A 56,752-nucleotide genomic window follows, 5' to 3' on the forward strand; every position below is an offset into this window, starting at 1 on the left:
CAAGCCAGGCCTTTTTTCAATCGGGGGCGGCTCGGCCCTTTGCAGCGCATGGCCGTGACACGAGGAAGGCGGCCACGAATGGCCGCCTTCCGAGTTTCCGAAAATGTATGGAGCGGCGCGATACGCCGTGGTCGGAACGCTACTGGGTGCTTTCCTCCGGGGCGTCTTCAGTGCTGGTTTGCGATCCGCTCTGGCCGTCCTGCTGCATTTCACCGTCCTGGCTCATCGCGTCGTCCTGGGACTGGCCATTGCCCATCGCGTCGCCGCCTGTCGAGCCGCCGTCACCTTGACTCATGTCGGTACCGGTGTCGCCACTCATGCTACCCGAGGTGCCGTCGTCACCGGACATGGCATCATCGCTCGACATTTCGCCACCGCCGGACATCTCGTCGCCACCCGACATTTCATCACCGCCGGTCATCTCGTCGCCGCCCGACATTTCACCACCGCCGGTTTCGCTGGCGGGCGGTTCGTTGGCCGGTGGAGTTTCGGCTTCATCCTCGCCGCAGCCGACCAGTACGGCACCCGATAGCGCAAGAGCGGCAAGCAGGGAAATTTTACGTTTATCCATGGTCAACTCCTCATATCCATTTGATTAGCAAACAGCGATTGCTGCCTCCAGCGTAGATGACTTATCGACCTTCGTATAGTCCTCTCACATCCTGTGACCACAATAAGCGAACGGCGTTCGATGAGCTCCAGAACGACGAACGCCCCGCAGCGCGGGGCGTTCTGTCCTCGAAACGCGAATAGGTGCGTCGGCTAGAGGCCGGCCGCCTGCCTGAGCGCATCGACCTTGTCGATCTTCTCCCACGGGAAGGCCGTAAAGGTCTCGGTGTGCTGCTCGCCGTTGACGTCGCTCCAGGTGTAGCTGGCCTCGAACGGCTCGCGACCGAAGTGCCCGTAGGCGGCGGTAAGCTGGTACATCGGGTGTTGCAGGTCGAGCATGCGGGTAATCGCGAAAGGCCGCAGGTCGAAATGCTCGCGCACCAGCTCGATGATCTTGGCGTCACTCACCCGCCCGGTACCGAAAGTGTCGATCGACACCGAGGTCGGTTCGGCGACGCCGATCGCGTAGGAAACCTGAATCTCGCACTTATCGGCGAGCCCGGCAGCGACCAGGTTCTTGGCCACGTAGCGCCCGGCATAGGCGGCACTGCGATCGACCTTGGACGGATCCTTGCCGGAGAACGCACCACCCCCGTGACGGGCCATGCCGCCGTAGGTGTCGACGATGATCTTGCGCCCGGTCAGGCCACAATCGCCCACCGGTCCGCCGATCACGAACTTGCCGGTGGGGTTGATGTGGTACTGGGTCGTCTCGGTCAGCCACTCGGCCGGCAGCACCTGCTCGATGATCTCGCGCTTGACCATCTTGCGCAGGTCTTCCTGATCGATGTCGGGGTCATGCTGGGTCGACAGCACCACCGCCTCTACCGAATGCGGTTTGCCATCTTCGCCGTAGCGGAACGACACCTGGCTCTTGGCGTCGGGGCGCAGCCATGGCAGCAGGCCATTCTTGCGCAGCTCGGCCTGGCGCTCGACCAGCCGATGCGCATAATGAATCGGCGCCGGCATGTAGGACGTAGTCTCGTTGGTCGCGTAACCGAACATCAGGCCCTGATCGCCGGCGCCCTGATCTTCAGGCTTCGAGCGGTCGACGCCCTGGGCGATGTCCACACTCTGCTTGCCGATCAGGTTGAGCACGCCACAGGTTTCGCCGTCGAAGCCGACATCGGACGAACTGTAGCCGATATCCAGGATCACCTTGCGCACCAACTCCTCGAGATCGACCCAGGCATTGGTGGTGATTTCGCCGGCGACGATCGCCACGCCGGTTTTGACCAGCGTTTCACAGGCCACGCGGGCCTGCTTGTCGCGTGCGATGATCGCATCGAGCACGGCGTCGGAAATCTGATCGGCGATCTTGTCCGGATGCCCTTCGGACACGGATTCGGAGGTAAACAGGGAATATTCGCTCATGGCGTCCTCGATCCTGTATAGCGTGGCGCACGATTTTACACACCGCCCACGCACCTGCCTAGGCAAACGCGCCCCAAACGAGCGCGCTCGCGCCATTTGATGGAAAACCGCTTCTCGGCGACAATAAGCGCCCTGATCCCGCGTCGCGCCTAGCCGGTACGGCGCCACCCCAGCAAGCAGGCGGTTACAGTGCGCGTCCCAACGGCTCTGTGATGGCCTTTGTTCATTTGCCGCAGGCGAGGAGCCACACAATGCCGTCCCGTTTCGAGTTGGCGAATGCCATCCGCGCGCTCTCCATGGATGCCGTGCAGAAGGCCAAATCCGGCCATCCCGGCGCCCCCATGGGCATGGCCGATATCGCCGAGGTACTGTGGAACGATTACCTCAAGCACAACCCGGCCAACCCGCACTGGGCCGACCGCGACCGCTTCGTGATGTCCAACGGTCACGGTTCGATGCTGCACTATTCGCTGTTGCACCTCACCGGCTATGAACTGGCCCTCGAGGACCTGCAGCAGTTTCGCCAGTTGCATTCCAAGACCCCCGGCCATCCCGAACTCGGCTACACGCCGGGCGTCGAGACCACCACCGGCCCGCTGGGTCAGGGCTTGGCCAACGCGGTCGGCATGGCGCTGGCCGAGCGTACCCTGGCGGCGCAGTTCAACCGTCCGGGTCACAACATCGTCGATCACTACAGCTATGTGTTTCTCGGCGACGGCTGCCTGATGGAAGGCGTTTCTCACGAAGCCTGCTCGCTGGCCGGCACCCAGGGGCTGGGCAAGCTGATCGCGTTCTACGATTCCAACGGCATCTCCATCGACGGCGAGATCGAGGGCTGGTTCACCGATGACACCGCCAAGCGCTTCGAGGCCTACGGCTGGCACGTGGTGCCCAATGTCGACGGCCACAAGCCCGAGGAGATCAAGGCCGCCATCGAACTGGCGCGCAGCCACGACGACCGCCCCAGCCTGATTATCTGCAACACCATCATCGGCTTCGGCGCGCCCAACAAGCAGGGTTCGGAAGAAGCGCATGGCGCACCGCTGGGCGACGACGAAGTCGCCGCCGCGCGCGATCAGCTCGGCTGGCATCACGCGCCGTTCCATGTCCCCGAGGATATCTACCAGGGCTGGGACGCCAGCGCTCGCGGCAGCCAGGCCGAAAACGACTGGAACGCCCGTTTCGAGCGCTATCAGGCTGCTCACCCGGAGCTTGCCAGCGAGCTCAAGCGCCGCCTCAAGGGCGAACTGCCGGTCGAGCTCAAGGGCGAGAAACTGATCGAGGAAGCCCAGCAGAACGGCGAGAACATCGCCAGCCGCAAGGCCTCGCTGACGTGCCTGAACGAACTCGGCCCCTCGCTACCCGAACTGCTCGGCGGTAGCGCCGATCTGGCGCCATCCAACCTGACCTTCTGGAAGGGCGCACGCGCCATCAGTCGCGACCGCCACGACGGCAATTACTTGCATTACGGCGTGCGCGAGTTCGGCATGGGCGCGATCATGAACGGCATCGCCGCGCATGGCGGATTCATCGCCTACGGCGCGACCTTCCTGACCTTCATGGAATACATGCACAACGCCATCCGCATGGCCGCGCTGATGAACCAGCAGGCCATCTATGTGTTCACCCACGATTCCATCGGTCTCGGCGAGGACGGTCCCACTCACCAGCCGATCGAGCAGCTCAATGCGCTGCGTTGCACGCCCAACCTGTCGACCTGGCGCCCCGCCGATGCGGTGGAAACCGCCGCCGCCTGGCACGCCGCGCTCAAGCGCCGCGGCGCCCCTACCGCGCTGGTACTGTCGCGCCAGAACCTGCCACACCAGCAGCGCGACCGGCAGCAACTGGCCGCGATCCAGCGCGGTGGCTACGTGCTCAAGGACAGCGACGCCCCCGCCGAAGCGATCCTGATCGCCACCGGCTCCGAGGTTGGCCTGGCGATGGACGCCGCCGCTGCCCTGGAAGCCAAGGGCAAGTCAGTGCGCGTGGTGTCGATGCCATCCACCGACGTCTTCGATGCCCAGGACGCCGCCTATCGCGAATCGGTGCTGCCCGCCGCGATCACCCAGCGGGTGGCGATCGAAGCCAGCCATCGCGCCTACTGGCACAAGTATGTCGGCCTCACTGGGCGCATCGTCGGCATGAGCGGCTTCGGCGAATCCGCGCCGGCCGGCGACCTGTTCAAGCACTTCGGCTTTACCGTCGATAATGTCGTCGAGCAGGTCGAGCAGCTCTTGGAAGAAGCCGTCGCGTAACACCGCCGAAAGCGCTGTAAACAGGAAGGGCACGGTATCGACCGTGCCCTTTTTGCGTTATGTGGTGCAGCCCGCCGTTAGGCCACCGTAATATCTTTCGACAGATACACGTCCTGGATGGCATTGAGCAGTTCTATGCCCTCCTTCATCGGCTTCTGGAACGCCTTGCGCCCCGAGATCAGCCCCATGCCACCGGCGCGCTTGTTGATCACCGCCGTGCGCACCGCTTCGCCGAGGTCGGAATGGCCCTTGGAGCCACCGCCGGAATTGATCAACCCGGCGCGGCCCATATAGCAGTTGGCCACCTGATAACGGGCCAGGTCGATGGGATGATCCGAGGTCAGCTCGCTATACACCTTGTCATGGGTATGCCCGAAACCGATCGCCTTGTAGCCGCCGTTGTTCTCGGGCAGCTTCTGCTTGACGATATCGGCCTTGATGGTCGCCGCCAGGTGAATGGCCTGGCCGGTAAGATCGGATGAAACGTGATAGTCGGTGCCGTCCTTCTTGAACTCGGGATTGCGCAGGTAGGACCACAGCACGGTGACCATGCCCAGTTCGTGGGCGCGCTCGAAGGCTTCGCTGATCTCCTGGATCTGGCGCCGGCAATCCACCGAGCCGTAGTAGATGGTCGCGCCGACCGCCACGCAGCCCATGTCGTGGGCCTGCTCGACCTGGGCGAACAGCGTCTGGTCATAGATCGCCGGGTAGGTCAGCGACTCGTTATGGTTGAGCTTGAGCATCATCGGAATCTTGTGCGCATAGCGCCGCGCCACCGATGACAGCACGCCCAGCGTGGATGCCACACAGTTGCAGCCGCCCTCGATGGCCAGTTCGACGATGTTCTTGGGATCGAAGTACATCGGGTTGGGGGCGAACGAGGCGCCGGCCGAGTGCTCGATGCCCTGATCCACCGGCAACAGCCCTAGGTAGCCAGTGCCCGCCAGCCGACCATGATTGAATAGCGTCTGCATGTTGCGCATGACATGCGGGCTGCGGTCGCTATCCGCCATCACCCGATCGACGAAATCCGGGCCGGGCAGATACATATCCGCCTTCTTGAACCCGGTGCAGGTATGGTTGAGCAGGCTGTCGGCTTCCTCGCCCAGCAGCTTGGCAATATCGGTCATCGTCCTGGTCTCCTCCCTTCTGGAATGCCCATTGCTTCCCGCAACTCTTGCTTGCTCTACCTAGCGCTTTCCGCAACTATTGGTAACAGTTGATTCCTATCTTGCAGTTAAGTGGCGGCGCTTTCCACCTTATCCCCATACCCTAAAAAGAACGAGCGATATCAGCCTCACGCAAGCATCGGCATGGCGAGTTTTCTGCGTTTGACGCTCCCTTGATGCTCCCTGGACGCTATGCTGCCGATATCGGGATAGGGGGGAGCCATTAGGCTCCGCCCCTCCCACACCACCCGGCATGCGGGTCCGCACCGGGCGGTTCGAGAAGTTGAGGTCATGAGAGACGCGGCACGCCCAACCGGTCAAAGTAGGCAATCGTCAGCACATTGTGGATAGCGGACCGACTATTATGCCACCAGCGGCGACTCAGGGCCGCCACCGATTGTGCAACCCAGGGACTCGCGCCAAGGCGCAATAGCTCCCGGTGGATAGTCTTTCCCCGCCGCCACTGTTTCAGCTGTAGGGCTCTCAGGCGACGGCGCAACCACTCATCCAGTGATCGCCAGATGCGCGGCGTTTGTGCCAACCTGAAGTATCCCTTCCACCCCAGCAGGTAGCTGCGGAGCTTCTCCACAACCTGCGTAACACTGCGACCGCCTGAGCGTCGGGTCAGTTGCCTGATCCTCCACTTGAACGCCTGTAGCGCCTGTCCCGACACTGCGCGTCGGACTTCACCGCCTCTCGTCTGCCATAAGGCATAGCCGAGAAACTTGCGACCGAACACGCGAGTTACCGCGCTTTTGGACTCATTGATCTTCAAGCGCAGTCTGTCGTAGCAGCGCCGCAACAGAGCCATCACCCGCTCGCCCGCTTTGTGACTGCGCACGTACACATTGCAGTCATCGGCGTAACGGGCAAAGCGATGCCCTCGGCGTTCCAGTTCCCGATCCACCTCGTCCAGCAGGACGTTGGCCAACAGGGGCGAGAGGGGGCCGCCTTGCGGCGTGCCCTCCACTCGCCGGATGACCACGCCGCCATCCATAATGCCCGCATTCAGGTACGCTCGAACCAGCCGGATAACCCCGGCGTCGTTCACGCGCTTCTTCAGGCGGTCAATCAGGATGTCGTGGTTGACCCGGTCGAAGAATTTCGACAGGTCGACATCCACCACGACGTGGCAACCCTGCTGGGCGTAGCCTTGTGCCGCCAGTACGGCATCCTGGGCCCGACGGCCCGGACGGAAGCCGTAGCTGTGCTCGCTGAAGGTCGGATCGATCCGAGGTTGCAGCACTTGCAGCAGTGCTTGTTGAATCAGACGGTCGGTCACGGTGGGAATGCCCAGTTCCCGCTCACTGCCGTCCGATTTCGGGATGCCCACTCGACGGACCGGCTGTGGCCGATAACGACCTCCCAGCAGCTGTTGCCGGAGATCGGGCCAGGCCCATCGCAGGTATTCGGCTGTCTGGGCAATGTCCAGACCGTCGATACCCGCCGCTCCCTTGTTGGCCTTCACGCGCTTCCATGCCCGTTGCATGTTCTCTCGTGCGAACGCCTGCTCCAGCAGGCCTCGCCCTGCGCCCTCCGGTGCTTGTCGCGGGAGCCTTGTTTCATCACTGGCCACGTCCGGTAAGGCTTCACCTTCCCGTTCCGTAGCCCGCCCCGCTGGCGCGGGCATCTGATGCCGTACAGTGCTCATCGACAAGACGTTTGACGCTCCTTCTCGTTCGGCCCTTCGCCCCTAACTGGCAAGCTACTACGGCCTCTGCTGCCTTCTCGCTCCGTGTGTCCACGTCGCCCTTTCAGGCATAAGGCGAGATCTCCCCGGGTAAGAACACACTCCTTCACCGCACAACCGCCGGATATACGCCACGTCGCTTTGGCCACAAGAGCTTCGCGGCTTCTTGCCCGCTCGCCCTGCTCGGCAGCGCCTCGTATCCGATTCTTGTTCATCGGCTCGCGGTTTACGCTCCACGCTTCCTCCCCACGGTCGGTCGCCCTTCCGCAGTTGCGCTTCGCTTCGTTCGCTGTGGCCAGCTTACGGGAGGACTTGCACCTCCAGGAGTGCGCCCGTGCCGGGCGCACAAAAAAGGCGCCCCCAAGCGGAGGCGCCCCTGCTGACTGCTTCGGCCAGCCGCATCAGGCCGTCTGGACCTCGATACGCCGACGACGATGCGACTCGCGCTTGGGCAGGACCAGGTTCAACACACCGTTGCTGATTTCCGCCCTGATGGCATCGGTATCGACTTCGTGACTCAGCGTAAAGCGACGAGCGAACCGGTTACCCTGGATTTCCGCATACGTCGCGGAAACGCCTTCGGGCATGTCGACCTGAATATCGCCTTCGATACTCAGTATATGCTGGTCCACCTCGATCCGCAGCGTGTCACGCGTCACCCCTGGCATGTCGGCGATGACATGCAACGCCTCATCTTCTTCGAAGATATCCACCGCAGGCAGCAGAGTGCGCTCCTGGGTGCTGCGCGTCTCTACGTCCCGCGATGTTTCCTGTCTGGTGATATCATTCATGACTCAACACCTCCTTTGGTCTCAAGTCGTCTCAGGTCTTGCTCAGGCAGCCTTGATCTCGACCCGCCGCGGCTTTACCTCTTCGCGCTTGGGCAAGCGGATCTCGACCAGGCCATCATGAGCGCGTGCCTCGGCACGCTCGGTATCCACACCCTCAGGCAGTGTAATCGAGCGTGCGAACTCGCCCGCGAAGCGCTCCTGGCGATAGTAGGGGCGCTGCTTGTGCTGCTCGCCCTGCTGCTGCTCGCCCTCAAGCGACGCTGCTCCACGCCTACCAAGTAGTGTTAACACATCATCCTGTATGCTTACCTCGAGTTCTTCCGCCGTCAGCCCGGGAGCAAATACGTAGACGAAGACCGTATCGTCCGTGCGTCCCACATTGAGCATTGGGAAGGCGCCCCGCGGCATCGAGCGAATATCCGCGGTAGCGCGCGGAAAGAACTCATTCAGCGCCTGACTGAACCAGTCAAGTTCCGATGATTTCGGCGTCTCGAAACGCCAGAGATCTCCGAACATGGTCGAACACCTCCTTCTTCATTCATCAACTTCTCGTTGGCCTCAATACCCTTCGCGAGCCAGTGTCAGATTGGTGTCTCGCTATTTCCGAACATAGGTGCCGCCGAAAAAATTTCAAGGCCTGCTTCAGGGATGGATATTCTCATTTCGTCAGGACCAGAAACTCACTCTTCCGTCAGCGCCGGCAACAGCACTTTAAGCTTTCGGGTCAGTGTGTTACGCCCCCATCCGAGCAGTTCGGCGGCTTCGCCCTTGCGCCCACCCGTGTGCTTGAGCGCGGTCTCGATCAGGATACGTTCGAAATCCGGCATCGCCTCCTCGATCAGGTGGGTGTGGCCGGCGGCCAGCGCACGGTCGGCCCATTCACGAAAGGCGCCGCGCCAATCGCCGCTGGCGGCATCGCTGCCCTCGATATCGCGCAGCTCCGGCGGCAGATCGTCGATCAGCACCTCGCGCCCCGAGGCCATCACCGTCAGCCAGCGGCAGGTATTCTCGAGTTGGCGCACATTGCCCGGCCACGCCAACCGGGTCAGGTGCTGTTCGGCCTCGCGAGTCAGCACCTTGGTTTCGGTGGCGAGTTCGCGGGCCGCTTCGGCGAGAAAGTGCTGGGCCAGGCGGGGAATGTCCTCGCGGCGTTCGGCCAGGCGCGGCAGATGTACGCGAATCACATTCAGGCGGTGGAACAGGTCTTCGCGAAAGCGCCCATCGTCGACCAGCGCCTCGAGGTGCTGGTGGGTGGCGGCGATGATGCGCACGTCGACCCTGACCGGGGTGTGGCCGCCGACGCGGTAGAACTCGCCATCGGCGAGCACGCGCAGCAGGCGGGTCTGGGTGTCGGGCGGCATGTCGCCTATTTCATCGAGAAACAGCGTGCCGCCGTCGGCCTGCTCGAAGCGCCCACGCCGCTGCGCGGTGGCGCCGGTAAAGGCGCCCTTCTCGTGACCGAACAGTTCGGACTCCATCAGGTCCTTGGGGATCGCCGCCATGTTCAGGGCGATGAACGGCTGTGCCTGGCGCGGGCTGTGCTGATGCAGCGCCTGGGCCACGCGCTCCTTGCCGGTGCCCGACTCGCCGTTGATCAACACGGTGATATGCGATTGCGACAAGCGCCCGATGGCGCGGAACACCTCCTGCATGGCCGGTGCCTCGCCGATGATTTCCGCCGTCAGCCCTTCGGGGGCTACCGCCGGCGCCTTGCGCTCGCGGGCATGCGCCACGGCGCGACGCACCAGCGCCAGGGCTTCGTCGACATCGAACGGCTTGGGCAGGTACTCGAAGGCACCACCCTGATAGGACGCCACCGCGCTGTCGAGATCGGAGTGCGCGGTCATCACGATCACCGGCAGATCGGGATGCGTCTCGCGAATTTTCGCCAGCAGATCGAGGCCATCCAGCCCCGGCATGCGAATATCGGTGAGCAGCACGTCGGGCGGCTGGCGCAACAGGCTTTCCAGTGCGCCGTCGGCGCGCTCGAAGCTTGCCACCTCGAGATCCGGCTGAGCGAGGGCGCGTTCCAGTACCCAGCGAATGGCGCGGTCGTCATCGACGACGACGATGCGAGCGGTATCGGTCATAGGGCCTCCGGCGGGTTTTTGGAAAGCGCCTCCAGCGGATTGATAGGGGGTGCCTCCGGCGGGTTGAGAGAGGATGCCCCCAGCGGAATCAACAAGCGAAATTCGCAGGACCCCGGCTGCGAGTCGCATTCGATCAAACCGTGATGCTGGTGCAGCACCGACTGGGCGATGGACAGCCCCAGGCCGCTGCCCTCGGCGCGCCCGGAAACCATCGGGTAGAACAGCGTCTCGCGAAGCCGCGCGGGAATGCCGGGACCGTTGTCGATGATCGCCACCTCGCAGACCAGCCGATGGCGCTCGGCGCCGAGGGTGAACTGGCGCCGCGAGCGGGTCCGCAGCAGCAATCGCGGCGCCTCACTGGCGTTCTCTTCCATGGCTTGCACGGCGTTGCGCGCAACATTCAGCGTGGCCTGGATCAACTGCGCTTCGTCGCCATTGATCTCGGGCAGGCTGGGATCGTAGTCGCGCACGTAGGCGATGCGCGGGTGCTCGGCCTCGAGCAGCGCGCGGACCCGCTCGAGCACCTTGTGGATATTCAGCGGCGTGTGGCGAATCGGCCGGTTGGGGCCGAGCATGCGATCGACCAGATCGCGCAGGCGGTCGGCCTCCTCAACGATCACGCGGGTATATTCGGCGAGTTGTGGGTCCGGCAGATCGCGCTCGAGCAGTTGCGCCGCGCCACGGATGCCGCCCAGCGGATTCTTGATCTCGTGGGCCAGCCCGCGCGACAGCACCTTGATGCTCTCCTGGCGCGCGATCAACGCCTCTTCGCGCGAGATGCGCAGCAGCCGGTCGCGTGGCTCGATCTCCAGCAGCAGCTCGTCCCCGGATAGCGGCGTGACAGTGAAATCGACAGTGATCGCCTCGCCGGCCGCCAGGACCAGCACCGCCTCGCGCTGGGTGAAGGGGTGAAATTCGTCACGCGCCTTGGCCAACACCGCCGCGACCGCGCCGTTCTCGCCCTCCAGGCTATCGAGGCGCGCGCCATGCACGCGCGCGTGACTCACCGCCAGCAGCGCCTCCGCCGCCGGGTTCATCCAGCGCACGCGCAGCGCACCATCCAACGTCACCACCGCCGTGGTCAGATGTTCCAGCAAGCGTTGGTACAGGGTTCTATCCGACATGCGGGCTCCCATTGCACGGCAACTGTAAGAAGCTTTCATAAAGAGTTCTTGTAAATGGCACTGCAAGAAGCGCGCCAGGCAAGCTGGACGCGTGGCTGAAGGGTTGCGGCATGAAGATGGCTATTTGCATTGCACCATTATGGTGCATAACGGCGACAAGCGCTGCACTATTGAGCGTTCAGTGGGCGTGAAAAAAGGAGCGTATCAATTATCGGTGCGGCTCGGCGGCAGGCCCGCCGGATTGTTAGGGTTGGCAGGCAGATTGACGCTGGCGCGCTGCACGTAAAGCGTGATCGGCGCGCTGCGATGGCGCACATTGCCACTGGCGTCGAGCAGCTCCGCCCGGAGCCGGTGCTCGCCACGATCCAGGTTGGTGAGCATGAATGCCTTGGTATGCATTGCCGACTGACTGATCTCACCATCGAGCAGCAATCGCACGCGGTGGTCATCGCGCAGATCGGGATCAATCTCGAGCTCGACCTGGACGTTGCCGGCGACCCCAGTGGGCAGGGTCTGTTCGTCCTGCGGCGAGACGATACGGAAGGTCGAATAAGGCATGAACGGGCCCGAGACGGCACCGGCACTGTCGCCTGACGCTGCATCGTCGGCTGCCTCGTCACTATCCGCCGGAATGCTGGAAAGTGGCTCGGGCGATGGCACCACCGTCAACGGCTCGAGTTCGATACGCTCGCTGTTTTCGATGGGCTTGTCGGTAAAGATGACGTTGCCTTGGGCATCGACGCTGCGATAAACGCTGGCGGCCTGCAGGCCGGCCAAGGGCAGGCAAAGGCCCAGCATCAAACACATCGAACGAATCGGCATTACGCATTCCTCAAGAGATCCCGCAACGGTAGCTCAAGTGTAACGCAAAAAAGAAGCCCGCCATGGCGGGCTCCCGATGCACTTTCAACTCGAACGGCGAGGCGAACGCTCACTCGACGATTCGCCGTCGACGACGTCTCTTAGCAACTGTAGTACATATCGAACTCGACCGGGTGCGTGGCCATGCGCAGCCGATCGACATCCTCGGACAGCAGCTCGATGTAGGCATCGAGCATGTCGTCGGTGAACACGCCGCCCTCGGTGAGGAAGGCACGATCCTGATCCAGCGCTTCCAATGCCTGGTCGAGACTATTGGCCACGGTGGGCACCGACTTGCCCTCTTCCGGCGGCAGGTCGTAGAGGTTCTTGTCCATCGCGTCGCCGGGGTGGAGCTTGTTCTTGATGCCGTCGATACCGGCCATCAGCATCGCCGCGAAGGCCAGGTATGGGTTGGCGGTCGGGTCGGGGAAACGCGTTTCGACACGCTTGCCCTTGGGGCTGGCGGTGTACGGAATGCGCAGCGATGCACTACGGTTGCGAGCGGAGTAAGCCAACATCACCGGCGCCTCGAAGCCCGGCACCAAACGCTTGTAGGAGTTGGTCGAGGGATTGGTGAAGGCGTTCAGGGCGCGAGCGTGCTTGATGATTCCGCCGATGTAGTACAACGCGGTCTCGGACAACCCGGCGTATTCGTCGCCGGCGAACATGTTCTCGCCGTCCTTCCAGAACGACTGATGGACGTGCATACCGGAGCCATTGTCACCGACCAGCGGCTTGGGCATGAAGGTAGCGGTCTTGCCGTAGGCGTGCGCGACGTTGTGGATGACGTACTTCATCTCCTGAACTTCGTCGGCCTTCTTGACCAGGGTATTGAACTTGACGCCGATTTCGTTCTGGCCGGCGTTGGATACCTCATGGTGATGCACTTCCACCGACTGGCCGATCGCTTCCAGAGTGTTGCACATGGCGCCGCGAATATCGTGGAACGAATCCACCGGCGGCACCGGGAAGTAGCCGCCCTTGACCCGTGGACGGTGGCCCAGATTACCGCCCTCCACCGCGCGGTCGGTCGACCAGGCGCCCTCTTCCGAGGAGATCTTGTACATCGCCCCTTCGATATCGGCCTTCCAGTGAACCTCATCGAAGATGAAGAACTCCGGCTCCGGGCCAAAAAACGCCGTGTCGCCCATTCCAGTGCTGGCCAGATAGGCCTCGGCGCGCTTGGCGATGGAGCGAGGATCGCGCTCGTAGCCCTGCATGGTAGCCGGCTCGATGATGTCGCAGCGCAGTACCAGCGTGGCGTCCTCGGTGAACGGATCGAGGAAGGCGGTGCCATCCTCGGGGCGCAGGATCATGTCGGATTCGTTGATACCCTTCCAGCCGGAGATGGAGGAACCGTCGAACATCTGACCGTTTTCGAAAAATTCTTCATCGACGGCGTGGCTCGGAATCGTAACGTGCTGCTCCTTGCCCTTGGTATCGGTGAAGCGCAGGTCGATCCACTTGACGTCGTGTTCTTCGATCAGAGCGAGCGTCTTCTCAGACATATGTCCTCCACTAATGAGCCCGAAGCTCGGGTCTATGGCTTCATAACTAGCGTCGTTGTAGCACGCTGGGCCTATTGTTGCCCATGCCTTGCCTGTCCTGACGAAGTTAAAGCACAAGCCATGCCAAATTGGGAAACAAGAAAGACTAAGGGTATTATCCTATTGATTTTTATCTCTAAAATTTGCCATTTACGAACATGCCGTCAGCATGGCCGATACCACAACGCGCATCATCGTGGTGCATCCAACGCCATCTGCACCATTGCGGCGCGTAACGGCCACCCATCGCACCATTTGGGTGCAATCCAAATTCCGTGTTTTCCGACATGACCGCACTCAGCCCTTTATCATGCGGAAAAACCATCCAATATTTCGCAAAAATCAGCCCTATTGTGTATTGATACCTTTTGATACTTACAGCTACTCTTCATTACATAATAAAAAGCACACATCCAGGGAATAGAACACAGGATTCAATCAGGCGCGTAAGCGCCAGGGACTTCGTGAACGCGGCTGCCACGCCAGCGCGTCACGGTACCGGCAATTACCGGATTCGAGTCGCCATTATTCATGAACTCCTACAATGTCATCGTAGACTGTCGGCGCGGCTACACGCGGCTCGGACGCTGCCTGCGCGTGATTGCCTACGCCGCGGCGCGGCTCGGCGGAAGCCTCGATGCCGTGCTGATCGTCGACAAGGCACGTAATCGTCTCGTCACCCTCGCCGAGCACCATGGCGCGGGCCTGCTGATCCTCCCTCCCGGCCCCAGGGGCAAGCGCTACAATAGCGCCGCCAACGCCGTTCAGACCGATGTATTGGCATTTTTGGACCCGGCCGCCGAGCTGCCCGAGGACTGGCTGTTGCAAGCCGACCAAGCGCTGTTCGACGAGCACTGGGATGCCGTGGCGCTGATCGTCGACAGCCAGCCCGGCCCGTCCTGGCTAGGCCTCTGGCGAGGGCGACTTTACCAGCCCAGATACCGCACCCAGGCGTTATGCATCAAGCGCGCCTGGTTCGAGCGGGTCGGCGGTTTCGACCCCGAGCGCGACATGGGCGCCGAGCGCGACCTGCTCGCACGGCTTGGCGCCTGCCATGCCCGCGTCCTGCAGTACACCCAGGACAGCCCCAAGACGGCCAGTTAGCACGACCAGCTGGAACAAGCGCTATACTGCAGGAGGATGCCGATGGCGCACGCGATAGAGAGCTCATCCATGCTTCCCTGCACACGGGATAGGATAGCGACTCAAGGAGTGAGTCCATGAACGGATTGAACCTGGCACAGGATCTTGCCCAGCGGCTACGTGGTCACTGGCGACGCAGTCTGGTCGAGCCGCTATGGGGGCGCAACGCGATCGTCGTGTTGCAGCGAGTTTTACCCAGCGAAGCCGAGGCCCGGCTACCCCACCGCGCGCCCTGGTGTCTGGGTATCGATAGCTTCGAGCGGCTGCTGATCACGCTGAGCGAGGTGTCGCGGCTGGTCAGCCTGCCGACCGCCATGCAGATGCATCACGAGCCCCAGGCACGTATCGCGCTGACCTTCGATGCCGGCTGGCGCGACAATGCCGAGGTCGTCGCCCCGCTGCTCGAGCATTACGCGATTCCCGCGAGCATCTTCATCAGCACCGGCTGGCTGGGGCGCCGCCGCAGCGCCTGGCGCGAAGTGATCGGCGAGGGCCTGTGGCAACGCCAATCCCCCGCGACCATTCACAGCGCCCTCGGCGACGTCGGCCTGCCACTCCCACCGCTACCCCCGGCGCACCCGGACACCGCCTACAGCCGTGCGTTACTCGGCTACCTCAACCAACTGGCCTGCCTGGACGCTACCCGCGTGCGACGCCTGGGCGAGATCGCCGATCATCTGCACGCCGAACTCGGCCAGCCACCGCAGGGCCTCGACCCATTCAGCGTGCGACGCTTGGAAAACGGCGGCCTGATTCGCTTCGGCGCGCGTGGCGTTGGGTTCGACGCCTTTGAAAGCCAGAGCGACGAGCGCATCCGCTGGCAGGTGCGCCGCTCGCGCCGCGAGCTCAAGCGCCTGTGTCGCGACCCGCTACCGGTATTCGCCTACCCTGACGACCGCCCCTCCGTTCGCGTGCAGCAGGTGGTCAATCGCTGCGGCGTGCAAACGGCGCTCGCCGGTAGCGGCGGCTGGCTGTCGCACCGCGTCAACCCCTTGGCGCTGCCGCGCATCCCCATCGCGCAACCCATCGCCCAGAGTTCCGGGCGGCTGTTCGATTACCTGCTGGGGCAGCTTTAATCGCCCCTCAGTTCTTCTCCAGACAGCGAAATCCGTGGGAATAAGGTGGTAGTGGTCATGAAGTAACCACTATAATGCGCCCCCTATTTCCCTGCAGGATCCCGTCGTGATCGAGAAACTTCGCAACATCGCCATCATCGCTCACGTCGACCATGGCAAAACCACGCTGGTCGACAAGCTTCTGAGTCAGTCCGGCACCCTGGACCGCAAGGCCGAGGGGCAGGAACGCGTCATGGACTCCAACGACCAGGAAAAGGAACGCGGCATCACCATCCTGGCCAAGAACACGGCGATCCGCTGGCAGGCTCCCGGCTCCGGCCAGGATTATCACATCAATATCGTCGACACCCCCGGACACGCCGACTTCGGCGGCGAGGTCGAGCGCGTGATGTCGATGGTCGACTCCGTGCTGCTGCTGGTCGATGCCGTCGACGGGCCGATGCCGCAGACCCGCTTCGTCACCCAGAAGGCCTTCGACCAAGGCCTGAAGCCGATCGTCGTGGTCAACAAGATCGACCGCCCCGGCGCGCGTCCCGATTGGGTCATCGACCAGATTTTCGACCTGTTCGACAACCTCGGCGCCTCCGATGAGCAGCTCGACTTCCCGATCGTCTACTGCTCGGCGCTCAACGGCATCGCCGGCCCCGAGCCGGATCAGCTCGCCGACGACATGGCGCCGATGTTCCAGGCCATCGTCGACATCGTCGAGCCGCCCAAGGTCGAGCGTGACGGCACCTTCCAGATGCAGATCTCGGCGCTCGACTACAACAGCTACGTCGGCGTTATCGGCCTCGGCCGCATCAAGCGCGGCAGCGTCAGCCCCGGCCAGCAGATCGTGGTGGTTTCCCGCGACGGCGCGACCCGCAAGGGCAAGATCGGCCAGGTCATGACCCATATGGGTCTCGAACGCGTACAGACCGAGCAGGCCGACGCCGGCGACATCGTGTGTATCACCGGCATCGACAACCTGGCGATCTCCGATACGCTATGCGACCCGGCCGCCGCCGAGGCGCTGCCCGCGCTGAGCGTCGACGAACCCACCGTATCGATGACCTTCCAGGTCAACGACTCGCCGTTCGCCGGCCGCGATGGCAAGTACGTCACCAGCCGCAACATCAAGGATCGCCTCGACCAGGAACTGATCCACAATGTCGCGCTGCGCGTCGAGCAGGGCGAATCGCCGGAGAAGTTCAAGGTTTCCGGGCGCGGCGAGCTGCACCTCTCGGTGCTGATCGAGACCATGCGCCGCGAGGGCTTCGAGCTGGCTGTGGGCCGCCCCGAAGTCATCGTGCGCGAGATCGACGGCGTCAAGCAGGAACCCTACGAAGAAGTCATCATCGACTGCGAGGAGCAGCACCAGGGCGCGGTGATGGAAGAGCTCGGCTACCGCAAGGGTGAGCTGACCAACATGAACCCCGATGGCAAGGGCCGCGTACGCCTGGACTTCATGATCCCCGCACGCGGACTGATCGGCTTTCGTGGCCAGTTTCTGACCCTGACCTCGGGCACCGGCATCCTGACCAGCCGCTTCGATCACTACGGCCCGCTCAAGCCCGACGCCTCCATCGAACGGCGCAACGGCGTGCTGGTGTCGATGGTGCCTGGCAAGGCGCTGGCCTATGCCCTTTACGCCCTGCAGGAACGCGGCAAGCTGATCATCGATCACGGCACCGAGGTCTACGAAGGCATGCTGATCGGCATCAACAACCGCGCCAACGACATGGTCGTCAACCCGACCAAGGGCAAGAAACTCGACAACATGCGCTCCACCGGCAACGACGAGAACATCGTGCTCACGCCGCCGGTCAGGTTCTCGCTGGAGCAGGCCATCGAGTTCCTGGATTCCGACGAACTGGTCGAGATCACCCCGCAGCACATTCGCCTGCGCAAGAAGCATCTCACCGAAAACGCCCGCAAGCGCGCCAGCAAACAGTAGGCGCACAAGGCGAGCCAACGGAGCCCACCCTCAGCGGTGGGCTTTTTGTTGCCCGGCAAACCCGGCTAATCTTTAAAAGTCATCATACGAGGGAGGCAAGCCACATGCACAAGCATATCGATTGGGACCTGCCGGGTGCGCACAGCGTCTCGTCACACTACGCCAGGGACCCCAACCCCTACGGCAAGCCGCATGCCGGCACGATCCTTACCGCCCGCTACCAGGGCGCCACCGTGCGCGTAAGGGTCGAAGCCTACCTCGATGACGACGACACCAGCATCGGTGAAGTGGTCGCGCTGGTCGATCCGCTCAGCGGCGAGCGCATGAAAAACCTCGGCAAACTGACGCTCGGCGACCTGGTGCGCCTGCCTGACGAAAAGCGCGCCTTCGAAACCGCCCAAAAGTCTCAAGACGATTAAACGAAAATACTCCGCAATTTTAATCTGCGTTAAGGCAACTCTTCCGCCAATACTGCCACCCTGTGTCCCGTGGCAAGGATCGCTCCTCGGACCGTCAGGAAGACGGCATGCCCGGCCCTGACGGGCCGGGCATTTCTAATGATCGCGCCGTGAATCGGCATCCCCCGCTTCGCCTTTCAGATATTGCTCGGTGGTCAGCAGAAACAACCGCCTGAACAGCTCATGAATCGCCTCCTCGCGCCGGAGCGTCAACAGATCGCGCTCTTCGTCCGACACATTCGGCTCCTGCCGGGGATACTCCCACGCCAAGCGCACCGAACCCGAGGTCGCATCGCAGATTCGTAGTGTCGGGTTGACGCCCCTGAGCACCGTATCGATTCGATAAGCCATGTTTGCCTCCTTGATCTTTTGTTAAACGATAATGATTATCATTTGAATAAAATTAGAGGGGAAGCACGAAACTGTCAAGGTCTCTTCAAACGGCTCGGCATTTTTACACCCGACCGTTCTCAAGGCAGCAGTCGGCTTCTACGCTAAGCACATAGTCACCACCGGAGTGCGTCATGACCGACATGGGAACCTGCACCTGCCCAGGCTGCGAACACGACGTGCCAAGCGAGCAAGCCTCGATTACCGAAGGTCGCGCTTACTGCTGCACCGCCTGCGCCGCCGGCCATCCCGACGGCATGGAATGCATCCACCCCGGCTGCGAATGCACCGAATTGAACCGCCCCGCCTCGGGCGATTTGCCCAAGGAACAGTTCTAGCGTTTAGCGCTGCGACACATTGCTTTACTGCGAGGAGACAGCATGTCGAAACAAGCGCGTGTTGAAGCCGTTTTCGACGTAGGCGACTTCAAGGAAAACATTACCGGCTGGGTGGTGATCGACGAGAGCCAGCCGGACAACGAAACCGTCGTCTCGGAGCATGAGACGCAGAGTGAGGCGATCAAGGCGGCGGAAGAGTTCGAGCAGCGGGAATAGGTTGGGTAGTAGCTCTTAACTCGAACCATCCATTTACCATGAATTGGCCCCGCCCGCCTAACCGCGGGCGGGGCCATTCGGCGCATCTCAACGCCTACACCACCCCCTCAAGCCGGCGGCTGTTCCGGGCTGTCGGGCATGTTGATATGCCCCGGCTCCAGTCGGTTGATGTGCAAAAAGTGCATGTGGCGTTCGTACTGGTCGAGGATGTCCTCGATCACCTGTTCGCGGGTGTAGCCCATCAGGTCGTAGCCCTGGCTGCCCTCGAGCAGATACACCTCGAGCCGGTAGTAGCGCTCTGAGGCGTGCGGGGTGTGCAGGGCGAATCCCGGCGTGGCGAAGCCCTGGCTCCATATCTGGTAGGTGAAGTTCTGTTCTTCCTCGAAGTCGACGTTGAGCGAGAGATAGTCGTCGTCGTTCTGCACGCCCTGCTGGATATGCGCAACGCCGCCCTGCTCCTCGAGCGAATCCCTGACCGCCTCCATCGCCGGCCTGGCGGTCTCCTCCAGGAAACGCCGCGCCTGCTTGCGACCGGGGAAGCTCATGGCGCGCTTGAGACGCTGCTGCCAGCTACGCGTGGCGCCACGTTCGCCGCCGGTGCGCCCCGAGAGGGAGCCGGCCAGGCTGGCGTGGCGGCTGTCTTCCTTGAAGGCCTCCAGCTTGAGCGCCTTGTAGAGCCCGGCGATCATGAAGAACAGCACCACCGAGAACGGCAGCCCGGTGATCACCACGGTACTCTGCAGCGCGCCCAGCCCGCCGGCCACGAGCAGCGCCAGGGTCAACACGCCGATCACCGCCGACCACAGGATGCGCATCCAGATCGGCGCGTCGTGATTCACGTCGGAGAGGATCGAGGTGAAGTTCGACAGCACCAGCGCCCCGGAGTCGCCCGAGGTGACGAAGAACACGATGGCCAGGATGCTCACCGCCACGGTGGTGAAGAGCGGTGCGGGGTATTGTTGCAGGAACAGGTAGATCCCCGCCGGCGGGTTGGCCATGACCTCCTGGCCGAACTCGGTGGCGCCTTCCATGGCCATGTCGATCGCGCTGTTTCCCAGCAGCGACATCCACAGCATCATGAAGATGATCGGCAGCGTCAGGGTACCGAGCACGAAGGTGCGGATGGTGCGCCCGCGCGAGATACGCGCCAGGAACAGGCCGACGAACGGCCCCCAGGCGATCCACCAAGCCCAGAAGAACAGCGTCCAGGCGTTGAGCCAATCGGTCGGCGGGTCGAAGGCGTAGGTGTTGAACGACAGGTTGACGAAGCTGGAAAGGTAATCGCCGACGTTCATCACCAGCGCGTTGAGCAGGAAGACGGTCTCGCCGGCGAACAGCACGAACAGCAACAGCGCGACCGCCAGCAGGATATTGAATTCGGACAGGCGGCGGATGCCCCGCTCCACCCCGGTCACGGCGGAGATCGTCGCGAACAGTACGATGAGCACCACCAGTACGGACTGGGTCCAGACGCTCTCGGGGATGCCGAACATGTAATCCAGGCCGAAGTTGAGCTGGATGATGCCGATGCCGAGACTGGCGGCGATGCCGAAGACCGTGCCCAGCACCGCCGCCGTGTCGACGGCATGGCCGATCGGCCCGTAGATTCGGTTGCCGAAAATCGGGTAGAGCGCGCTGCGAATGGTCAACGGCAGATTGTGTCGGTAGCTGAAGAAGGCCAGCGACATGCCCACCAGCGTGTAGATGCCCCAGCCCGACAACCCCCAATGCAGAAAGGTCAGTTGCATGGCGTGACGCGCCGCGGCGATCTCGTCTCCCGGTCGCTGGGGAGCGTTGTAGAACTGGGTGAGTGGCTCGGCCAGGGCGAAGAAGATCACCCCGATGCCGATACCGGCGGAGAACAGCATGGACGCCCAGGAGAAGATGTTGAAATCGGGGCGCGAGTGCTCGGGGCCCAGGCGGATCTTGCCGAAGCGCGACAGCCCGATGGCGATCACGAAGGCCAGGTAGATCACCACGGTGAGAAAGTAGTACCAACCGAAGGTGCGGGAAATCCACGCCAGAACGGCATTGATGACGGCGTTGGCCTGCTCGGTGGCGATCATCGTCCACAGCGAGAAGGCGACGATGCCGATCACCGAACCGTAGAACACCGTCGGGTTGAGGCGGTCTCGCGGCGTGGTCGCGCTAGTGTTCTTATCTGAGACATCCATATCGGCTCCTGTTGGGTCAGGCAGCGGCGTACGCTGTGGCGCAACCGCCAGCGTCGATCTATAGCTTAGTGCCCTTATCGACATTGCATCACTGTCGCCCGGGTTTTAGCCGTACCGACACTGGCGCCGCCCAGTTTTGTTATGTTATAACCTTCTTCCGATTTTTCGAGGCGGAGTCACCCATGGCACATCGTCACCATCACCGGCCCGACGGGCCCTGCCACTTTTCGCTGATGTCGTTGTCGGCGCGCAAGCGCCTGTTGATGGCCCTGGTGCCACTCGGTTTGCTGTGGCTGGCGGTGGCCTGGGCCACGGGGGCTTGGGGCTGATGTCACGCCTGCGACTCGAAGGCCTGCAACTTGCCCAGGGCGGGCGCACCGTACTCGAGCACCTCGAAGGTAGCTTTCACGATGGCGCGATCACCGCGCTGATCGGCGCCAACGGCGCCGGCAAGAGCACGCTGATTCAGGCGATCATGGGTATCCTGCCGCCCATCGTCGGTCAGATTCATTGCGATGTGCCCAAGGAGCGCCGCGCCTGGCTGCCCCAGCAACTGGCGCTGGACCTGACCTTCCCGATGAGCGTGGAAGAACTGGTGATGACCGGCACCTGGCCGAGCCACGGTGCGCTGAAGGATTATTGCGGCCCGCACTATCTGAAGGCGCGCGAGGTGATGCGGCGCCTGGGCATCTCGCACCTGGCGCACCGCCCGCTGGGCGAGCTGTCCGGTGGCCAGCGCCAGCGCGCGCTGCTGGGCCGCACGCTGATGCAGGGCGCCGAGTTGCTGCTGCTCGACGAGCCGTTCGCCAACGTCGATGCCGATACCGTCACCGTGCTGACCCAGGTGCTACGCGAGATGGCTGACCAGGGCACCACCATCGTCGTGGTGTTGCACGACCTGGAACAACTGGCGCGCCTGGCCGATTGCGTGTTGCTGCTGGCCGGCGGTCATGGCCGCTGGTCGACCCCGCAGGCGATTCTCGAGCGCCACGGCGTGGCCGATCACACATCCCAGGCGCCGCTGTTGCCGCTGGGCTTCCCGGGGGCGGCGTCATGATCGAGTCACTGAACGCGCTGTTGCTCGCGCCGCTGACCGACTACGGCTTCATGCGTCGCGCGCTGATCGCCGGGCTGGCGCTGTCGCTGGCCGCGCCGCCACTGGGGGTGTTCCTGATGCTGCGCGGCATGAGCCTGATCGGCGATGCCATGGCCCATGCGATCCTGCCCGGTGTGGCGCTGGGCTTTCTGCTCGCCGGTTTCTCGTTGCCGGCGATGAGCCTGGGTGGCGTGCTGTCGGGGCTGATCGTCGCCGGGCTGGCGGGTGGCGTGTCGCAGATGACCGGCCACCGCGAGGACTCGGCGATGGCCAGCTTCTACCTGATCTCGCTGGCGGCGGGGGTCATGCTGGTGTCGCTGGGCGGCAGCAGCGTCGACCTGACCCACGTGCTGTTCGGCTCGATTCTCGCCGTGACCTCCACCGCCTTGTTGCTGATCGCCGCGGTGTGCAGCGTCACCGTGCTGCTGCTGGCGCTGATGTTCCGCGCGCTGGTGGTCGAGTGCCTGGACCCGTTGTTCCTGCGCGGCCAGGGCGTGCGCCACGGGCTGATCCATGGGCTGTTCCTGGGGCTGGTGGTGCTCAACCTGACCGCCGGCTTCCAGACCCTGGGCACCCTGATGGCGGTCGGCCTGATGATGCTGCCGGCGACCACCGCGCGTTTCTGGTCGAAGCGCCTGGAGGGGCTGATCGGCCTGGCCGTGGTCATCGCCATGCTCGCCAGCACCGGCGGGCTGCTGCTGTCGTATCACTTCGAATTGCCTTCGGGCCCCAGCATCATCCTGCTGGCCGGCATCGCCTATCTGTTCTCGGCGTTGTGCGGTCGCTACCACAGCGTATTGGCGCGCCTGCGCCGCCGGGCGACGCCACTGGAATCGTCCGCTAACGACTACCAACCCTCGGCCTAACTAAAAAGGAAGCCATCATGCGATACCCCCTGGCGCTCGGCCTGGCACTCGCCTTCACGATGCCCATGGCCCAGGCCGACGAACCGCTACGGGTCGTCACCAGTTTCAGCATTCTCGCCGACATGGTCGAGCAGGTCGGCGGCGAACGGGTCGAGATCACGTCGCTGGTCGGCGCCGACAGCGACACCCATGTGTTCTCGCCCAGCCCCAGCGATGCCCGGCGCCTGGCCGAAGCCGACCTGGTGGTGTTCAACGGCCTGCGGCTCGAGGGCTGGATGCAGCGCCTGCTCGATGCCAGCGGCTACACTGGCACCTTGGTCGTTGCCAGCGCGGGAGTCGCGACGCTGGCAAGCGACGACGACCGGCATGCCCAGCACGACCACGACCATGACCATGACCATGACCATGACCATGAACATCATGACGACGCCGGCCACGATGGCCATGGGCACGAAGATGGGCATGCGCATGGCGACACCGACCCGCATGCCTGGCTCGATGTGGCGCGTGGCCAGCAGTATGTCGTCAATATCCGCGACGGACTGATCGAGGCCGACTCGACGCATGCCGATGCCTACCGCGAGAACGCCGAGCAGTACCTGGCCGAACTCGAAGCGCTGGACGACGAGATTCACGCCCTGATCGCGTCGATTCCCGAGTCGCGGCGCGTGGTAGTGACCGGCCACGATGCCTTCGGCTACTTTGCCGATGCCTACGCCGTGCGCTTTCTGTCGCCGGTCGGGCTCAATACCGCCGCCGCGCCGTCCGCCGCCGACATGGGCCGGCTGGTCGACGTGATTCGCGACAACCATGTGCAGGCGCTGTTTCACGAGAACATCACCAGCCCGGCGCTGATTCGCCAGCTCGCCGAGGAAGCCGACCTGCCCATCGCCGGCACGCTCTACTCCGGGGCGCTGGCAAGCGAAGGCGAGGCCAGCACCTACGCCGGCATGATGCGCCATAACGCCACGCTGATGCACGATGGCCTGACGCACGGCGAGGCTCGCCAAGCCAGCGAGAACAAAGCCATGCACGAAAGCCACGATCACGCACACTGACAGCGAGGCTATTAACCAATCGTTAACAGCCGCTGCCTAAAATCGCGGTTTTGGCTAGGATGAGTTTTCTAGGCCGGGAACCTGCCGACCACGGCAGAGTCCGCATTACGAGACCTCTAGAGATCGCCCAGCATGCTGCAACTGACCGATGTCACCAAGACGTACCCCACGCCGCAGGGCGCGCTGCACGTTCTCGATGGCGTCGATCTGCACCTGGGCGCCGGCGAGAGCCTGGCGCTGATGGGCGAATCGGGCAGTGGCAAGTCGACGCTGCTGCATCTGGCCGCCGGGCTCGACCTGCCCGATCGCGGCGACATCCATCTCGACGGCGAGCGCTTGTCGACACTCGGCGAGCCACGTCGCGCGGCGCTGCGTCGCCAGCAACTGGGCTTGGTGTTCCAGCAGTTTCACCTGGTGCCCAGCCTCTCGGTGGCGGATAACCTGAGTCTTCAGGCGCGACTGGCCGAACGCGAGGACAACCACTGGACGCAGCACCTGCTGGCGCGCCTGGGGCTGGCCGGGCTCAACGACCGCTACCCCGAGCAGCTCTCCGGCGGCCAGCAGCAGCGCCTGGCGATCGGCCGGGCGTTGGCCGCCAAACCGCGCCTGCTGCTCGCCGACGAACCCACCGGCAACCTCGACGAGACCGCCGCCGACGAGGTACTGGATCTACTGGCTTCGCTGGTCGACGAGAGCGGCTGCGCGCTGCTGATGGTCACGCATAGCGCGCGGGTCGCGGCCCCCATGGACCGCTGCCTGCGCCTGCAACACGGCCGCCTGGCCGAGCCCGGGGAATGACCCCGGCGCGCATGGCGGTATTACGCACCAGCCTGGCGACGCTGCTGTCCCATTACCGGCGCCACCCCGGCCAGCTCGCCATGCTGATCGTCGGCCTGTGGGTGGCCAGCGCCCTGTGGAGCGGCGTGCAGGCGATCAATGCCTCGGCGCGCGACAGCTACGCGCGTGCCGAGGCGCTGTTCAGCAGCGATCTCGATAGCATCACCCGCCGCGATGGCCGGCCGCTGAGCCTCGACGATTACCTGACACTACGCCGTGCCGGGCTGCGCGTCTCGCCGCTGGTCGAGGGGGAATGGACCTCGGCCGCCGGCGACACGCTGACGCTGATCGGCATCGACCCACTGACGCTGCCCGACGATGCCCCGCTGGGGCGCACCGAAAGCAGCGCGGGGTCGCTACGCGACTGGCTGCTGCCACCGCATCGCGTACGCGTCGCCCCCGATACCGCCGCGCAACTGAATGACGCGACACGCCTGCCGCCGCTCGAGATCGACCCGGCCCTGCCACCCGGTACGCTGGTCACCGATATCGGCGTGGCGCAGCGCCTGCTCGGCTTCGAGGGCCAGTTGACCCGGCTGGTGATCGCCGCCGAGCGATCGGCCGAACTGCCGGCGGGGTTCGTGCGCACGTCCGCTGCGGTAATCGCCTCTCCCGGACAGCTCACCGAGAGCTTTCATCTCAACCTCACCGCCATGGGCCTGCTGGCGCTGGTGGTCGGGCTGTTCATCGTGCATGCCGCGTTGGGCCTGGCACTCGAGCAACGCCTGGGGCTGTTGCGTACGCTGCGCGCGCTGGGCGTGCCGGCGCGCACGCTGATCGCAGCACTGGCGTTGGAGCTGCTGGTCATCGGCCTCGTTGGCGCGGCGTTGGGTATCGCCAGCGGCGTATTGCTGGCCCAGGCGCTGTTGCCCGATGTCGCGGCCAGCCTCGCCGAACTCTACGACAGCAACGTCGGCACCACGCTGGCGCTGCCCTGGCACTACTGGCTGGGCGGGCTGGTGATCACCCTAGGCGGGCTGTTCAGCGCCGGCGCCAGCATGCTGTGGCGCGCCGCACGCCTGAACGTGCTGGCACTCGGCCAGGCGCAGGCCTGGCGCGGCCGGCTGCGGCGTCAGTTGGGCATCCAGGGCTGGCTCGGTGGCGTGTTGCTGCTCGTCGCAGCGCTGCTGTGGTGGCGGTTGAGTGGGCGCGCCGGCCAGCAGGAGTTGGCGCTGAGCTTCGCGATGGTCGCCGCGCTGTTGCTGGGCACGGCATTGTGGCTGCCGCCGCTATTGGCCGGCGCGTTGCGCCTCGCCGCGCGCCGCCTGCGCAACCGGCCGCTGGCGCAATGGGCGGTGGCCGACCTGCAATTGCAGCTACCGCGCCTGCAACTGCCGATGATGGCGCTGCTGCTGGCGCTTGCCACCAATCTCGGCGTGGGCAGCATGGTCGGTGGTTTTCGCCTGACCTTCCTCGACTGGCTCGATCAACGCCTGCTGGCGGATCTCTACGTGCGTCCGCCGGCCGAGCAGTTTGATGCCGTGCGCGACTGGCTGATCGAACGCCCCGAGGTGGCCACCTTGCTACCGGCGCGTAGCTCTGATGCCACGCTGATCGGCAGTGACAGTCGCAATGCCGGGGGCACCGACACCGCCACGCCGGTCAAGCTGTTCGGCATCGCGCCCGAGCCCATCCTGCGCCGCCATTGGCCGCTGCTGGACACCCACGCCGGTCGCGAGGCCGCCTGGCGTGCACTGGCTGGCGGCGAGGCCTTTATCAACGAGCAATTGGCGCGGCGCCACTCGCTGGCGCCGGGCGATACGCTACGCCTGCGCACGGCGCAAGGCACGAGGCGCCTGAGCATCGCAGCAATCTATCCCGACTACGGTAACCCCAGCGGTGAAATCACCCTGCCGGTCACGCGCCTGGCCAGCGAGTTCAGCGCCCCGCCCGGCTCGCTGGGCGTGGTGCTGGCGAAGGATCGCGCCTCCCGCGATGCGCTGATGGCGCGACTGCGCGAGGGCCTCGCCGCGCGCTTCGGGCTGGCTGGGCCGACGCTGATCGATCAGCGCTCGCTCAAGCGCAGCGCCACCGAGGTTTTCGAGCGCACCTTCGCGATCACCCAGGCGCTCAACGCGCTGACCCTGGGCGTCGCCGGCCTGGCGCTGCTGACCACGCTGCTGGCGCAGGCCGAAACGCGCCGCGCGCAGCTCGCACCGCTGTGGGCACTGGGCGTCACCCGTGCGCGGCTGGTCGGCGTGCAACTCGCCCAGCTCCTGGCCGCAGCAACGGGCACCGCGTTGCTCGCCGTTCCGCTGGGGCTTGCGTTGTCCTATGCGCTGGTCGCGGTGATCAATGTCGCGGCCTTCGGCTGGCGCTTGCCGCTGCACGTGTTTCCCGGGCAGATCGCCGTCACTCTCATGCTGGCGCTGATGGTCGCCGCGCTGGCCGCGCTGCTGCCGGCGTGGCGGTTGTGGCGCGTGCCGCCTCGCCAACTATTGCAGGAGTTCGCCGCCTCATGAAGCGCTCGGCTTGGGCCTGCGTCGTCGTGCTGGCGGCGATAGCAATCGCCGTGCTCGGCTGGCAGTTCCGCCCAGCCGGCGAGCCATCATCCAGCGGCTATGCCGGTCTCGCTGACAGTTCCGGCGACTTCGCCGTGGCCGGCCCGCATATCGAGTTGCGCTTCCCACAGGACCACGGGCCGCACCCTGACTATCGCATCGAGTGGTGGTATTTGACCGCCAATTTGCGCGGCGAGGATGGCCGCCCGTTCGGCGTGCAGTGGACGCTATTTCGCCAGGCACTCGCCCCGCCGACGGCGCTCGCAACAGACGACCAACCCTGGAGCAGCCGCCAGCTATGGATGGCCCACGCCGCCGTCTCGACACCCTCCGACCACTACTTCGCCGAGCGCTTCGCACGGGGCGGCATCAAACAAGCCGGCGTCAGGATTACGCCGTTCGCCGCCTGGCTGGACAACTGGTCGCTGATGGCACCACCCGCCACCCGCGGCCTGGAACACCTGGAAGTCACGGCGCAAGGCGACGATTTCGGCTACCGTTTGCAACTGACCGCCGAGGGGCCGCTGGTGCGCCACGGCGATGGCGGCTTCAGCCAGAAATCGGCCGACGGCCAGGGCTCGATGTACTACAGCCAGCCGTTCTATCGCGTCAGCGGTGAGGTGCGTATCGCTGGCGAGTCGATTGCCGTCAGCGGCCGCGCCTGGCTGGATCGCGAATGGAGCAGCCAGCTATTGGGACCCGGCCAGAGCGGCTGGGACTGGTTCTCGCTGCATCTCGATAGCGGCGCCAAGCTGATGGCCTTTCGCCTGCGCGGTGGCGGCGAAGCTAACGCCGGCGATTACGTCTCGGGGAGCTGGATCTCGGCGCAGGGCCAGGTCACGCCGCTGGGTGATGATCAGGGCGATGAAGAGCTACGCCTGACACCGCTGGCACATAGCCGGGTCGCCGGGCGACGGCTGCCCACCGCATGGCGGGTCGAGGTACCGGGGCATGGGCTCGATTTCGAGGTGCGTGCCCGCCATCCCAAGCAGTGGATGGGCACCTCGTTCGCCTATTGGGAAGGCATGGTCGCGGTCGAAGGCAGCCACGCCGGCGTGGGTTATCTGGAAATGACCGGCTACTGAAGCGCACGCCACCCGCCGACGTGTGCGGGTGGCGACGAGTGTCGATGCGTTAGCGGCCTGCACCCTCCATTTTTGAAGCCTGAACGATTTCAATCCAGTAGCCATCGACGTCTTTAATGAACGCCACGTCTTTCATTTTTCCCTGCTCCGGACGTTTGACATAGCTGACCTCGTTGCTGTCGAACCAGGCGATAGCGGCTTCCAGGTCCGGTACCGAGAAACAGATATGACCAAAGCCCTGCGGTTCGCTATTGCCGTCGTGATAGGCAAAGTCATCCTGATCCTCTGTGCCCCAGTTATGCGTCAGTTCGAGCAGGCCGCGCTGCTGGAACGTCCAGACCGTGCGCTCGCCGACCTCCTCGGGGATCGCTTCGTCATCGTCGAGCCGGGCGAGAAAATACAGCGAGAAGCCCATCTCCTCGAAATCGAGCCGGCGCAGCACGCGCATGCCAAAGATTCCGGTATAAAAGGCCAGTGACTTTTCAGGATCCTTGACGCGCAGCATGGTGTGATTGAGACGAAAGCCCTGGGCTTTTTGTGGTGGCGCCATGACACCGGGATATTGCTCTCCATCGAAGCTCATGCGCTCTCCTCGCATTGCATGGTATTTAACTAAAAAAGACGATACCGGGGGCTACCCGGCATCGCCAAGGGGTAATCCGCTAGACCGCTCCTTCCTTCATCAGCTTGCCGATATGCTCCGCCTGGCGAATCGCCAGCGAAACGATAGTCAGAGTGGGGTTCTCCGCCGCCGAGGTGGTGAACTGGCTGCCATCCGAGATGAACAGGTTGGCAACATCGTGAGTCTGACCGTAGCCATTGCAGACACCGTCTTGCGCGCGAGCGCTCATCCGGCATGAGCCCATGTTATGGGTCGAGGGATAGGGCGGCGTGCGGTAGATATCCCTGGCGCCCACGGATTCATACAGCGCGGCACCCTGGCGGAAGCCATGCTCGCGCATCGCGATATCGTTGGGGTGATCGTCGTAGTGAACGTTGGCGACCGGCAGCCCGTAGGCGTCCTTGGCCTCGCCGTTGAGGGTGATACGGTTGGTTTCGCGGGGCATGTCCTCGCCGACCAGCCACATGCCGGCCATGTGGTCGTACTGATCCAGCGCACCGGCGAACTTGCTGCCCCAGGCGCCGGGATCGAGAAACGCTGCCATGAACGGCAGGCCCAGCGACAGCGTTTCCATCTCGTAGCCGCCGACGAAGCCGCGCGACGGATCGTGGCGCGCTTCATCGGAAATGATCCCGGCCATGGTGGTGCCACGGTACATGTGCACCGGCTCGTCGAAGGTCGCGTACACCGAGCCGGTCATATGACGCATGTAGTTGCGCCCGACCTGCCCGGAGCTGTTGGCCAGCCCATCGGGGAACATTGATGAGGCCGAATTGAGCAGCAATCGCGGCGTTTCGATGGAATTGCCGGCCACCGCCACGATGCGCGCCTTCTGGCGCTGCATGTCGCCATTGGCATCGAAGTAGGTCACCCCGGTGGCGCGCCCCTGATCGTCGTGCTCGATGGTCGCGACATGCGACTGCGGGCGCAGCTCCATGTGTCCGGTGGCGATCGCCGCCGGCAATTCTGTATAGAGCGTCGACCACTTCGCACCGGTGCGGCATCCCTGGAAGCAGAAACCGCGCTGCTGGCAAGAAGCCCGGCCATCGCGAATCTCGCTGTTGATCGCCATATGGCCGGTATTGCAGCTATAGCCCAGATTCTTGGCCCCGGCGTACATCACGTGGAAGTTGTTGTTGCCCGGCAGGCCGGGAATGTCATTGGTGCGGGTCACCCCCATGCGGTTTTCGGCCTTGGCATAGTAAGGCGCCAGGTCGTCATAGCCGAGTGGCCAATCGAGCAGGTTGGCGCCCTCGACGGCACCATATTCGCTGAGCGCGCGAAACTCGTGGGGCTGAAAGCGCAGGCTGGCGCCGGCCCAGTGCACCGTGGTGCCACCCACCGATTTGACGATCCATGCCGGCAGATTGGGAAAATCCTTGGCCAGCCGGAAACTGCCCGAGGTAGTGCGATTGTCCAGCCACGATAGCTGGCTGAAGGCTGCCCATTCGTCGGCGAGAAAATCGTCACGGGTATGTATCGCGCCGGCCTCGAGAACGACGACGTCGATGCCCTGGCTTGCCAGTTCGTTGGCCAGCGTTCCCCCGCCGGCACCGGAGCCGATGATCACTACCACGCTATCGTCGTCCTGCGCGAAGCGTGCCTGATTGTCGGTCATTGCCATGATGGCTCTCCTTATTGTTATCGCGCGTCAGGACGCCTTGCCGGGCATGTAACCGTCCGCCGGTTGTGGCGGGTCGGGTAGCCAGGTCAGGTCGCTGAAACCGTTGTAGAGATAGCCGACGTCGCCCTCCTCGCCCTGATAGCCGAAATGCGTGAAGGCCAGGGGGTTGTTGTAGAGCGAGACGACGGCGGTGGCACGAATCTTCTCGAAGAACGGCGTGCCTTCGAGTGCCTCGATGCGCTGGAACTGCTCTTGTTTGTCGAGTGCCAGCCAATCGCCGCTGGCATCGCTATCGAGCGAAGCGATGCCGCCCTGAATCAGCTCATGGGTCTGCTCTACGCCAGCTGCCTTGTCCAGATCCTTGACCACAAAGGCATAGACGGCATCCTCGAGACCGGGATGTGGAAACAGGTGTTTGGTGATTTCAAGCAGCACTTCGCCTTGGCGAGAGCTCAAGGTGTCGAGTGGCATCGCCCAACTGCGGCTGGGTGCCAGCAAAGCGATGGGGCCACTGGCGAAGGCCAGGGTGCCGGCCAGCGCACCGCCACTGGCCTTGAGAAAGACACGGCGTGAAAGGGGTCGTGACAACATGGCGAATCTCCCCAGTGCGGGATGACAACCTGCCGGCCAAACGCAGCAGCCTATCTCCCAACGGTTGTTATGATCGTTGTTCAGATGAAGCCGGAGGGCTTCTTCAATGAGAGTAGGCCTAGGCGCCGTGCGGCGGGTATTACTGGGTTACTACATAGCCTAAGGTCTTATGCCGGCTAATCGGCACAGCACGACACAAGTTGCATGGCCGGCGCTGGGCAATGAGTCTAGTTTTAGAAGGAAGTGAACGAATCCGTGGGAGCTTTCATGTGTCATGTCTATGCGTCGACCGACCCCCAGCGCTACGAGAATACGACCCGTTCGGTGCGTCTTCAGGGTAGCGTGACCAGCGTGCGGCTGGAGAACGAGTTCTGGGAGATTCTCGATGATCTGGCCGCCGGGCAAAACCTGTCCACCGGCCAGTTCATCAGCCGACTCTACGGGGAGGTGATCGCCGACAAGGGTGATGTGCCCAATCTAGCCTCGCTGCTGCGCGTGGCCTGTGCGGTGCATCTGCACTTGCGCGCCCAGCCCGCCATCGGTGAACCGCAGGCCGCGTCGTATGCGTCGCGGCAGTTGGCGTAAGTTCGTCGGTGTCCGCGACAGACTGCCCGAGACCTTCATTGCTGCGCCGGCAACGACTGATAGCTCTGCTGTTGCTGGCGCTACTCGCCGGCTGCGCCGGGCCCGAGCTGCGCACCCAAAACGGTCTCGGTCAGGCCGGGCTGTCCATCGAACGCGCGCTGATTCTCTCCAGCGCCAAACAGGCGCTGGGCACACCGTACCGTTACGGCGGCGAGACACTACGCGGAGTGGATTGCTCGGGATTGGTGCAGATGGCCTACGCGGCCGCCGGTATCGGGCTGCCGCGCACCGCCGACCGGCAGTTCTCGCGCCTGCCCGAGCGCGACGTGGCGCGCCCCGGCGATCTGCTGTTCTTCGGCTCGGGCTCGACGGCCACGCATGTCGGGATTTATCTCGGCGACCGGCGAATGATTCACGCACCGGGCCGCGGCCGACGGGTGAGCATCACCTCGCTGGATATCGACTACTGGCACGAGCATTTCCTCGGTGCCGCCGGGCCGGCGCCCTGAACGCCAAACCGCCTTGCATTGTCAGGTGACTATCGCAGCCATTGAGAGACATTACCTCCGTGGCGGAGCAGATGTCCTATGCTTTGAATGCACTTGAAATTTGAGGAGAAGGACCTTGGCAAACCAACCCTTTCTGACCGATATTCAGACCATTCGCGAACGCGCCCGCCAGCACATCGAAAACGGTGCGGTAACCGAGGGCTATCGTGCCGACCGCGAGCGGGTCATCGATATTCTCAACGAGGCGCTGGCCACCGAGATCGTCTGCGTGTTGCGCTACAAGCGCCATTACTACATGGCCGATGGGCTCAGCGCCAATATCGCCGCCAATGAGTTTCTCGAACATGCCCAGCAGGAACAGCAACACGCCGACTGGCTCGCCGAGCGCATCGTGCAACTGGGCGGCGCGCCCAACTTCTCGCCCGAGGGCATCCTGACGCGCTCGCATTCCGAGTACGTCGAAGGCGACACGCTCAAGGAAATGATCAAGGAAGACCTGGTAGCCGAGCGCATCGCCATCGACAGCTATCGCGAGATCGTCGCCTACCTCGGCGATCAGGACCCGACCTCGCGGCGCATCATGGAGGACATTCTCGCCCAGGAGGAAGAGCATGCCGACGACATGGCGGGGCTACTCGAGGGGCTACAACGGCAACACCAGAGCAACGCCTGAAGCGGATGGCTAATAGCGCTTGTGCATTTGCTTATCCGAAGGCGTTGTTTCCCTTTGCCTATGTCCCAATGTCATGATCGAGAGCGCGTTTCAAGCGACCAGACGGATTCACTCATACAAGGAGCACGAATATGTCTTTGCGACTCGGCGACATCGCCCCAGACTTCACCCAGGACAGCACCGACGGCCCGATCAATTTTCATGAGTGGGCCGGCGACAACTGGATCATTCTGTTCTCGCACCCCAAGGATTTCACCCCGGTATGCACCACCGAACTGGGGGAGGTGTCACGCCTGAAACCCGAGTTCGAAAAGCGTAACGCCAAGGCCATCGGCCTGTCGGTTGACCCGGTTGACGATCACCGCGCCTGGGCCGGCGACATTCAGGAAACCCAGGGCCACGGGCTGAATTTCCCGTTGTTGGCCGATGGCGATCGCAAGGTCAGCGATCTTTACGACATGATTCACCCCAACGCCAACGACTCGCTGACGGTGCGTTCGGTGTTCATTATCGACCCCAACAAGAAGATCCGCTTGACCATCACCTACCCGGCCAGCACTGGGCGCAACTTCCCCGAGATTCTGCGCGTGATCGACAGCCTGCAACTCACCGACGATTACAAGGTGGCCACCCCGGTGAACTGGACCGATGGCGGCGATTGCATCATCGTGCCCGCGGTTACCAACGAGCAGGCCAAGGAAATGTTCCCCGGCGGCTGGGACGAGAAGAAGCCCTACCTGCGCATGGTCAAGCAGCCGAACAAGCCCTAATAGCGGCGTGCCAGCCTGAATAGAAATCGCCGCTGCGTGGCAATCACGCAGCGGCGTTTTTGCGAATCATCGTCACGTCGTGGGGCGCGCCTTGATCGCGACCCTGCGCTCATGCACGGCGATCAATATGCCGCTGCCGATGATCACCCCGGTGCCGACATACACCCACAGGTCGGGCATCTCGCCCCAGAACCACCAGCCCAGCAGCACCGCCCAGACCATCGCCGTGTAATCGAACGGCGCGGCCAGCGATGCCGGTGCATGCCTGAACGCCAGGGTGATGCAGGCCATGGCGACGACACCCAAAATGCCGGCACCAACGAAGCCAAGCCAATGCACCGATTGTGGCGGGCGCCAGTAAAGTGGCAACAGCAACGCGCTGACGATCAGCGGTACCAGTGTGACGTAAAACACCATCGCCCACAGGCGCTCCTTGCCGCCGTAACGTCGTGCGGTAATCATCAGCAGTGCATAGCAAACCGCCGCGCCGACCACCACTAGCGCGCCGAGCTGAAACCCCGCGGCACCGGGGCGCACCACGATCAGCACGCCGACAAACCCCGCCAGCGAGGCGATGAACGGCAGCCGCTCGACCCGCTCGCTAAGCAGCGGGCCTGAAAGCAACGTAACGAACAGCGGCGCGGCGAAAGCGATAGCGGTGGTTTCCGCCAACGGCAATAGCGTCAACCCAATCACGAAGCAGAACATCGTGCCAGTGGCGATCAAGCCACGAATCAGATGCACGCCGGGGCGACGCGTCGCCAGCGTGCGCAGGCCGCCATTGAAGTACGCAATCGTCGCCACGAGCGGCAACGCCACCAGCGTGCGAAAGAAGATGATCTGCACCGGCGCGTAGCTTCCCCCCAGCCATTTGGCCAACGCATCGCCGAGGGCCAGACACAGCACCCCGAGGCACATGTATGCGATACCAACCAACGACGATGACATGCCCCCTCCACTGGCCCGATGACGAAGACGCAAAGAGGGGCGCCAACTGGCGCCCCTCATCGAGCATAGCCGATCGCCGACAGGCGGTCATCCGGCTAACGACACCCGACGCTACGTACTTCCCTAAGCGCTAGGTCGCTGGGCGCGTAGCGTCTCGCGGAATCGCCCCGGGGCGACGGCGAAGAACTCACGGAAGCAGCTACGAAAGTGCGAAATGCTGACAAAGCCGCTGGCGACGGCGATATCGGTAATCGAGCGGTTGGTCTGCAATAGCAGTTGCCGGGCGTGGGTCAGGCGCAGCTCCAGATAGTAGCGCGTCGGCGTCGCATTGACATGCCGACAGAACAGGCGCTCGAGCTGGCGTCGGGAGATCTGTGCGCACTGCGCTATCTCGGTTACCGCCAATGGCTCCTCGATATTGTTGCGCATCAGTTCCAACGCCAGCTTCAAGGGCTGCGGCAAGGTGGGATCGCGGTCGAGGGCGACTACCGAGACATCCATGACCTCCTGCATCTTGTCGCAGCCAAGTACTTCCTCGATCGCGCTGACGAACTGTGCGCCGCACCCGCGTCCGATCGCCTCCAGCATCATGTTCAGCGAGCTGTTCGCCCCGGCGCAGCTGAACCGGTTGCGATCCAGTACGTGCGAGTAACGCGACAGTTTCACCCCCGGGAACAGCTCCTGCATCATGGAGCGCCCGTCGGGATGAAACGCGCAGTCGTAGCCATCCAGCAGCCCGGCCTCGGCCAGGAAGTAGGCACCGTTCCATAACCCGCCCAGCATCGCACCGGCTGCGACACCCCGCAGCTTGCTGCGCAGCAACCGGTCGGGATGCAGCGCCACCCGGTAACCGCCGCACACGATCAGAATGTCCTGCTCGCGCTCCTCCAGTTCGTCGAGCCGGCAGTCCGTCGAGATGGCGATACCCAGATCGCTGACCATCATCTCGCCTGCTCCACCGACCACCAGCACCTCGTACAGCGGCGCATGACTCATCAGGTTGGCGGTCACCAGGGCATCCACCGCGCCGGTGAAGGCCATCATCGAGAAATGCTCGCGCAGCACGAACGCCACCCGTTGGGGTGGCGTTGCCGGTACCTGGCGCGGATCCCGGTCGAGGTGTGCCATATTCTTGTTCTTCAACAAACTCTCGAAGGACGTTCTCATTTTCGTCACCCGTGTGCGATCCAAGCCCAGATAGCCGGCAGGCATGTCACACCGGGGATTTGCTCCCCACCTGACGCGGCGTCAGGCAGGACACGCCGATATAGCAGATAGACGATACCACGCAGCCGGTCAGCGGTCCCACCAGCCAGCCGACATCGGCAAACAGCATCATATAACCGCAGGTAACGAAGCCTATCAGCATGGCACTGAGCGCACCCCAGGCCGAGCCCTGCCAGAAGGTGGAGATGAATACCGGGCCGATCATGCTGGCCAGCAGCGTGCCGGTACCGAGGATGCCCAGCCACGAGAGCATGAACGGCGGCGCATAGAGCATCATCAGCAGCGCGACGATGCCGAGCACGACCACCGCCGCGCGATTGACGAACAGCGCCGTGCCGGCACTGGTGGCCGACTGCTTGAACAGCGACAAACGCAGGTCGTGGGACGTCGCCGACGCCACGGTGTGCAGCAGCGAGTTGGCGGTGGATTTCATGGCGAAGATGATGAACAGGGTGATGATGCCCTGCAGGGCGGGGTGCATGAAATGCTCGAGATACATCGGCATGGCCTTGTCGGGGTCCGCCAGGTCGGGCATATGCATCCTGACATATATTCCGACGACCGGAATCAGGCTGAGCAGGGCGCCGAGGATCGCCACGTAGACACCCACCCTATGCAGCTTGACCTCTGGCTTCATCGCCAGGAAGCGGATCGCCATGTAGGGAAGCACTGCGGCGAACAGGAAGGCATAGGGCAGCACCAGGAACACCGAACCGGGATGCTCGCCATAGGGCGCGCCGGTGGTGGGGTTCAAAAGCTCGGGATCGATGGCATTGAGTGCCGCCTGCCACTCGCCGAGGTTCACGCTGGTCAGCATCTGCACGATGATGATCACGGCGGCGAGCGCCATGCCACAGACCATCACCGTGTCGGTCCAGGCCACCGCGGCCAGTCCGCCGAGCATGGTGTAGATGATGATGACACCGACCATCAGGAAGGCGCTCTGATTGAGCTCGATGCCCAGCCAACTGGCGCCGAGCAACCCGACGGCCTTGATCTGGCTGGTCAGGAAGACCAGCAGCAGGACGATGGTGATGAACGCCGCCACGCCCTGTACGACCCGCCCCATGCCACCGCCGCCATGACTCTGGGCGATGTATTCGGGGATGGTATTGCTGCCCATGTCGATGGCCTTGCGCTGCAGGAAGCGGGCGAAGTACAACACGGCTATCATCATCGCAGGGGCGAAGAAGAAGTTACCCAGCACCTCGATCGCGCCGAACTGGTAAGCGACGCCGGGCGAGCCCATGAATCCCCAGCCGCTGAAGCCGGTGGCCACGATGGTGCCCGCGCCAACGAAGGCGCCGAGCGACCTTCCGGCGACCAGGAAACCGCCTTCGTCGTCCTTCTGCATGGTTTTCGAAGACAGGTAGCCCAGATAAATCAGCAGGCCAAACGTCAATAGCAGCAGGCCCCAATTGAATAGCGTATATGCATCCATGACGATTTACCCTTTTTGTTTGCGCTTGAGTTCTCGATGCAGATACACCGCCCCGGAATGCAACAGCATATAGCCTGTTAAAAGCAGGAACGTGGTTAATACCCAGGAATCCATAGCCCTAACCTCTTGTTATTGATCTGGCTGACAGTCGAAAGCGCAATGCTTGCCCGGCGCCTTTATTTCAAGGTATTTTACGCGCCAGCTCGCGGCCAATTTGAAAAACAAATGCGCACATCATAGGCGCCAATATGAGGCCTTCATGAAGAATATTCCTACCGACCTGCTCCGAACATTCGTTACCATAAAGGATCTGGGTGGTTTCACCAGCGCCGGAGAGTTGCTGGGCCGGTCTCAGCCAGCCATTAGCCTACAAATAAAAAAACTCGAGGAAACATTGGGCACCAAACTGTTTCTTCGCGGTACCAGCCTCGCCCTGACGGCCGACGGTGAGTATCTATACGCCTCGGCCAAGAAAATGCTCGAAATCAATGACGAAATCGTCAACAAGATCAGGGGCGAAAATATTTCCGGGAAAGTCCGTCTCGGCATTCCCAATGATTTCGAATTGGCGTTTCTTCCCAGAGTCTTGAGAAGCTTTTCCAAGACTTATCCGAATATTTCCGTAGAGGTGGACTGCGAGATAAGCAAAGTCATTCAGCAGCGATATCATAAGAACTTTTACGATATCGTTCTCGTCATGGAGGCGATCAACGCAAACGAGGAGAGAGATAACCGCGATTACCGCATTGAGCAATTGGAGTGGGTCATGGCCCACGACTACACACCCTCGCGGAACGAGGTCGTTCCCTTGATCGCTTATCCGCAAGGATGCATCTACCGCAGTATCACGGAAGAGTTACTGACATCGCATGGCATAGGCTACAAGGCAGTCTATACCAGCCCCAGCCTTCTGGGGCTGCTGTCCGCCGTGGAGGCCGGGCTAGGCATTACCGTCATGGCCCATTCGACCGTACCCAGCAAGATGAAGTGCGCGATGACAACGGCCGCGCTCCCGCCCCTTGGCCAGGTATGCATCGGGCTGTACTACAAGCAGGAAGCGCTAGGCACCGCCGCACAGCGAGTGCTCGACTTTCTGCGCGCGGGCATCGCCAATCTGGAGAAGAGCGAGCTGTAACGAAGCTATTGCCAGCCAGGTTGGCTGACAATAGCTAACGTTCTATTTGACGATATTGTGCTCCGGTCCGTACGGGAAGCCGGTGATATTGTCGGCTCCGCTGTCATGGACCACCAGGATATCGTGCTCGCGATAGCCACCCGCGCCGGGCAGGCCCTCGGGGATCATGATCATCGGCTCCATGGAGACCACCATGTTGGGCTCCAGCACCGTCTCGATATCCTCGCGCAGCTCGAGCCCCGCCTCGCGACCATAGTAGTGGCTCAGGGTGCCGAAGGAGTGGCCATAGCCGAAGGTGCGGTATTTCAGCAGATCGTGCCTGGCGAAGATCTCATTGAGCTCGGCGGCGATGTCGCAGCAGCGCACGCCCGGCTTGATCAGCTCCTGGCCGCGCCGGTGCACCTCGCAGTTGGCCTCCCACAGGCGCAGATGCTCGTCGGAAGCATGCTCGCAGAACAGCGTGCGCTCCAGTGCCGTGTAATAGCCGGAGATCATCGGAAATGTATTCAGGCTCAGGATATCTCCGGGTTGCACGCGCCGGCTGGTGACGGGGTTGTGCGCACCATCGGTATTGATGCCCGACTGGAACCATACCCAGGTGTCCATCAGTTCACTGTGGGGATAGGTCTTGGCGATTTCGCGCACCATGGCCTGGGTACCGGCCAGCGCCACCTCGTACTCGGGCACGCCGGCCGCGATGGCATCGCGCACCGCGACGCCGCCGACATCGGCGATGCGCGCACCCTGGCGAATCAACGCGATCTCCTCGGCCGACTTGAGCATGCGCATGCGCATGGTCGGCGCGCCGACATCGACCAGCTCGACATCACCCAGCGCCTGCTCGAGCTTGGCCCGGTTCTGCAATGTCAGATGGTCGAACTCCACACCGATGCGCTTCTTGCCCTCGCAAAGCTGCTTGAGCGCCTTGAAGAAGTTGTCCTGCTGCCAGTCGGTGTAGACGACATTGTCGCCGAGCCGATTGCGCCGATAGGGCTGGCCGCCGTCGATATTGGCGGTGACGGTGGTGAAGGCATCCTGAGTGACGACCAGGCCATAATCGCGACCGAACTTGCAGTAAACGAAATCGCTGAAATAGTTGATATTGTGATAGGAGGTGAAGATGACGGCATCGACACTCTCCACGGCCATGTAGCTTCTCAGCTTATCCAGGCGGGCCTGCATTTCCCGATCGGAAAACGTCGGTGTCACTTTTTCCCCGTTGGGGATTTCGATGAGGGAGGGCAATTGCATTCTTTTCTCCTTACTGTTTTTCAAGCAACGTTCAGCGTCGGCTTGGAACCTATCTTGATCGAGATTCCCGCGTTCGATTCCGCGGCGTTCTTGGCCGAAAACTCAAACAGCGACAAACCATGACGCGCTTCCAGGATTCTTATGACTCGCGTGATGTGGTAGAACTCTTCTTCCTTCACCAGCACTTCGAACCCCACCAGCCTGACGCCTGATAAGTTCGCCGCGTAAGAGGCTTCGACTCTCAGCGTCGAGCCGATATCGCGTTTTAACCCTCTTGGCATCATGCCGCCCAGGGCCGCTTTCTTGACGCGGAAGACCAATATCCAGGGTTTCATTCCATCTCCACCGCCATCGGATATTCCCAACTATCGTCAGCGCTTCTTTCGGGCACAAATAACTAGTCCAAATGCGCTCATTTCTTCGGCTAATGGCTTTTTATTTCAACGGATTAAGCATAAAACGAGGAAGAAAAATCACACGCTGGAGCGCTGCCCCAGGTAAAGAGAAAGGGTGCGGAAAAAGAAAAGGCCCGCGATCGCTCGCGGGCCTCGTCATGGTGTCTATCAGATTGTGGAAATCCAATGACACCGGGGATTTTCGGCAATTTCGGGGACCGCCGATCTGGCGCCCCATCGAGCATAGCCGATCGCCGTCAGGCGATCATCAGCGGCAACGAATGGTCCACACCGCCTTGTAGCCGTCGCCATCGGCGCTCGCGGCATCGAGGTTGGTTTCGTCGTTGACCGTGGCGCCTTCGAGCATCTCGCCGGCCTTGGCGCGCTTGGCGGCGCTGGCGTCCGGGTCCAGCACCTGCTGTTCGACGATCACGAACTCGTCGCGATCCTGCGCTTCGCACTGCTCCAGCGCTCGCTCCTTGGCTTCGCCGATCGCCTCCTGACGCTCGTCGCCAAGGCCCGTAACGACATAATCGGAGCTGCGCGTTTCCATCGAACTGCTATCGCTGGCACAACCCGCCAGGGTGATAAGCGCCGCGCCGCCAAGCGCCAACATCAGTGGTTGAAGGTTCTTATGAATCATACGGAGACTCCTTTTCCGTGGGTGCCACAGGTTGCCTGAGTAACTGAACGCGTATGCAAGCGTACTTTCGACACAACATACACGACATGCTCATATCCTAAATTACCGAACGATCCCTGCAAGAGTGGCCGCATGGCGACGCCACTGTCGCTACCAAGAGACAAAGTGCAACGCCTATACATAGCGCCATGCTATCGAGTCTATCATTGCAATCATTTTTACGAATGATTATCAGAGGCATATCCTTATGAGTCACGGTAGCTTGGAAGAGAATTGGGGAGCCCTGACATGATCAAGACGATGACCTTCGCCTGCGTGCATTTCAGCGTGGCGTTCACGGTGACCTATCTACTGACCGGTAGCTGGGTGCTCGGCGGCTTGATCGCGCTGGTCGAGCCAATGGTCAATACCGTGGCTTATTTCTTTCACGAGAAGGCGTGGGAACGTATCGGCCAGCGTCGCGCCAAACGCCAAGGCGCCATGAACGAGGCCCTGCACATCTGAATGGCGGTCACACTGCGCCGCTGTCGCTTCGCACATTTTATCCCCAAGCCAGGATATTGTTTGGCAACGCCAATTTACCTAAATTAACATTTATATCCAGAACCGTAGCCGCGCTAAGAAGAGGAAGGCTCTCCCGACATCGGCGAAAAGCACGGAAATAGCGGGTAAAACGCGCGCAAAAAGCGCGATAGCCGCGCGCCGGGATCCATGACAATCGACTCGAACGTCATCGATCCTGGGGCCCCTCATGTTCAAGTCCTGTCTGCTGACCTTGGTTGCCGCGCTGGTGCTGACCGCGACAGACGCCCATGCCAACCTTGAAAACCCCACCTCTGCCACGTGGGGCGAACCGATCTCGCTATGGTCCGAACTCGTCACCATAGCTCGCCCACAGGTGGCGCCGGACGAGATATGGATTCGCATCGATCTCGATCGGCGTGAGCTCGCCGTGCTGCGGGGCGGGCAGCGCCTGATGACGATTCCCTACCTGGCGATAGGCACCGCCGGCGCCAGCCGCATCCGCCTGCAAGGCAGTCACCTGACGCCGGTCGGCGAGTTCCGTGTCGACCGGATCAATCGCCAGAGTCGCTTCGAGCTGTTCTTCGGATTCGACTATCCGACACCGGAGGTCACCCGCGACGCCTGGCGCCGCGGCATACTCAGCGATCGCGACTATCGCCACTACCGGCGTTACCGCCGGCAGCACGGCGTCTCTCCGGCGAACACGCCGCTGGGCGGCTACATCGGCATTCACGGTCTCGGCGACCGCCCGGCCGGCGTGCATCGCATCATGGACTGGACCGAGGGCTGCATCGCCGTGACCAATGCGGAGATTCGGGCCCTGGCCCGCTACATGGATATCGGCACGCTGGTGGTGATTCGTCAGCACCGCCGCGACTTCACTCAAGCGATCGTGACGCACGGAATCGCCCAGGGTTGGTCACGCCACTTCACCGCCGACCGTCGTGACGCTCGATGATGAGCGAGGTGCGGCGTATTCCGGCCGGCCACTGGCCTGGTCGAGCTCCTCTGCGGCGGGGCGTACCTGAGGCGGCAACATGGCAGCCGCCATGGGCTCGCGGCGCAGCGTGCGATACAGGCCCACCGTCATTATCAGCAGGAAGACGGCGATCGGCAGCCCGGCAATGATCGAGGCCGTCTGAATGGTCTCCAGGCCACCGGCATACAGCAGCGCGCCGGCGATGGCGCCGATCACCACGCCCCAGACCACCCGAATCGACTGCGGCGGCTCGGGATTGCCGACGCTGTCGAGGATGCACAGCACCAGCGTGCCGGAGTCCGCCGAGGTGATGAAGTAGGTCGCCAGCAGCAGGCTGGCCAGAACCGACAGCACGCTGCCCAATAGGCCGGGATCGAGTGACTCGAACAGCGTGAACAGCGCCGAGGTGGTATCCGCCTGGGTGGCCTGGAGCACGGCGCCGCCGGCGAATTCACTGTCGGCGGACAGCTCGTCGCTGGCAACGGCCTGTTGATAGGCCTGGCTGGCCTGCAACTCCTCATGCAAGGCGCTGCCGCCGAACACCGACATCCAGATGAGGGTGACCAGCGTCGGCACGATCAGCGCACCACCGACCAGTTCGCGGATGGTGCGGCCCCGTGAGATGCGCGCGATGAACATGCCGACGAACGGCGCCCAGGTCATCCACCATGGCCAGTAGAAGGCGGTCCACCAGTTCTGCCAGCCGCTGTCGGCATGCGCATCGCTCCACAGGCTCATGGCGATCAGGTTGTCGACGTAGTCGCCGGTGCTTTGCAGCAGGGTATTGAGGATGTAACGGGTCGGGCCGATGGCCAGCACCACGGCGACGATGACCAGCGACAGCAGCATGTTCCACTCGGAGAGACGCCGGATGCCACGACCGACACCGGACATCACCGAGGCGATGGCGAAGAACATGATCAGCGCGATCATGACCAGTTGCACCCCCATGCCGATCTCCAGCCCGAACACGCTATTGAGCCCGCTGTTCATCTGGATCACGCCCAGGCCCAGCGACTGGGAGACACCGAAGGCGGTGATCGCCACAGTCAGGATATCCACGGCGTGGCCGATGGGGCCGTAGATGCGCTCGCCGATGAACGGGTAGAGGATCGAGCGCAGCGTCAGTGGTAGGCCCTTGCGGTAGGAAAAGTAGGCCAGGGCCAGGGCGACGATGACGAACACCGCCCAGGGGTGCAGCCCCCAGTGAAAGAAGGTCAGGCGCATGGCCATCGCGGCGGCCTCTTCGCTCATGCCCTGGGTGAAGGGATTGTCGGCATAGTGGAACATCGGCTCGGCCACGGACCAGAAGATCAGGCCGATGCCCATGCCGCCGGAGAACAGCATGCTGATCCACGACAGGAAGCCGAATTCCGGGGCCTCGTCGTCCTTGCCCAGCCGCACGTGGCCGAAGCGGCTGACCATGAGGTAAAGCAGAAAGGCGAGCACGCCACTCACCACAGCGAGGTAGAACCACTTGGCGTTGTCGAGGACAACCGTCGATACGTCCTGGAAGATGGCACCGGCTTGCTCGGCCAATACCGCACAAAAGATCACGAAGCCGATGACCAGTACCTTCGATGCGATAGTCACCGTCGGATTCAGGCCCTTGAACAGGCCGCTTTCTGAACGCATGGCGTCACTCTCGATATTTGTTGTAGTGATATCTCGGCTGGAATCGCCAGGAAAGGCTGCCAACCATCCACCGCGCAGACTGTCGGCTGACCATGGATCGAGCAATGCATTTTTTGTCATCCATCGATGAGTTTTTGTATTGCGAATCCCGTCACATAACACATGATCTCTCTGACATTGGCCACTTTATAAGCGGTGCTTCTTGAAGCGAGCTCAATTTTCATGCATGAGATTTACTCATGATTTGATGCCAAATCATCGATTGTGGTCAAGACCTCGGCACGCCTAGATTGCCGTCAACAACCCGTCCCTCCGGTCGGGCCATTGCCAGCAATAACAACGCGTCACCCAGCGTTTCCGTGAGAGGCCAGCATGACCGACATGACACTTCCCCTGATTCCCGCCCAGCAACTCGACAGCGTGCTCGCCCCGATCGCCGAGGCGACGGGCATGCCCAATTCGGCCTACGTCAGCGACGCGTTCTTCGCCGCCGAGCGCGACCGCCTGATGGCCAGCACCTGGGCCTGCATCGGCTTCGCCAGTGACCTGGTCAAGAACGGCTACGTCAAGCCGGTCGACTTCATGGGCCTGCCGCTGGTGATGATGCGCAACAAGGACGGCGAGACCCAGGTCTTCCACAACGTCTGCAGCCACCGCGGCATGCAACTAATCGCCGAGGAAGGCGAGGTGCAAGGCGTGATCCGCTGCCCTTACCACTCCTGGACCTACGACCTCAACGGCAACCTCAAGGGCACCCCGCATATCGGCGGCGTCGGCCAGCACAAGGTCGAGGGCTTCAAGTGCGAGAAACATGGCCTCAAGCCGGTGCGCAGCGCGGTGTGGATGGACATGGTGTTCATCAACCTGGACGGCCGGGCCCCTGAGTTCAGCGAGCACGTCGCGCCCCTCGAGAATCGTTGGCGCGACTTCATCGGCGCCGACGGCTTCGGCCTGCTGCGCCGCGCCAACATGGGCGGCAACCTGGAAATCACCGTTAACTGCAACTGGAAGCTGGCGGTCGAGAACTATTGCGAGAGCTACCACCTGCCCTGGGTACACCCCAGCCTGAACAGCTATTCGCGTCTCGAGGATCATTACAACATCCAGTTCGGCGAGCATTTTTCCGGACAGGGCAGCCTGGCCTATCGGCTGTCCGACGTGGCCGGCACCCAACTACCGAAGTTCCCGTCCTGGCCCCAGGACAAGCTCGAGCATGCCGAGTACGTCTCCTTCTTTCCCAATGTGCTGCTGGGCGTCCAGGCCGACCACTTCTTCGCCATGATGCTCGAGCCGGTCTCGGCCGGTCAGACAATCGAGCACCTGCGCGTCTACTACGTCGGCGACGAAGCGACCAAGGATGCCTACGCCGCCTCGCGCACCTCGACCCTGGAGTCCTGGCGGGTGGTGTTCGGCGAGGACATCGGCGCCGTGGAAGGCATGCAGCGCGGCCGCCGGTCGCCCGGTTTCCAGGGCGGCGTCTTCTCGCCGGTGCTCGACCACCCGACCCACTTCTTCCACCAGTGGGTGGCCCGCCGCGTGCGCGGCGATGCCGAAGCCGCCTGACATACCCGTCTCTGGAGCCCCTGATGAGCACTCTCGACCGCTACGACAATTACATCGACGGCACCTGGGTCGGTGCCGAGAGCTACCTCGCCGTCGACGACCCGGCCACCGGCGAGGTCTACGCCGAGATCGCCGAGGCCGGCATCGGTGATGCCGACGCGGCCATGGCCGCGGCCCGGCGCTGCGTGGCCTCGGGCGCGCTGAGCGCGGTACGCCCGGCCCAGCGCGTCACCTGGCTGCTGGCCATCGCCGAGGAGATCCGCGCACTGACCGACGAAGCCGCCCGGGTGCTGTGCCGCGAGAACGGCAAGGCGCTGTCCATCGCCCGCGGCGAGTTCGAGGAGGCCGCGCGCTACTTCGAGTACTACGCCGGCATGGCCGACAAGATCGAAGGCACCTCGATCCCGCTGGGCGACGACTACATCGACTTCACCAGCTACGAGCCGATGGGCGTGTCGGTACAGATCGTGCCGTGGAACTTCCCGCCGTCGATCTGCGCGCGCTCCCTGGCCCCGGCGCTGGCCGCCGGCAACGCCGTGGTGATCAAGTCGCCGGAGATCTCGCCACTGGCGATGACCTTCCTGATGACCGCCTGCGAACGCGCCGGCCTGCCCAGGGGCGCGGTCAACCTGCTGTGCGGCAAGGGCTCGGTGATCGGCGCCCACCTGGTCAGGCACGTCGAGGCCAACCAGATCGTCTTCACCGGTTCGGTGCCCACCGGCCAGCGCATCCTGCGCGACGCCGCCGAACGCGCCACCCCCAGCGTCATGGAGCTGGGCGGCAAGTCGGCGGCCATCATCCACGCCGATGCGGATATCGAGCAGGTCGTCGACAGCGTCAGAAACGGCATCTTCTTCAACGCCGGCCAGGTCTGCTCGGCGCTGTCGCGCCTGCTGGTCCACCGCTCGCGCTTCGACGAGGTGGTCGAGCGGGCCCGCGCGCTGTCTGAGGGCCTGTCCATCGGCCCCGGCGTCGACGAGCCGGACCTGACCCCGTTGGTCTCCCGGGCCCAGCTCGAACAGGTCGAGGCCATGTGTCGCCGGGCCATCGAGGCCGGGGCCACCTGCCTCTCGGGTGGTGAACGCGTGGCCGGGGTGAATGGTTACTTTATGCAGCCGACGCTGTTCACCGATGTCGCCGTGGACAGCGAGCTCTTCCAGGAGGAGGTGTTCGGTCCGGTGCTGGTGATCCACCCCTTCGACAGCGAGGACGAGGCCGTCGAGCTGGCCAACGGCACCGCCTTCGGCCTGGTGGCCGGCGTCTTCGATGACAACCTGAATCGCGCCCTGCGCACCGCGCGGCGCCTGCGCGGCGGTCAGGTGTTCATCAACGAGTGGTTCGCCGGCGGCGTGGAGACGCCCTTCGGCGGGGTCGGCCTCTCCGGCTTCGGCCGCGAGAAGGGCCAGGAGGCGCTCTACAGCTACGTCCAGACCCGCAATATCGCCGTGCGCATCAAGGGCGCGTGAAGGAGGCCCTCATGAAGAAGTGGCTGTGCATCATCTGCGGTCTCATCTACGACGAGGCCGAGGGCTGGCCCAGCGACGGCATCGCCCCCGGCACCCGCTGGGAAGACGTGCCGGAGGATTGGCTGTGCCCCGACTGCGGCGTCGGCAAGGCGGATTTCGAGATGATCGAGATCACCGAGGACGTTCCGGCGGCCGGCGTCCCGGTCGGCGCCCCGACGGCGGCCGGCGTTCCGGCCGAGACCCCGGCGGCAGCCGCGCCCCTGGCGGATGCGGTGGCGGCACCGGCGGCGACTATTGCGCCCGTCGCGCCGAGCGGCCCGCTGGTGATCATCGGCAGCGGCCATGCCGGCTACGGCCTGGCCGAGGCGCTGCGCACCCGCGACGCCGAGCGCGAGATCCATGTGGTCACCGCCGATGACGGCGGCTTGTACGCCAAGCCGGCGCTGTCCAACGCCTTCGCCCTGGGCAAGGACGCCGAGGCCCTGCTCGACGAGTCGGCGCTGGCCATCGAGCGGCGCCTAAACATCCGCGTGCACGCCTTCTGCCCGGTGGAGCGCATCGACGCCGAGGCCAAGCGACTCACGACCCGGCTTGGCGAACTGGACTACGGTCAGCTGGTGCTGGCCACCGGTGCGCGGCCCATCCGCATCCCGGTGGAAGGCGAGGCGGACGCGCTGCTCTCGGTCAACGATCGCGGCGACTACAGCGAGATGCGTCGGCGTCTCGATGCCCTGGGCCGCGAGGCGCGGGTGGTGATCATCGGCGACGGCCTGATCGGCTGCGAGTTCGCCAACGACCTGGCCCAGGCCGGCCACGCGGTCGAGGTGGTGGGCCTGGCCGACCGGCCGCTGCCGCGGCTGCTGCCCGAGGCGGGCAGTGCGGCCCTGCGCGAGGCGCTCTCCACGCTCGGCGTGGGCTGGCACCTGTCACGCTCGGTGGCGAACGTGGCCGCCACTGGGGACGGCCACCGGCTGACCCTGACCGATGGCAGCACGCTCGAGGCCGACCTGGTGGTCAGTGCCGTGGGCCTCGTGCCCAACGTCGACCTGGCCCAGGCGGCCGGCATCGACTGCGGCCGCGGCATCCGGGTGGATGAGTTCCTCTCCACCTCGTTGCCGGACGTCTACGCCCTGGGCGACGCCGTGGAGATCGACGGTCAGTTGCTGCCCTACCTGGCGCCGATCAACGCCGGGCTGCGGGCCCTGGCGGCGACGCTTTCGGGGTCGCCGACGCCGGTCAGCTACCCGCTGATGCCGGTGATGGTCAAGACCCCGGCGGCGCCGGTCTGCGTGGTGGTGCCGCCGGCCGAAACCGAGATGAGCTGGCGCGTCAGCGCCACCGCCGATGGCATCGAGGCCGGCGGCTACGACGCCATCGGCCGGCTGCTGGGCTTCGCCCTGGTGGGTGAGGCGGCCATGGCCCGGCGCAGCGACTGGGTGAAGGCCTGCGGTCAGGCCCAGGCCGCCTGAGGCACGCAGCCGTAATCGCACACGCGGCGTCCACCGGGCGCCGCCTTCTTTCGAACCGCCGGCCCGCCCGGTGATGACGTCGCGCCCCGGCGCGACGGAGGTCCAGGATGTCACAAGCAACGCTTCCCCGTGACGACAACTGCAACGGCTGGTACCAGCTGCTCGACGCGCCGGCCCCGGCGCGCCGCCTCAATACCCGCGAGACGGCCGACTGGCTGGTGATCGGCGCCGGCTTCACCGGCCTGGCCGCGGCAAGGCGCGTCGCCGAGCTGCGCCCCGGCGAGCGCGTGGTACTGCTCGAGGCCCTGCGTGTGGGCCAGGGCGCCTCCGGGCGCAACACCGGCTTCGTCATCGACCTGCCCCACAAGCGTGATCTCGAGGGCGACGACCTGCCGCGCAAGCAGAAGTTGCTATCGCTCAATCGCGCCGCGGTGAGCGATCTCAAGACCCTGACCCAGCGCCACGACATCGACTGCGGCTGGTCGCTGGCGGGCAAGTATCAGGGCGCGGTCGGTGAGCGGGGCCTCAAGTACCTCGACCACTACGAGGCCCTGCTCCGCGACTTCGACTATCCCTATCGGCGTCTGGAGCGCGACGAGCTGGCGCCGATCCTCGGCACCCGTCACTACGCCGCGGCCATCTACACCGCCAACACCGCCCTGATGCAGCCCGCCGCCCTGGTGCGCGGCCTCGGCGAGACCCTGCCGGACAATGCCGGACTCTACGAGCACTCGCCGGTGGTCAGCCTGACCCGCTCGGGCGGGCAATGGTGCGCCACGACCTCGGAAGGCGAAGTGCGCGCCACCCACCTGCTGCTGGGCTCGAACATCTATTCCCAGGAATTCGGCTTCCTCAAGCATCGCATGCTGCCGGTGATGACCTTCGCCAGCATGACCCGGGCGCTCACCATTGAGGAGATGGCGCGGTTCTCCGCGGCCCCGCACCACTTCGGCCTGACCCCCGCCGATCACGCCGGCACCACCGTGCGGCTGACCCCGGACCGGCGGCTGATCATCCGTAACCAATACCGCTTCGTGCCGCGCTACCACGACGATCTCGCCGAGCGAAACCGGATTCGCCAGGGGCATCGCGACTCCTTCGAGGCCCGCTATCCCGATCTCGCCCATGTGCCCTTCGAGGCCACCTGGGGCGGCGCCTGCGGCCTGTCGCGCAACTACACCGCCTTCTTCGGCAAGGTCGGCGACAATGCCTGGATGTCCGGCGTCCACCAGAGCGTCGGCGCGGCCCGGGGCACCATCTCCGGCAAGCTGCTCGCCGAACTGGCCACCGGCCAGGACTCCGCGCAGCTCAGCGACATGCTGGCGGTCTCCGGCAAGCCAGCGCGCAACCCACCGGAGCCGTTCCTGAGCCTAGGGGTCAAGGCACGCATGAAGCAGGCGGCCTGGGCGAGTCGCAGCGAACTCTGAGGAACCGTTGCATAAATGCCTGCGCGAACGAATCGCGGCGTTGCACGGTACTGGTGCGCCAGCCCGGTCGAAGGTCGCCTAACTCCATGTTATGTCTCGCCTTCTGTGTTCCGTGCGCCTTGCGCTTCATTTCGCTCGACGATTTATGCAGCGATTCCTTGCCCGAACCTATCCAAGGAAACCGCTCTCCATGACTGATATGTCGATTCGCGCCATCAAGTTCGACCACTGCGACACCGCCTTCACCCATCGCGGCGGCCCGCCCGGTCACGCCGAGATCGGCCGCACCGTGGATGCTTCGCTGAGCAAGACCATGGGTGCCGGCTTCGCCCGCTGGGAGGGTGCCGAGGTGGCCTGGACGCTGCTCTACGACGAGGTGATCTTCGTCATCGAGGGCGAACTCAGGGTCACTGCGGCCGGCGAGACGCACCGCGTCACGCCGGGGCAGATGCTGTGGATTCCCGAGGGTACCGAACTGGTCTACGGCGGTCATGCGCTGTTCGGTTATGCTCTCTATCCGGGCAACTGGAAGGCGCTGCACGGCATGGAGTGAGGCTGCGTGCCGTGTCGAACGCCGCGATGACCTGCCCGGATACGTCTTCGATACAGCGGATTACGACATGGCCGGTGCCGGCGGTTGCCGCCACGCATCGCACCGATGTTCGTCGAGGGCGTTTACCCGTAGCATGGGCAGTCCCGATATCGCATTCGACCGCCTGGCGCTGACGATGAAACTCTCTCCCCTGCCGCCACTCAATAGCCTGATCGCCTTCGAGGCCGCGGCACGCCATCAGAGCTTTACCCTGGCCGCCGAGGAACTGCACGTGACCCAGGGCGCTATCAGCCGGCAGGTACGTCTCCTCGAGGAATACCTGGGCAAGCCACTGTTCACCCGCGCCAACCGCAGCATCCGCCTGACCGCGGCCGGCCAGCTGTATGTCCAGTCCATCCGCGGTGCATTGGGCGATATCGCGCTGGCCACCGACGACCTGCGCAGCTGGAAGGGCTCCCAGCAGATCACCCTCGCCACTTCCAGCGCCATGGCCTCGCTATGGCTGCTGCCGAAGATCGCCAAATTCCAGCGCGAGCATGAGGACATCGAACTGCGCATCGTCGCGCTCGAGCAGCTTCGTGATCTGACCCGCGTCGAGTGGGATATCGCTCTCTATTATTGCCGTACGCCGCCATCGGGCATGCTGGCCCACACGTTGTTCCACGAAGAGGTGTTCCCGGTGTGCAGCCCGGCCTATGTGGAGAAGCATGGCCCGCTGGAGTCGCCCGAGGTGCTCTCGCGCTGCACGTTGCTGTCCCTCGAGGAGGCCGACCAGGATTGGCTGAGCTGGAAGCAGTGGTTCGCCCAGGTCGGCGTCGAGGCGCCGACGCCACGCCGCCGCCTCAACATCAACAGCTATTCGATGCTGGTCCAGGCGGCGGTCATGGATCAGGGCGTGGCGCTGGGCTGGAGCCAACTGGTCGACGACTACCTGATGCGCGGCCTGCTGGTGCGCCCCATGCCCACCGTGCTGCGTACCCAGGCACGTTTCAGTCTGCTGGAGAGCAGCGAAGCGCCCTCGCGGCGTACCAGCGTGCGCGTATTCCGCGAGTGGCTGCTGGAGACCATCCCCAAGGAGGTCGGCGACCTGGGGCTGGCCTGAGTTCGATGTGGTGGTTGGTCATGACCGACACATCGAGACATCATTGATATGCCTTCTACCGTCGCCAGCAATGCACTCGCTGTTACTCCCGGTCCTAACCGGCAGTGATAGATGCCAAAGGCATGACTCCATCGCCGTCCCGTTTCTCCCTCATGGTATCTTTGGCTCCTGACAAACCGCTGAAGGAGCTACGATGAACGACCCCAAGACGATCGGCTTTCTCGGCACCGGCATCATGGGCGCGCCCATGGCCGGGCGCCTTTGTCAGGCGGGGCATCGCGTTCATGCCTGGAACCGCACGCCCGACAAGGCCCAGGCTCTCGCATCGCTGGGTGTCGCGGCCAAGCAGACGCCAAAGCAGGCCGTCGACGGCGCCGACGTGGTCATCGTCATGCTCAGCTCCGGCCCGGTCTGCGACGAGGTGATTCTCGGGCCAACGGGTATCCTCGCTTCGATGAAGCGCGACAGCATCCTGGTGGTGATGAGTTCCATTCCCGTCGCGACCGCCAAGCGCCAGGCCGAAGCGGCAGCCGCCCAACACATTCGCTACCTGGATGCGCCGGTGTCCGGCGGCGAGCAGGGCGCGATCGATGGCAGCCTCGCCATCATGGCCGGCGGCGAGCCCAGCGTATTCGAGCAAACGAGCGCCCTGCTCGGGCTATTGGGGCGCCCCGTGCGGGTAGGCCCGGCCGGCACCGGGCAACTCGCCAAGCTGGTCAATCAATTGATCGTCGCCAACACCATCGCCACGGTATCGGAAGCCATGCTGCTGGCCGAGCGCGGGGGCGCCGACCCGAGCCAGGTGCGAGAAGCCCTATTGGGAGGCTTCGCCGACTCGACGATATTGCGCGCCCACGCCCCACGCATGATCGCCAACGACTTCAAGCCTGGCGGACCCGCCAAATGGCAATTGAAGGATACCCAGACGACGCTGTCATTGGCCAAGGAGCTATCGCTCGACTTGCCGGTCGCCAGCCTGGTCAACGGCCTTTTCGAGGATCTGGTGGTGCATGGCGACGGCGAGCTGGACCATAGTGCCCTGATCCGCGAGCTACGCCGGCGCAACGGCATGCCATTGTAGGCGATCCAGCCTCTTCGCTTTCTGGTTCACGCCATGTTGTGATACGCGATTCAAGCCGACTGCCGCTGTGAGAAAACCATGCGTCTGGACTATACCGGCCTGCTCCCCGAACCGATTGGATTTTTGCTGATACCGCGCTTTTCGATGATGGCGTTCTTTTCGGCGGTGGAGCCTCTGCGGATCGCCAATCGCATCGCCGAACGCGAGCTCTTCCAATGGTGGGTGATCACCCAGGATGGCCAGCCGGTGACTGCCAGCAACGCCATGACGCTACTCGCCGACGTCTCCATCGACTCGGCCCCGGCGCTGCCCAGCGTGGCGATCTGCGCCAGCTTCGACCCCGAAACCACGCTGACCCGGCGCCTGCTGAAATGGCTCAATCGTCTTCAGCACAATGATTGTGTGGTCGGCGGGATCGATACCGGCAGCTTCATTCTGGCCAGGGCCGGCCTGATCGCCGGCCAGCGTGTGACCATGCACTGGGAGAGCCTGCCGGCGTTTCACGAGCGTTTTCCGCATATCGATGCGGTCGAATCGCTGTATGAGATCGGGCCGCGCTGTTACTCGTGTGCCGGGGGAGCGGCGGCGATGGACATGGCACTCGACCTGATTGCCCGTCGGCATGGCGAATCGCTCGCCACGGCGGTTTCGGAACAGCTGATCCATGCGCGCATGCGCACCCGCCACGACCAGCAGCGCATGGCATTGACCCAGCGCCTGGGCACCCACAAGCACGCCCTGATCGAAGCGGTCGCGCTGATGGAAGGTCATCTCGAGGCGCCACTACCCATCGCGGATATCGCCCGACGCATCGGGATTTCGCTGCGTCAGTTGCAGCGCCTTTTTGAGCAGGAGCTGGGGCGGCGACCCAGCGACCACTACCTGCATCTGCGCCTGGCACTGGCCCGCCAACTACTCATGGAAACCGATCACGATATTCTCGGCATCGGCTTGGCCAGCGGTTTCACCTCGGCTTCCAGTTTCTCGCGTGCCTACAAGCAGCGCTATGGCAGAAGCCCGAGGAAAGATCGACGAGAGCCCTCAGCCAATACATGAAGAGCCTGCGGCAGCGCCCGGCTGAGCGGCGGCTGATGGCAAGCCGTTGTCGCCTTATGTGCAATCGCTGCCTTTCCGAGCCGGCATCCTGAGCCAACGACGCTCAAATCAGGACACCGCCATGAACACCGCCGAGTCACTATCCTCGCTGCCCCCCACCCCGGATTACGATGCCTGGCCGGTCACGGTCGCCCCCGAGCGGGTCAACCACGACCCACACCTCGTCGAATTGCATTGGCGCGATGGGCGCGTCAGCCGTTACCACGGCGTCTGGCTGCGCGAGAACGCCGGCGATGCCAGTACCGTCAACCCTGATACCCGCGAGCGCATTCTCGATCTTTCGCGGCTCGCGGCGTGGCCGACGATCAGCGCGGCTCGCCTCGACGATCAGGGCGCGCTTTGCGTCACCTTCGCGCCGGAAGACCGCACCCTGCGCTTTCACCCCGGCTGGCTGCGCGCCAACGACTACTCCAACACCGCGCAACCCGACGCCCCGCTGGTCCCGGTCACTACCTGGACCGGCGAAACCCTGCCCGAGCCAACGAGTCTCGATGCCGGCGCCTGGATGCGCCAGGCGGAGGATGACCCTGCGGTCGAGGCCCTGCTGGAGCGCGCCCTGGAAGCGGTACTCGGCCATGGCCTGGTGCGCCTGCGCAACCTGCCCACCGAGCCCGGCACCCTGGCACGCATCGCCGAGCGCATCGGCCCGCTGCGCGCCACCAACTTCGGCACCCTGTTCGACGTCAAGGCCAAGCCCAATCCCGACTCCAACGCCTACACCTCGATCGCCCTGCCGCCGCATGTCGACCTACCGACGCGGGAATACCAGCCCGGCTTGCAGCTACTGCACTGCCTGGAAAACAGCGTCGAGGGCGGCCAGGCGGTGATGATGGACGGCTTCGCCATCGCCGAGACGCTGCGCGAGCGCCATCCTGACGCCTTCGCCACCCTGACCCGGGTCAAGTGGTGCTACGCCAATACCGCGCGCACCACCGACTACGTGTGGTTCGACCCGATGATCAAGCTGGACGATCAGGGCCGCCTGCTCGAGGTGCGCGTCGCCGACTTCCTGCGCGGCCCCCTGATGGCGCCGTTCGACGACATCGAGCCGGCCTATGCGGCGCTGATGCAACTGCAACGCCTGCTACGCGAGCCGCAATTCGCGATGCGCTTCACCTACCGGCCGGGCGATCTGGTGATCTTCGACAACCGCCGCCTGCTGCATGCCCGCGACGCCTTCGAGGGCAACTCCGGCCACCGCTGGCTGCAAGGCTGCTACCTGGAACGCGACGAGATCCGCTCACGCCTGCGCATGCTGTGGCGTGCCGCGCGTCAGCGGCGGGTCGACGCGGCCGAGCGCGCGCCAACGAGCGGTTGATGCCATGGAGAGGTGTCCATGATGAAAAAAGGGCTCGGCGGAAGAAATCGCCGAGCCCTTGCTCATGACACTGGCCAGAAAATGTCAGCGCCGCGTGATGCCGATACGCCGCCCGGCGGCCTCGGGCCAGGCGTCGCTATCGATTACCGGAAAGCTATCGAGCTGGCGGCTTACGGCATCCGGAAATGGCGCGGGCCGACCGCTCGCGGTGGCGATACCCATCAACATCTGCTCGCTGGTGGCGACCGCTTCCTGCTCGGCGTTGTAGAGCGTAAAGAACGCATGCAGGCGCTTGGCGTCGCGGTCAAGCAATGCGAGATCGACCATTAACGCCTCTCCTTCATGTGCCTCGCGGCGATAGCACAGATGAGTCTCGAGGGTGAACAGCGTATAGCCCTCGCGCTCGCGGCCCGCCGCATCGAGGCCGATGCGCACCATCAACTCATCCACCGCAAGCGAGAACACCCGCGCGTACTCGGCATCGTTCATGTGGCCGTTGTAATCCACCCAGGCCGCATCGACTTGGGTGTCGAGAAGGCGCATCAGATGCGCCCCTCGAGGCCCTCGGCCTCCGGCCAGTATTTCCGTGTCAGCGCCAGTAGCTCGACCAGGAAGTCGTCACGCCGGGTTTCCAGCTCGGCGACACTGCGCCCGGCCGCCTGGTGCTCGCAGCCCTCGACCACGCGATCGATCAACGCATCGCTCAGCTCCGGCGCTTCGAGCTTGGTCCAGGGCAGTTTCAGCGCGGGCCCGAACTGGTGAAGCATGTGCCGCATTCCGGCGTCGCCGCCTGCCAGGTGGAAGGTTAGGAAGGTCCCCATCAGCGACCAGCGCAGCCCGGCGCCATACACCACCGCGGCATCGACCTCCTCGGTGGTGGCGACGCCATCGTTGACCAGGTGCAGCGCCTCGCGCCACAGCGCTTCCATCAAGCGGTCGGCAACATGCCCTTCGATTTCGCGACGCACCACCAGCGGGCGCATGCCCAATCCTTCGTACAGACTCCGCGCGCGCTCGAGCAGCGTCGGCGCGCTGTGCTGCCCGCCGACCAGCTCGACCAGCGGCAGCAGGTAGACCGGATTGAACGGATGCGCCACGATCACCCGCCCCGGCGCGCGCTTACAGGCCGCTTGCAGTTCGCTGGGCTTGATGCCGGAGGTCGACGAGCCGATCACCACCTCGTCGGCGGCGTGCGCGTCCAGCTCGGCCAGCACCCGATGCTTGATGTCGAGGCGCTCGGGGACGTTTTCCTGAATCAGCTCGGCGCCCTCGATGGCCTGGATGGCAGAAGGCGCGAAGCGCAGGCGCGCCGGGTCCGCCGTTGCGGCGAGCCCGAGCTTGGCCATCGACGGCCAGGCGCGCGCGACGAACTCGCGGCTGCGCGCTTCGGCGCCCGGCGCGGGGTCGAAGGCCACCACCT

General features: G+C 63.7%; 54 protein-coding genes (1 of these 54 running past the window's edge). 30 read left to right on the plus strand and 24 right to left on the minus strand.

Annotated features, from left to right (window positions below):
* Positions 1-139: 139 nt before the first annotated feature.
* Positions 140-571, minus strand: a complete 432-nt coding sequence (locus BLR92_RS08800) for a hypothetical protein (RefSeq protein WP_089727638.1) — start codon at positions 569-571, stop codon at positions 140-142.
* 191 nt (positions 572-762) lie between these two features.
* Positions 763-1,983, minus strand: a complete 1,221-nt coding sequence (gene metK, locus BLR92_RS08805) for a methionine adenosyltransferase (RefSeq protein ID WP_089727640.1) — start codon at positions 1,981-1,983, stop codon at positions 763-765.
* Between the two features lie 251 nt (positions 1,984-2,234).
* On the opposite strand from metK, the gene tkt reads away from it, so the two are divergent.
* A complete protein-coding gene (gene tkt / locus BLR92_RS08810; RefSeq protein WP_089727642.1) occupies positions 2,235-4,238 on the plus strand; it encodes a transketolase in 2,004 nt (667 codons plus the stop codon).
* Between the two features lie 77 nt (positions 4,239-4,315).
* On the opposite strand, the gene BLR92_RS08815 is transcribed toward tkt, so the two are convergent.
* From BLR92_RS08815 to glnA, 8 genes are all read right to left on the minus strand, one after another.
* A complete protein-coding gene (locus tag BLR92_RS08815; protein ID WP_089727644.1) occupies positions 4,316-5,368 on the minus strand; it encodes a class I fructose-bisphosphate aldolase in 1,053 nt (350 codons plus the stop codon).
* Positions 5,369-5,696: 328 nt separating this feature from the next.
* Positions 5,697-6,896, minus strand: a complete 1,200-nt coding sequence (gene ltrA / locus BLR92_RS08820) for a group II intron reverse transcriptase/maturase (RefSeq protein ID WP_245704153.1) — start codon at positions 6,894-6,896, stop codon at positions 5,697-5,699.
* A gap of 602 nt (positions 6,897-7,498) precedes the next feature.
* A complete protein-coding gene (locus BLR92_RS08830) occupies positions 7,499-7,888 on the minus strand; it encodes an Hsp20/alpha crystallin family protein (protein WP_089727648.1) in 390 nt (129 codons plus the stop codon).
* Positions 7,889-7,930: 42 nt separating this feature from the next.
* Entirely contained in the window at positions 7,931-8,404 is a 474-nt protein-coding gene (locus tag BLR92_RS08835; protein ID WP_089727650.1) for an Hsp20/alpha crystallin family protein, read from the minus strand.
* Positions 8,405-8,568: 164 nt separating this feature from the next.
* The gene (glnG, locus tag BLR92_RS08840; RefSeq protein WP_089727652.1) at positions 8,569-9,978 is read right to left on the minus strand and encodes a nitrogen regulation protein NR(I); all 1,410 of its coding nucleotides are present in this window, start codon (positions 9,976-9,978) and stop codon (positions 8,569-8,571) included.
* Positions 9,975-11,087, minus strand: a complete 1,113-nt coding sequence (gene glnL / locus BLR92_RS08845) for a nitrogen regulation protein NR(II) (protein WP_089728040.1) — start codon at positions 11,085-11,087, stop codon at positions 9,975-9,977. Before glnL ends, glnG begins: the two co-directional genes overlap by 4 nt.
* 219 nt (positions 11,088-11,306) lie before the next feature.
* On the minus strand, positions 11,307-11,924 hold the full coding sequence (locus BLR92_RS08850) for a DUF4124 domain-containing protein (protein ID WP_245704154.1): 618 nt from the start codon (positions 11,922-11,924) through the stop codon (positions 11,307-11,309).
* Positions 11,925-12,064: 140 nt separating this feature from the next.
* Positions 12,065-13,471, minus strand: coding sequence for a glutamate--ammonia ligase (gene glnA / locus BLR92_RS08855; RefSeq protein ID WP_089727654.1), 1,407 nt, complete (start codon positions 13,469-13,471; stop codon positions 12,065-12,067).
* A gap of 570 nt (positions 13,472-14,041) precedes the next feature.
* On the opposite strand from glnA, the gene BLR92_RS08860 reads away from it, so the two are divergent.
* The 4 genes from BLR92_RS08860 (at position 14,042) to BLR92_RS08875 (ending at position 18,084) form a co-directional block, all read left to right on the plus strand.
* The gene (locus BLR92_RS08860) at positions 14,042-14,614 is read left to right on the plus strand and encodes a glycosyltransferase family protein (protein WP_089727656.1); all 573 of its coding nucleotides are present in this window, start codon (positions 14,042-14,044) and stop codon (positions 14,612-14,614) included.
* A 116-nt stretch (positions 14,615-14,730) separates the two neighbouring features.
* Positions 14,731-15,729 carry a polysaccharide deacetylase family protein gene (locus BLR92_RS08865; RefSeq protein WP_089727658.1) on the plus strand — a complete coding sequence of 333 codons (999 nt, stop codon included), beginning with the start codon at positions 14,731-14,733 and terminating at the stop codon, positions 15,727-15,729.
* A 106-nt stretch (positions 15,730-15,835) separates the two neighbouring features.
* Positions 15,836-17,665, plus strand: coding sequence for a translational GTPase TypA (typA, locus tag BLR92_RS08870; RefSeq protein WP_089727659.1), 1,830 nt, complete (start codon positions 15,836-15,838; stop codon positions 17,663-17,665).
* A gap of 104 nt (positions 17,666-17,769) precedes the next feature.
* Positions 17,770-18,084, plus strand: coding sequence for a riboflavin synthase family protein (locus BLR92_RS08875; RefSeq protein ID WP_089727663.1), 315 nt, complete (start codon positions 17,770-17,772; stop codon positions 18,082-18,084).
* 135 nt (positions 18,085-18,219) lie between these two features.
* On the opposite strand, the gene BLR92_RS08880 is transcribed toward BLR92_RS08875, so the two are convergent.
* The gene (locus BLR92_RS08880) at positions 18,220-18,474 is read right to left on the minus strand and encodes a hypothetical protein (protein ID WP_089727664.1); all 255 of its coding nucleotides are present in this window, start codon (positions 18,472-18,474) and stop codon (positions 18,220-18,222) included.
* A 173-nt stretch (positions 18,475-18,647) separates the two neighbouring features.
* Here BLR92_RS08880 and BLR92_RS08885 point away from each other — a divergent pair, with 173 nt between their 5' ends.
* A complete protein-coding gene (locus BLR92_RS08885; RefSeq protein WP_089727667.1) occupies positions 18,648-18,851 on the plus strand; it encodes a hypothetical protein in 204 nt (67 codons plus the stop codon).
* 42 nt (positions 18,852-18,893) lie between these two features.
* Positions 18,894-19,067 (plus strand): hypothetical protein, encoded by a 174-nt coding sequence (locus BLR92_RS19700; RefSeq protein ID WP_175488764.1) that lies wholly within the window; start codon positions 18,894-18,896, stop codon positions 19,065-19,067.
* 107 nt (positions 19,068-19,174) lie between these two features.
* Here BLR92_RS19700 and betT read toward each other — a convergent pair whose 3' ends face one another.
* On the minus strand, positions 19,175-21,241 hold the full coding sequence (gene betT, locus BLR92_RS08890) for a choline BCCT transporter BetT (RefSeq protein ID WP_089727669.1): 2,067 nt from the start codon (positions 21,239-21,241) through the stop codon (positions 19,175-19,177).
* A 182-nt stretch (positions 21,242-21,423) separates the two neighbouring features.
* Here betT and BLR92_RS19705 point away from each other — a divergent pair, with 182 nt between their 5' ends.
* From BLR92_RS19705 to BLR92_RS08920, 7 genes are all read left to right on the plus strand, one after another.
* Positions 21,424-21,570: a hypothetical protein gene (locus BLR92_RS19705; RefSeq protein WP_175488765.1), complete on the plus strand. Its 147-nt coding sequence runs from the start codon at positions 21,424-21,426 to the stop codon at positions 21,568-21,570.
* On the plus strand, positions 21,570-22,298 hold the full coding sequence (locus BLR92_RS08895) for a metal ABC transporter ATP-binding protein (RefSeq protein WP_089727671.1): 729 nt from the start codon (positions 21,570-21,572) through the stop codon (positions 22,296-22,298). Before BLR92_RS19705 ends, BLR92_RS08895 begins: the two co-directional genes overlap by 1 nt.
* A complete protein-coding gene (locus tag BLR92_RS08900) occupies positions 22,295-23,203 on the plus strand; it encodes a metal ABC transporter permease (RefSeq protein ID WP_089727672.1) in 909 nt (302 codons plus the stop codon). Before BLR92_RS08895 ends, BLR92_RS08900 begins: the two co-directional genes overlap by 4 nt.
* A gap of 17 nt (positions 23,204-23,220) precedes the next feature.
* Positions 23,221-24,261 carry a metal ABC transporter solute-binding protein, Zn/Mn family gene (locus BLR92_RS08905; protein WP_089727673.1) on the plus strand — a complete coding sequence of 347 codons (1,041 nt, stop codon included), beginning with the start codon at positions 23,221-23,223 and terminating at the stop codon, positions 24,259-24,261.
* A gap of 132 nt (positions 24,262-24,393) precedes the next feature.
* Entirely contained in the window at positions 24,394-25,059 is a 666-nt protein-coding gene (locus BLR92_RS08910) for an ABC transporter ATP-binding protein (protein WP_089727675.1), read from the plus strand.
* The gene (locus tag BLR92_RS08915; protein WP_245704155.1) at positions 25,056-27,560 is read left to right on the plus strand and encodes an ABC transporter permease; all 2,505 of its coding nucleotides are present in this window, start codon (positions 25,056-25,058) and stop codon (positions 27,558-27,560) included. The genes BLR92_RS08910 and BLR92_RS08915 overlap by 4 nt, the downstream gene beginning before the upstream one ends.
* Positions 27,557-28,684 (plus strand): lipocalin-like domain-containing protein, encoded by a 1,128-nt coding sequence (locus BLR92_RS08920; protein WP_089727677.1) that lies wholly within the window; start codon positions 27,557-27,559, stop codon positions 28,682-28,684. The genes BLR92_RS08915 and BLR92_RS08920 overlap by 4 nt, the downstream gene beginning before the upstream one ends.
* Before the next feature lie 49 nt (positions 28,685-28,733).
* On the opposite strand, the gene gloA is transcribed toward BLR92_RS08920, so the two are convergent.
* From gloA to BLR92_RS08935, 3 genes are all read right to left on the minus strand, one after another.
* Positions 28,734-29,267: a lactoylglutathione lyase gene (gene gloA / locus BLR92_RS08925; protein WP_089727679.1), complete on the minus strand. Its 534-nt coding sequence runs from the start codon at positions 29,265-29,267 to the stop codon at positions 28,734-28,736.
* Positions 29,268-29,346: 79 nt separating this feature from the next.
* Complete coding sequence (locus BLR92_RS08930) at positions 29,347-30,930, minus strand: GMC family oxidoreductase (protein WP_175488766.1); 1,584 nt, start codon at positions 30,928-30,930, stop codon at positions 29,347-29,349.
* A 27-nt stretch (positions 30,931-30,957) separates the two neighbouring features.
* Complete coding sequence (locus BLR92_RS08935) at positions 30,958-31,521, minus strand: twin-arginine translocation signal domain-containing protein (RefSeq protein ID WP_089727681.1); 564 nt, start codon at positions 31,519-31,521, stop codon at positions 30,958-30,960.
* A 267-nt stretch (positions 31,522-31,788) separates the two neighbouring features.
* Here BLR92_RS08935 and BLR92_RS08940 point away from each other — a divergent pair, with 267 nt between their 5' ends.
* The 4 genes from BLR92_RS08940 to BLR92_RS08955 all read left to right on the plus strand — a co-directional run bounded on the left by BLR92_RS08940 (position 31,789) and on the right by BLR92_RS08955 (position 34,058).
* Positions 31,789-32,106, plus strand: a complete 318-nt coding sequence (locus tag BLR92_RS08940) for a ribbon-helix-helix domain-containing protein (protein WP_089727683.1) — start codon at positions 31,789-31,791, stop codon at positions 32,104-32,106.
* A 41-nt stretch (positions 32,107-32,147) separates the two neighbouring features.
* A complete protein-coding gene (locus BLR92_RS08945; protein ID WP_089728049.1) occupies positions 32,148-32,615 on the plus strand; it encodes a C40 family peptidase in 468 nt (155 codons plus the stop codon).
* Between the two features lie 115 nt (positions 32,616-32,730).
* Positions 32,731-33,288 (plus strand): ferritin-like domain-containing protein, encoded by a 558-nt coding sequence (locus BLR92_RS08950; protein ID WP_089727685.1) that lies wholly within the window; start codon positions 32,731-32,733, stop codon positions 33,286-33,288.
* Positions 33,289-33,419: 131 nt separating this feature from the next.
* Positions 33,420-34,058 (plus strand): peroxiredoxin, encoded by a 639-nt coding sequence (locus BLR92_RS08955; protein ID WP_089727687.1) that lies wholly within the window; start codon positions 33,420-33,422, stop codon positions 34,056-34,058.
* 72 nt (positions 34,059-34,130) lie between these two features.
* On the opposite strand, the gene BLR92_RS08960 is transcribed toward BLR92_RS08955, so the two are convergent.
* From BLR92_RS08960 to BLR92_RS08970, 3 genes are all read right to left on the minus strand, one after another.
* Complete coding sequence (locus BLR92_RS08960) at positions 34,131-35,006, minus strand: DMT family transporter (RefSeq protein WP_089727689.1); 876 nt, start codon at positions 35,004-35,006, stop codon at positions 34,131-34,133.
* 123 nt (positions 35,007-35,129) lie between these two features.
* Positions 35,130-36,173, minus strand: a complete 1,044-nt coding sequence (locus BLR92_RS08965) for a GlxA family transcriptional regulator (protein ID WP_089728051.1) — start codon at positions 36,171-36,173, stop codon at positions 35,130-35,132.
* Between the two features lie 46 nt (positions 36,174-36,219).
* On the minus strand, positions 36,220-37,674 hold the full coding sequence (locus BLR92_RS08970) for a sodium:solute symporter family protein (RefSeq protein WP_089727691.1): 1,455 nt from the start codon (positions 37,672-37,674) through the stop codon (positions 36,220-36,222).
* Between the two features lie 259 nt (positions 37,675-37,933).
* On the opposite strand from BLR92_RS08970, the gene BLR92_RS08975 reads away from it, so the two are divergent.
* Complete coding sequence (locus tag BLR92_RS08975; protein ID WP_089727693.1) at positions 37,934-38,809, plus strand: LysR family transcriptional regulator; 876 nt, start codon at positions 37,934-37,936, stop codon at positions 38,807-38,809.
* A 42-nt stretch (positions 38,810-38,851) separates the two neighbouring features.
* Here the strand turns inward: BLR92_RS08975 and BLR92_RS08980 are convergent, their stop codons facing one another.
* The 3 genes from BLR92_RS08980 to BLR92_RS08990 form a co-directional block, all read right to left on the minus strand.
* Positions 38,852-40,060, minus strand: a complete 1,209-nt coding sequence (locus BLR92_RS08980) for a M24 family metallopeptidase (RefSeq protein ID WP_089727695.1) — start codon at positions 40,058-40,060, stop codon at positions 38,852-38,854.
* 20 nt (positions 40,061-40,080) lie between these two features.
* Positions 40,081-40,395, minus strand: coding sequence for a hypothetical protein (locus BLR92_RS08985; RefSeq protein ID WP_089727697.1), 315 nt, complete (start codon positions 40,393-40,395; stop codon positions 40,081-40,083).
* Between the two features lie 328 nt (positions 40,396-40,723).
* Positions 40,724-41,098 (minus strand): hypothetical protein, encoded by a 375-nt coding sequence (locus BLR92_RS08990; RefSeq protein ID WP_089727699.1) that lies wholly within the window; start codon positions 41,096-41,098, stop codon positions 40,724-40,726.
* A 288-nt stretch (positions 41,099-41,386) separates the two neighbouring features.
* On the opposite strand from BLR92_RS08990, the gene BLR92_RS08995 reads away from it, so the two are divergent.
* On the plus strand, positions 41,387-41,602 hold the full coding sequence (locus BLR92_RS08995) for a DUF2061 domain-containing protein (protein WP_089727701.1): 216 nt from the start codon (positions 41,387-41,389) through the stop codon (positions 41,600-41,602).
* A 247-nt stretch (positions 41,603-41,849) separates the two neighbouring features.
* Positions 41,850-42,581 (plus strand): L,D-transpeptidase family protein, encoded by a 732-nt coding sequence (locus BLR92_RS09000; RefSeq protein WP_089727703.1) that lies wholly within the window; start codon positions 41,850-41,852, stop codon positions 42,579-42,581.
* On the opposite strand, the gene BLR92_RS09005 is transcribed toward BLR92_RS09000, so the two are convergent.
* Complete coding sequence (locus BLR92_RS09005) at positions 42,543-44,237, minus strand: BCCT family transporter (protein WP_089727705.1); 1,695 nt, start codon at positions 44,235-44,237, stop codon at positions 42,543-42,545. The two genes, BLR92_RS09000 and BLR92_RS09005, sit on opposite strands and share 39 nt — an antisense overlap.
* A 372-nt stretch (positions 44,238-44,609) precedes the next feature.
* Here BLR92_RS09005 and BLR92_RS09010 point away from each other — a divergent pair, with 372 nt between their 5' ends.
* The 9 genes from BLR92_RS09010 (at position 44,610) to BLR92_RS09050 (ending at position 55,332) form a co-directional block, all read left to right on the plus strand.
* Entirely contained in the window at positions 44,610-45,800 is a 1,191-nt protein-coding gene (locus BLR92_RS09010; RefSeq protein WP_089727709.1) for an aromatic ring-hydroxylating oxygenase subunit alpha, read from the plus strand.
* A gap of 23 nt (positions 45,801-45,823) precedes the next feature.
* Positions 45,824-47,266, plus strand: coding sequence for an aldehyde dehydrogenase family protein (locus BLR92_RS09015; RefSeq protein ID WP_089727710.1), 1,443 nt, complete (start codon positions 45,824-45,826; stop codon positions 47,264-47,266).
* 11 nt (positions 47,267-47,277) lie between these two features.
* Complete coding sequence (locus tag BLR92_RS09020; RefSeq protein ID WP_089727712.1) at positions 47,278-48,735, plus strand: FAD-dependent oxidoreductase; 1,458 nt, start codon at positions 47,278-47,280, stop codon at positions 48,733-48,735.
* A 107-nt stretch (positions 48,736-48,842) separates the two neighbouring features.
* Positions 48,843-50,162, plus strand: a complete 1,320-nt coding sequence (locus BLR92_RS09025; protein ID WP_175488767.1) for an NAD(P)/FAD-dependent oxidoreductase — start codon at positions 48,843-48,845, stop codon at positions 50,160-50,162.
* 190 nt (positions 50,163-50,352) lie between these two features.
* Positions 50,353-50,715 (plus strand): cupin domain-containing protein, encoded by a 363-nt coding sequence (locus BLR92_RS09030; RefSeq protein ID WP_089727713.1) that lies wholly within the window; start codon positions 50,353-50,355, stop codon positions 50,713-50,715.
* Between the two features lie 67 nt (positions 50,716-50,782).
* The gene (locus tag BLR92_RS09035) at positions 50,783-51,817 is read left to right on the plus strand and encodes a LysR substrate-binding domain-containing protein (protein ID WP_245704156.1); all 1,035 of its coding nucleotides are present in this window, start codon (positions 50,783-50,785) and stop codon (positions 51,815-51,817) included.
* Positions 51,818-52,010: 193 nt separating this feature from the next.
* Positions 52,011-52,898 carry an NAD(P)-dependent oxidoreductase gene (locus tag BLR92_RS09040; RefSeq protein ID WP_089727716.1) on the plus strand — a complete coding sequence of 296 codons (888 nt, stop codon included), beginning with the start codon at positions 52,011-52,013 and terminating at the stop codon, positions 52,896-52,898.
* Between the two features lie 78 nt (positions 52,899-52,976).
* A complete protein-coding gene (locus tag BLR92_RS09045; protein WP_089727718.1) occupies positions 52,977-53,954 on the plus strand; it encodes a GlxA family transcriptional regulator in 978 nt (325 codons plus the stop codon).
* A gap of 121 nt (positions 53,955-54,075) precedes the next feature.
* Positions 54,076-55,332, plus strand: a complete 1,257-nt coding sequence (locus BLR92_RS09050) for a TauD/TfdA family dioxygenase (RefSeq protein WP_089727720.1) — start codon at positions 54,076-54,078, stop codon at positions 55,330-55,332.
* A gap of 84 nt (positions 55,333-55,416) precedes the next feature.
* On the opposite strand, the gene BLR92_RS09055 is transcribed toward BLR92_RS09050, so the two are convergent.
* Complete coding sequence (locus BLR92_RS09055) at positions 55,417-55,875, minus strand: thioesterase family protein (protein WP_089727722.1); 459 nt, start codon at positions 55,873-55,875, stop codon at positions 55,417-55,419.
* Positions 55,875-56,752: the 3' portion of an L-carnitine dehydrogenase gene (locus tag BLR92_RS09060; protein WP_089727724.1), read on the minus strand. The gene runs 97 nt beyond the window's last position; 878 of the gene's 975 nt are visible here — the last part of the coding sequence; its start codon lies beyond the right edge, outside the window; its stop codon occupies positions 55,875-55,877. The genes BLR92_RS09055 and BLR92_RS09060 overlap by 1 nt, the downstream gene beginning before the upstream one ends.

This window comes from Modicisalibacter muralis, assembly GCF_900102945.1.
GTDB classification, from domain to species: Bacteria; Pseudomonadota; Gammaproteobacteria; order Pseudomonadales; family Halomonadaceae; genus Modicisalibacter; species Modicisalibacter muralis.

Coding starts and splice junctions, on each gene's coding strand:
- BLR92_RS08800 (WP_089727638.1), bottom strand. CDS start 571: ATGGATAAACGTAAAATTTCCCTGCTTGCCGCTCTTGCGCTATCGGGT.
- metK (WP_089727640.1), bottom strand. CDS start 1,983: ATGAGCGAATATTCCCTGTTTACCTCCGAATCCGTGTCCGAAGGGCAT.
- tkt (WP_089727642.1), top strand. CDS start 2,235: ATGCCGTCCCGTTTCGAGTTGGCGAATGCCATCCGCGCGCTCTCCATG.
- BLR92_RS08815 (WP_089727644.1), bottom strand. CDS start 5,368: ATGACCGATATTGCCAAGCTGCTGGGCGAGGAAGCCGACAGCCTGCTC.
- ltrA (WP_245704153.1), bottom strand. CDS start 6,896: ATGCAACGGGCATGGAAGCGCGTGAAGGCCAACAAGGGAGCGGCGGGT.
- BLR92_RS08830 (WP_089727648.1), bottom strand. CDS start 7,888: ATGAATGATATCACCAGACAGGAAACATCGCGGGACGTAGAGACGCGC.
- BLR92_RS08835 (WP_089727650.1), bottom strand. CDS start 8,404: ATGTTCGGAGATCTCTGGCGTTTCGAGACGCCGAAATCATCGGAACTT.
- glnG (WP_089727652.1), bottom strand. CDS start 9,978: ATGACCGATACCGCTCGCATCGTCGTCGTCGATGACGACCGCGCCATT.
- BLR92_RS08850 (WP_245704154.1), bottom strand. CDS start 11,924: ATGCCGATTCGTTCGATGTGTTTGATGCTGGGCCTTTGCCTGCCCTTG.
- glnA (WP_089727654.1), bottom strand. CDS start 13,471: ATGTCTGAGAAGACGCTCGCTCTGATCGAAGAACACGACGTCAAGTGG.
- BLR92_RS08860 (WP_089727656.1), top strand. CDS start 14,042: ATGAACTCCTACAATGTCATCGTAGACTGTCGGCGCGGCTACACGCGG.
- BLR92_RS08865 (WP_089727658.1), top strand. CDS start 14,731: ATGAACGGATTGAACCTGGCACAGGATCTTGCCCAGCGGCTACGTGGT.
- BLR92_RS08875 (WP_089727663.1), top strand. CDS start 17,770: ATGCACAAGCATATCGATTGGGACCTGCCGGGTGCGCACAGCGTCTCG.
- BLR92_RS08880 (WP_089727664.1), bottom strand. CDS start 18,474: ATGGCTTATCGAATCGATACGGTGCTCAGGGGCGTCAACCCGACACTA.
- BLR92_RS08885 (WP_089727667.1), top strand. CDS start 18,648: ATGACCGACATGGGAACCTGCACCTGCCCAGGCTGCGAACACGACGTG.
- BLR92_RS19700 (WP_175488764.1), top strand. CDS start 18,894: ATGTCGAAACAAGCGCGTGTTGAAGCCGTTTTCGACGTAGGCGACTTC.
- betT (WP_089727669.1), bottom strand. CDS start 21,241: ATGGATGTCTCAGATAAGAACACTAGCGCGACCACGCCGCGAGACCGC.
- BLR92_RS19705 (WP_175488765.1), top strand. CDS start 21,424: ATGGCACATCGTCACCATCACCGGCCCGACGGGCCCTGCCACTTTTCG.
- BLR92_RS08895 (WP_089727671.1), top strand. CDS start 21,570: ATGTCACGCCTGCGACTCGAAGGCCTGCAACTTGCCCAGGGCGGGCGC.
- BLR92_RS08900 (WP_089727672.1), top strand. CDS start 22,295: ATGATCGAGTCACTGAACGCGCTGTTGCTCGCGCCGCTGACCGACTAC.
- BLR92_RS08905 (WP_089727673.1), top strand. CDS start 23,221: ATGCGATACCCCCTGGCGCTCGGCCTGGCACTCGCCTTCACGATGCCC.
- BLR92_RS08910 (WP_089727675.1), top strand. CDS start 24,394: ATGCTGCAACTGACCGATGTCACCAAGACGTACCCCACGCCGCAGGGC.
- BLR92_RS08915 (WP_245704155.1), top strand. CDS start 25,056: ATGACCCCGGCGCGCATGGCGGTATTACGCACCAGCCTGGCGACGCTG.
- BLR92_RS08920 (WP_089727677.1), top strand. CDS start 27,557: ATGAAGCGCTCGGCTTGGGCCTGCGTCGTCGTGCTGGCGGCGATAGCA.
- gloA (WP_089727679.1), bottom strand. CDS start 29,267: ATGAGCTTCGATGGAGAGCAATATCCCGGTGTCATGGCGCCACCACAA.
- BLR92_RS08930 (WP_175488766.1), bottom strand. CDS start 30,930: ATGGCAATGACCGACAATCAGGCACGCTTCGCGCAGGACGACGATAGC.
- BLR92_RS08935 (WP_089727681.1), bottom strand. CDS start 31,521: ATGTTGTCACGACCCCTTTCACGCCGTGTCTTTCTCAAGGCCAGTGGC.
- BLR92_RS08940 (WP_089727683.1), top strand. CDS start 31,789: ATGTGTCATGTCTATGCGTCGACCGACCCCCAGCGCTACGAGAATACG.
- BLR92_RS08955 (WP_089727687.1), top strand. CDS start 33,420: ATGTCTTTGCGACTCGGCGACATCGCCCCAGACTTCACCCAGGACAGC.
- BLR92_RS08960 (WP_089727689.1), bottom strand. CDS start 35,006: ATGTCATCGTCGTTGGTTGGTATCGCATACATGTGCCTCGGGGTGCTG.
- BLR92_RS08965 (WP_089728051.1), bottom strand. CDS start 36,173: ATGAGAACGTCCTTCGAGAGTTTGTTGAAGAACAAGAATATGGCACAC.
- BLR92_RS08970 (WP_089727691.1), bottom strand. CDS start 37,674: ATGGATGCATATACGCTATTCAATTGGGGCCTGCTGCTATTGACGTTT.
- BLR92_RS08975 (WP_089727693.1), top strand. CDS start 37,934: ATGAAGAATATTCCTACCGACCTGCTCCGAACATTCGTTACCATAAAG.
- BLR92_RS08980 (WP_089727695.1), bottom strand. CDS start 40,060: ATGCAATTGCCCTCCCTCATCGAAATCCCCAACGGGGAAAAAGTGACA.
- BLR92_RS08985 (WP_089727697.1), bottom strand. CDS start 40,395: ATGAAACCCTGGATATTGGTCTTCCGCGTCAAGAAAGCGGCCCTGGGC.
- BLR92_RS08990 (WP_089727699.1), bottom strand. CDS start 41,098: ATGATTCATAAGAACCTTCAACCACTGATGTTGGCGCTTGGCGGCGCG.
- BLR92_RS08995 (WP_089727701.1), top strand. CDS start 41,387: ATGATCAAGACGATGACCTTCGCCTGCGTGCATTTCAGCGTGGCGTTC.
- BLR92_RS09000 (WP_089727703.1), top strand. CDS start 41,850: ATGTTCAAGTCCTGTCTGCTGACCTTGGTTGCCGCGCTGGTGCTGACC.
- BLR92_RS09005 (WP_089727705.1), bottom strand. CDS start 44,237: ATGCGTTCAGAAAGCGGCCTGTTCAAGGGCCTGAATCCGACGGTGACT.
- BLR92_RS09010 (WP_089727709.1), top strand. CDS start 44,610: ATGACCGACATGACACTTCCCCTGATTCCCGCCCAGCAACTCGACAGC.
- BLR92_RS09015 (WP_089727710.1), top strand. CDS start 45,824: ATGAGCACTCTCGACCGCTACGACAATTACATCGACGGCACCTGGGTC.
- BLR92_RS09020 (WP_089727712.1), top strand. CDS start 47,278: ATGAAGAAGTGGCTGTGCATCATCTGCGGTCTCATCTACGACGAGGCC.
- BLR92_RS09025 (WP_175488767.1), top strand. CDS start 48,843: ATGTCACAAGCAACGCTTCCCCGTGACGACAACTGCAACGGCTGGTAC.
- BLR92_RS09030 (WP_089727713.1), top strand. CDS start 50,353: ATGACTGATATGTCGATTCGCGCCATCAAGTTCGACCACTGCGACACC.
- BLR92_RS09035 (WP_245704156.1), top strand. CDS start 50,783: ATGGCCGGTGCCGGCGGTTGCCGCCACGCATCGCACCGATGTTCGTCG.
- BLR92_RS09040 (WP_089727716.1), top strand. CDS start 52,011: ATGAACGACCCCAAGACGATCGGCTTTCTCGGCACCGGCATCATGGGC.
- BLR92_RS09045 (WP_089727718.1), top strand. CDS start 52,977: ATGCGTCTGGACTATACCGGCCTGCTCCCCGAACCGATTGGATTTTTG.
- BLR92_RS09050 (WP_089727720.1), top strand. CDS start 54,076: ATGAACACCGCCGAGTCACTATCCTCGCTGCCCCCCACCCCGGATTAC.
- BLR92_RS09055 (WP_089727722.1), bottom strand. CDS start 55,875: ATGCGCCTTCTCGACACCCAAGTCGATGCGGCCTGGGTGGATTACAAC.